At 59.2% G+C, this 57,488-nt stretch carries 49 protein-coding genes, 1 tRNA gene and 2 pseudogenes (1 of these 52 only partly in view); 28 read left to right on the plus strand and 24 right to left on the minus strand.

Annotation, left to right across the window (positions count from 1 at the left end):
- Nucleotides 1–289 precede the first annotated feature (289 nt).
- The 10 genes from gcvT to arcD (F8N85_RS19540) form a co-directional block, all read right to left on the minus strand.
- On the minus strand, nt 290–1,414 hold the full coding sequence (gcvT, locus tag F8N85_RS19495; protein WP_150805167.1) for a glycine cleavage system aminomethyltransferase GcvT: 1,125 nt from the start codon (nt 1,412–1,414) through the stop codon (nt 290–292).
- A 41-nt stretch (nt 1,415–1,455) separates the two neighbouring features.
- Nucleotides 1,456–2,832 carry an L-serine ammonia-lyase gene (locus tag F8N85_RS19500; RefSeq protein WP_150805168.1) on the minus strand — a complete coding sequence of 459 codons (1,377 nt, stop codon included), beginning with the start codon at nt 2,830–2,832 and terminating at the stop codon, nt 1,456–1,458.
- A gap of 152 nt (nt 2,833–2,984) precedes the next feature.
- The gene (gene gcvP / locus F8N85_RS19505; protein WP_150805169.1) at nt 2,985–5,846 is read right to left on the minus strand and encodes an aminomethyl-transferring glycine dehydrogenase; all 2,862 of its coding nucleotides are present in this window, start codon (nt 5,844–5,846) and stop codon (nt 2,985–2,987) included.
- 10 nt (nt 5,847–5,856) lie between these two features.
- Nucleotides 5,857–6,240 carry a glycine cleavage system protein GcvH gene (gene gcvH, locus F8N85_RS19510; RefSeq protein ID WP_150805170.1) on the minus strand — a complete coding sequence of 128 codons (384 nt, stop codon included), beginning with the start codon at nt 6,238–6,240 and terminating at the stop codon, nt 5,857–5,859.
- Nucleotides 6,241–6,871: 631 nt separating this feature from the next.
- The gene (locus F8N85_RS19515; RefSeq protein WP_150805171.1) at nt 6,872–8,380 is read right to left on the minus strand and encodes a sigma-54-dependent transcriptional regulator; all 1,509 of its coding nucleotides are present in this window, start codon (nt 8,378–8,380) and stop codon (nt 6,872–6,874) included.
- A gap of 204 nt (nt 8,381–8,584) precedes the next feature.
- Nucleotides 8,585–8,947, minus strand: coding sequence for a DUF5064 family protein (locus F8N85_RS19520; RefSeq protein WP_150805172.1), 363 nt, complete (start codon nt 8,945–8,947; stop codon nt 8,585–8,587).
- A 65-nt stretch (nt 8,948–9,012) separates the two neighbouring features.
- The gene (gene arcC / locus F8N85_RS19525; protein ID WP_150805173.1) at nt 9,013–9,942 is read right to left on the minus strand and encodes a carbamate kinase; all 930 of its coding nucleotides are present in this window, start codon (nt 9,940–9,942) and stop codon (nt 9,013–9,015) included.
- Nucleotides 9,943–10,122: 180 nt separating this feature from the next.
- Nucleotides 10,123–11,133 carry an ornithine carbamoyltransferase gene (locus tag F8N85_RS19530; protein WP_150805174.1) on the minus strand — a complete coding sequence of 337 codons (1,011 nt, stop codon included), beginning with the start codon at nt 11,131–11,133 and terminating at the stop codon, nt 10,123–10,125.
- Nucleotides 11,134–11,210: 77 nt separating this feature from the next.
- Complete coding sequence (gene arcA / locus F8N85_RS19535; RefSeq protein WP_150805175.1) at nt 11,211–12,467, minus strand: arginine deiminase; 1,257 nt, start codon at nt 12,465–12,467, stop codon at nt 11,211–11,213.
- Between the two features lie 37 nt (nt 12,468–12,504).
- Nucleotides 12,505–13,932, minus strand: coding sequence for an arginine-ornithine antiporter (gene arcD, locus F8N85_RS19540; RefSeq protein WP_150805176.1), 1,428 nt, complete (start codon nt 13,930–13,932; stop codon nt 12,505–12,507).
- A 448-nt stretch (nt 13,933–14,380) separates the two neighbouring features.
- Between arcD (F8N85_RS19540) and arcD (F8N85_RS19545) the strand changes: the two genes are divergently transcribed.
- Complete coding sequence (gene arcD / locus F8N85_RS19545) at nt 14,381–15,808, plus strand: arginine-ornithine antiporter (protein WP_150805177.1); 1,428 nt, start codon at nt 14,381–14,383, stop codon at nt 15,806–15,808.
- A 29-nt stretch (nt 15,809–15,837) separates the two neighbouring features.
- A complete protein-coding gene (locus tag F8N85_RS19550) occupies nt 15,838–16,731 on the plus strand; it encodes a DNA-3-methyladenine glycosylase family protein (RefSeq protein ID WP_150805227.1) in 894 nt (297 codons plus the stop codon).
- A 170-nt stretch (nt 16,732–16,901) separates the two neighbouring features.
- On the opposite strand, the gene F8N85_RS19555 is transcribed toward F8N85_RS19550, so the two are convergent.
- The 5 genes and pseudogenes from F8N85_RS19555 to gap all read right to left on the minus strand — a co-directional run bounded on the left by F8N85_RS19555 (nt 16,902) and on the right by gap (nt 22,436).
- On the minus strand, nt 16,902–18,254 hold the full coding sequence (locus tag F8N85_RS19555; protein WP_150805178.1) for a CoA transferase: 1,353 nt from the start codon (nt 18,252–18,254) through the stop codon (nt 16,902–16,904).
- 78 nt (nt 18,255–18,332) lie between these two features.
- Nucleotides 18,333–19,088, minus strand: coding sequence for a methyl-accepting chemotaxis protein (locus F8N85_RS35825; RefSeq protein WP_412072506.1), 756 nt, complete (start codon nt 19,086–19,088; stop codon nt 18,333–18,335).
- A 150-nt stretch (nt 19,089–19,238) separates the two neighbouring features.
- Nucleotides 19,239–20,471 (minus strand): annotated as a pseudogene (locus F8N85_RS35830) (chemotaxis protein); the annotation flags it as partial.
- Between the two features lie 472 nt (nt 20,472–20,943).
- A complete protein-coding gene (locus tag F8N85_RS19565; protein WP_150805228.1) occupies nt 20,944–21,408 on the minus strand; it encodes a methylglyoxal synthase in 465 nt (154 codons plus the stop codon).
- Between the two features lie 26 nt (nt 21,409–21,434).
- The gene (gene gap / locus F8N85_RS19570; protein ID WP_150805180.1) at nt 21,435–22,436 is read right to left on the minus strand and encodes a type I glyceraldehyde-3-phosphate dehydrogenase; all 1,002 of its coding nucleotides are present in this window, start codon (nt 22,434–22,436) and stop codon (nt 21,435–21,437) included.
- Nucleotides 22,437–22,659: 223 nt separating this feature from the next.
- Here gap and edd point away from each other — a divergent pair, with 223 nt between their 5' ends.
- From edd to F8N85_RS19635, 11 genes are all read left to right on the plus strand, one after another.
- Nucleotides 22,660–24,486: a phosphogluconate dehydratase gene (edd, locus tag F8N85_RS19575; protein WP_150805181.1), complete on the plus strand. Its 1,827-nt coding sequence runs from the start codon at nt 22,660–22,662 to the stop codon at nt 24,484–24,486.
- Nucleotides 24,483–25,439, plus strand: a complete 957-nt coding sequence (locus F8N85_RS19580; RefSeq protein ID WP_150805182.1) for a glucokinase — start codon at nt 24,483–24,485, stop codon at nt 25,437–25,439. Before edd ends, F8N85_RS19580 begins: the two co-directional genes overlap by 4 nt.
- A 225-nt stretch (nt 25,440–25,664) precedes the next feature.
- Nucleotides 25,665–26,396 carry a response regulator gene (locus F8N85_RS19585; RefSeq protein WP_150805183.1) on the plus strand — a complete coding sequence of 244 codons (732 nt, stop codon included), beginning with the start codon at nt 25,665–25,667 and terminating at the stop codon, nt 26,394–26,396.
- The gene (locus F8N85_RS19590; protein ID WP_150805184.1) at nt 26,386–27,855 is read left to right on the plus strand and encodes an ATP-binding protein; all 1,470 of its coding nucleotides are present in this window, start codon (nt 26,386–26,388) and stop codon (nt 27,853–27,855) included. The genes F8N85_RS19585 and F8N85_RS19590 overlap by 11 nt, the downstream gene beginning before the upstream one ends.
- Before the next feature lie 267 nt (nt 27,856–28,122).
- Entirely contained in the window at nt 28,123–29,382 is a 1,260-nt protein-coding gene (locus F8N85_RS19595) for an AGE family epimerase/isomerase (protein WP_150805185.1), read from the plus strand.
- A gap of 116 nt (nt 29,383–29,498) precedes the next feature.
- A complete protein-coding gene (locus F8N85_RS19600) occupies nt 29,499–30,779 on the plus strand; it encodes an ABC transporter substrate-binding protein (protein ID WP_150805186.1) in 1,281 nt (426 codons plus the stop codon).
- A 124-nt stretch (nt 30,780–30,903) separates the two neighbouring features.
- Complete coding sequence (locus F8N85_RS19605; RefSeq protein WP_150805187.1) at nt 30,904–31,812, plus strand: carbohydrate ABC transporter permease; 909 nt, start codon at nt 30,904–30,906, stop codon at nt 31,810–31,812.
- On the plus strand, nt 31,805–32,650 hold the full coding sequence (locus tag F8N85_RS19610; RefSeq protein ID WP_150643903.1) for a carbohydrate ABC transporter permease: 846 nt from the start codon (nt 31,805–31,807) through the stop codon (nt 32,648–32,650). The genes F8N85_RS19605 and F8N85_RS19610 overlap by 8 nt, the downstream gene beginning before the upstream one ends.
- A gap of 3 nt (nt 32,651–32,653) precedes the next feature.
- On the plus strand, nt 32,654–33,814 hold the full coding sequence (locus tag F8N85_RS19615; protein ID WP_150805188.1) for an ABC transporter ATP-binding protein: 1,161 nt from the start codon (nt 32,654–32,656) through the stop codon (nt 33,812–33,814).
- 182 nt (nt 33,815–33,996) lie between these two features.
- Nucleotides 33,997–35,343: a carbohydrate porin gene (locus tag F8N85_RS19625; protein ID WP_150805189.1), complete on the plus strand. Its 1,347-nt coding sequence runs from the start codon at nt 33,997–33,999 to the stop codon at nt 35,341–35,343.
- A 283-nt stretch (nt 35,344–35,626) separates the two neighbouring features.
- Nucleotides 35,627–36,481, plus strand: a complete 855-nt coding sequence (locus F8N85_RS19635) for a D-hexose-6-phosphate mutarotase (protein ID WP_150805191.1) — start codon at nt 35,627–35,629, stop codon at nt 36,479–36,481.
- Nucleotides 36,482–36,637: 156 nt separating this feature from the next.
- Here the strand turns inward: F8N85_RS19635 and F8N85_RS19640 are convergent, their stop codons facing one another.
- Complete coding sequence (locus F8N85_RS19640; RefSeq protein ID WP_191636217.1) at nt 36,638–37,498, minus strand: MurR/RpiR family transcriptional regulator; 861 nt, start codon at nt 37,496–37,498, stop codon at nt 36,638–36,640.
- A gap of 206 nt (nt 37,499–37,704) precedes the next feature.
- On the opposite strand from F8N85_RS19640, the gene zwf reads away from it, so the two are divergent.
- From zwf to F8N85_RS19660, 4 genes are all read left to right on the plus strand, one after another.
- A complete protein-coding gene (gene zwf, locus F8N85_RS19645) occupies nt 37,705–39,174 on the plus strand; it encodes a glucose-6-phosphate dehydrogenase (RefSeq protein WP_150805193.1) in 1,470 nt (489 codons plus the stop codon).
- Nucleotides 39,161–39,874, plus strand: coding sequence for a 6-phosphogluconolactonase (gene pgl / locus F8N85_RS19650; RefSeq protein ID WP_150805194.1), 714 nt, complete (start codon nt 39,161–39,163; stop codon nt 39,872–39,874). Before zwf ends, pgl begins: the two co-directional genes overlap by 14 nt.
- A 17-nt stretch (nt 39,875–39,891) precedes the next feature.
- Entirely contained in the window at nt 39,892–40,557 is a 666-nt protein-coding gene (locus F8N85_RS19655) for a bifunctional 4-hydroxy-2-oxoglutarate aldolase/2-dehydro-3-deoxy-phosphogluconate aldolase (protein WP_150805195.1), read from the plus strand.
- A 209-nt stretch (nt 40,558–40,766) separates the two neighbouring features.
- Entirely contained in the window at nt 40,767–41,507 is a 741-nt protein-coding gene (locus tag F8N85_RS19660) for an intradiol ring-cleavage dioxygenase (RefSeq protein ID WP_412072504.1), read from the plus strand.
- Nucleotides 41,508–41,543: 36 nt separating this feature from the next.
- Here the strand turns inward: F8N85_RS19660 and F8N85_RS19665 are convergent, their stop codons facing one another.
- Nucleotides 41,544–42,740, minus strand: a complete 1,197-nt coding sequence (locus F8N85_RS19665) for an aminotransferase class V-fold PLP-dependent enzyme (protein ID WP_150805196.1) — start codon at nt 42,738–42,740, stop codon at nt 41,544–41,546.
- Nucleotides 42,741–42,751: 11 nt separating this feature from the next.
- On the minus strand, nt 42,752–42,988 hold the full coding sequence (locus F8N85_RS19670) for a DUF3820 family protein (RefSeq protein ID WP_150643894.1): 237 nt from the start codon (nt 42,986–42,988) through the stop codon (nt 42,752–42,754).
- Between the two features lie 201 nt (nt 42,989–43,189).
- Between F8N85_RS19670 and F8N85_RS19675 the strand changes: the two genes are divergently transcribed.
- From F8N85_RS19675 to F8N85_RS19690, 4 genes are all read left to right on the plus strand, one after another.
- Nucleotides 43,190–43,657: a ferritin-like domain-containing protein gene (locus F8N85_RS19675; RefSeq protein ID WP_150805197.1), complete on the plus strand. Its 468-nt coding sequence runs from the start codon at nt 43,190–43,192 to the stop codon at nt 43,655–43,657.
- Between the two features lie 159 nt (nt 43,658–43,816).
- Nucleotides 43,817–45,805 (plus strand): FUSC family protein, encoded by a 1,989-nt coding sequence (locus F8N85_RS19680; protein ID WP_150805198.1) that lies wholly within the window; start codon nt 43,817–43,819, stop codon nt 45,803–45,805.
- Nucleotides 45,792–45,998, plus strand: a complete 207-nt coding sequence (locus F8N85_RS19685; protein WP_150805199.1) for a DUF1656 domain-containing protein — start codon at nt 45,792–45,794, stop codon at nt 45,996–45,998. The genes F8N85_RS19680 and F8N85_RS19685 overlap by 14 nt, the downstream gene beginning before the upstream one ends.
- Before the next feature lie 10 nt (nt 45,999–46,008).
- Nucleotides 46,009–46,869, plus strand: coding sequence for an HlyD family secretion protein (locus tag F8N85_RS19690; RefSeq protein WP_150805200.1), 861 nt, complete (start codon nt 46,009–46,011; stop codon nt 46,867–46,869).
- Between the two features lie 141 nt (nt 46,870–47,010).
- Here F8N85_RS19690 and F8N85_RS19695 read toward each other — a convergent pair whose 3' ends face one another.
- Together F8N85_RS19695 and F8N85_RS19700 are read right to left on the minus strand one after the other, a co-directional pair.
- Complete coding sequence (locus F8N85_RS19695) at nt 47,011–47,481, minus strand: MaoC family dehydratase (protein WP_150805201.1); 471 nt, start codon at nt 47,479–47,481, stop codon at nt 47,011–47,013.
- Between the two features lie 51 nt (nt 47,482–47,532).
- A complete protein-coding gene (locus tag F8N85_RS19700) occupies nt 47,533–48,477 on the minus strand; it encodes an alpha/beta hydrolase (protein WP_150805202.1) in 945 nt (314 codons plus the stop codon).
- 213 nt (nt 48,478–48,690) lie between these two features.
- Between F8N85_RS19700 and fadD2 the strand changes: the two genes are divergently transcribed.
- Both fadD2 and fadD1 read left to right on the plus strand, forming a co-directional pair.
- Nucleotides 48,691–50,379 carry a long-chain-fatty-acid--CoA ligase FadD2 gene (gene fadD2 / locus F8N85_RS19705; protein ID WP_150805203.1) on the plus strand — a complete coding sequence of 563 codons (1,689 nt, stop codon included), beginning with the start codon at nt 48,691–48,693 and terminating at the stop codon, nt 50,377–50,379.
- Between the two features lie 327 nt (nt 50,380–50,706).
- Complete coding sequence (gene fadD1, locus F8N85_RS19710; RefSeq protein ID WP_150805204.1) at nt 50,707–52,398, plus strand: long-chain-fatty-acid--CoA ligase FadD1; 1,692 nt, start codon at nt 50,707–50,709, stop codon at nt 52,396–52,398.
- A 45-nt stretch (nt 52,399–52,443) separates the two neighbouring features.
- Here fadD1 and F8N85_RS19715 read toward each other — a convergent pair whose 3' ends face one another.
- Nucleotides 52,444–52,935, minus strand: coding sequence for a cell envelope protein SmpA (locus F8N85_RS19715; RefSeq protein ID WP_150805205.1), 492 nt, complete (start codon nt 52,933–52,935; stop codon nt 52,444–52,446).
- A gap of 319 nt (nt 52,936–53,254) precedes the next feature.
- Here F8N85_RS19715 and mgtE point away from each other — a divergent pair, with 319 nt between their 5' ends.
- Nucleotides 53,255–54,697, plus strand: coding sequence for a magnesium transporter (gene mgtE, locus F8N85_RS19720; protein WP_150805206.1), 1,443 nt, complete (start codon nt 53,255–53,257; stop codon nt 54,695–54,697).
- 155 nt (nt 54,698–54,852) lie between these two features.
- On the opposite strand, the gene F8N85_RS19725 is transcribed toward mgtE, so the two are convergent.
- Nucleotides 54,853–55,179, minus strand: a complete 327-nt coding sequence (locus F8N85_RS19725) for an Arc family DNA-binding protein (protein ID WP_150805207.1) — start codon at nt 55,177–55,179, stop codon at nt 54,853–54,855.
- A 380-nt stretch (nt 55,180–55,559) separates the two neighbouring features.
- Between F8N85_RS19725 and phnN the strand changes: the two genes are divergently transcribed.
- Complete coding sequence (phnN, locus tag F8N85_RS19730; RefSeq protein WP_150805230.1) at nt 55,560–56,144, plus strand: phosphonate metabolism protein/1,5-bisphosphokinase (PRPP-forming) PhnN; 585 nt, start codon at nt 55,560–55,562, stop codon at nt 56,142–56,144.
- Here phnN and F8N85_RS19735 read toward each other — a convergent pair.
- Nucleotides 56,119–56,298 (minus strand): PA3371 family protein, encoded by a 180-nt coding sequence (locus F8N85_RS19735; protein WP_150805208.1) that lies wholly within the window; start codon nt 56,296–56,298, stop codon nt 56,119–56,121. The genes phnN and F8N85_RS19735 overlap by 26 nt on opposite strands.
- A gap of 22 nt (nt 56,299–56,320) precedes the next feature.
- Nucleotides 56,321–56,554, minus strand: a complete 234-nt coding sequence (locus F8N85_RS19740; protein ID WP_150805209.1) for a hypothetical protein — start codon at nt 56,552–56,554, stop codon at nt 56,321–56,323.
- Between the two features lie 295 nt (nt 56,555–56,849).
- Here F8N85_RS19740 and F8N85_RS19745 point away from each other — a divergent pair.
- The 3 genes and pseudogenes from F8N85_RS19745 to F8N85_RS19760 form a co-directional block, all read left to right on the plus strand.
- Nucleotides 56,850–56,926, plus strand: a tRNA-Arg gene (locus F8N85_RS19745).
- 179 nt (nt 56,927–57,105) lie between these two features.
- Complete coding sequence (locus F8N85_RS19750) at nt 57,106–57,291, plus strand: hypothetical protein (protein WP_150805210.1); 186 nt, start codon at nt 57,106–57,108, stop codon at nt 57,289–57,291.
- Between the two features lie 171 nt (nt 57,292–57,462).
- Nucleotides 57,463–57,488 (plus strand): annotated as a pseudogene (locus tag F8N85_RS19760) (transporter associated domain-containing protein); its annotated part runs 682 nt beyond the window's last position; the annotation flags it as partial.

A 57,488-nucleotide genomic window follows, 5' to 3' on the forward strand; every position in this document is an offset into this window, starting at 1 on the left:
GGCTACTGCCCAGGTCACGGTTCCAAGCGACCCATGCAAACACAGTGAAGAAACTCTACGCCAACTAAGGGAGAAAAAACAAGCCCTTCGAAGCCCCGGTTTTGCTCAGTGCAGGGCTGTTTGTGATACGCGCCTGTCGGCTTATTCGACAGGGCGGTTCAATTGTTTTCGATCGTTATAAGCCAAGTTCATTATCGAAGCTTACAGTCAAGGCATGCACTGTTTCATGGCGGTTGCGTTACAGCGTAGTGCACTGTGCCGCAACCGCGTTACTTATAGAAACAGTCAATCAGCCGCGATAGTAGCGTTGCGCAACAAATGGCATTTTGCTTACGCTCATCGGCACCTTTTTCCCACGAACGATCGCCCATACGGGTGTGTCGAGTGCCATGTATTGGCTATCGAGGTAACCCATGGCTAACGGGCCGCCCAGGGTTGGCCCGAAGCCGCCACTGCAGACGGCGCCGATCACGGTGCCGTCTTCGTTGACGATTTCCGCGCCTTCACGCACCGGCGTGCGTTCCTGGGGCAGGAGGCCGACCCGTTTGCGGCTCACTCCGGCTTGTTGCTGAGCGAACACGGCTTCTGCACCCGGGAAACCCCCGGCACGTGGACCATCGGCACGGCGAGGCTTGGAGATGGCCCAAAGCAGGCCGGCCTCGATAGGGGTGGTCTCGGTGTTCATGTCATGCCCATAAAGGCACAAGCCGGCTTCCAGGCGCAGGGAGTCGCGTGCTCCCAGGCCGATCGCCGCCACCTCTGGTTCGGCCAGCAAGGCACGGGCCAGCGTTTCGGCGCTGGCGGCCGGTACGGAGATTTCGAAGCCGTCTTCACCGGTGTAGCCGGAACGGCTGACGTAGCAGTCCACACCCAGCAATTTCACGTTGGCGAACTGCATGAAGGTCATCTTTGTCACTTCAGGTGCCAGGCGCGCCAGTACCGTTACCGCTGCCGGGCCCTGCAGGGCGAGCAGGGCGCGTTCTTCGAACAGTGGCTGAATCTCGCACTGATCACCGATGTGCTTGCGCAGGTGCGCGAGGTCCTGATCCTTGCAGGCGGCGTTGACCACCAGGATCAGTTCGTCGTTACCGAGGTTGGCGACCATCAGGTCATCGAGAATGCCGCCGGTTTCGTTGGTGAACATCGCATAGCGCTGCATGCCCACTGGCAAGTCGATGATGTCTACCGGCACCAGAGTCTCCAGGGCCTTGGCGGCATTGGCGCCGGTCAGGCGGATCTGGCCCATGTGCGAGACATCGAACAACCCGGCCTGGTCACGGGTGTGCTGGTGTTCCTTCATCACGCCCAGTGGGTATTGCACCGGCATGTCGTAGCCGGCGAATGGCACCATGCGGGCGCCGAGTTCGATGTGCAGTGCGTGCAACGGGGTTTTCAACAGTTGTTCGGTGGACATATTCAGCTCCTGAAAAATGCACTGATGCAGCCAGTCTCGCATCAGCACTCAATAATGTTGACCGCCAAACCGCCACGGGCGGTTTCCTTGTATTTGCTTTTCATATCGGCGCCGGTCTGGCGCATGGTGCGGATGACCTTGTCGAGGGAGACGTAGTGTTGACCGTCGCCGCGCAGGGCCATGCGCACCGCATTGATGGCCTTCACCGAGCCCATGGCGTTGCGCTCGATGCACGGTACCTGGACCAGGCCGCCAATCGGATCGCAGGTCAGCCCGAGGTTGTGCTCCATGCCAATCTCGGCGGCGTTCTCGACCTGTTGCACGCTGCCGCCGAGCACTTCGCAGAGCGCTCCCGCGGCCATCGAGCAGGCGACGCCGACCTCGCCCTGACAGCCGACTTCAGCGCCGGAGATCGAGGCGTTTTCCTTGTACAGAATGCCGATCGCCGCCGCGGTGAGCAGAAAGCGCACCACGCCGTCTTCGCTGGCTCCCGGGATGAAGCGCATGTAGTAATGCAAGACTGCAGGAACAATCCCCGCCGCGCCGTTGGTCGGTGCAGTGACCACGCGCCCGCCGTTGGCGTTTTCTTCGTTGACTGCCAGGGCGTACAGGTTGACCCAGTCGAGCACCGAGAGTGGATCGCGCAGGGCGGCTTCGGGGTTCTTGCACAATTGTCGATGCAGTGCTGCCGCCCGCCGTTTGACCTTCAAACCACCGGGCAGAATCCCTTCGTTGCGGCAACCGGCGGCGACGCAGTCTTGCATCACTTGCCAGATTTTCAGCAGGCCGGCGCGGGTCTCGGCTTCCGGGCGCCAGGCACTCTCATTGGTCAGCATCACCTGGCTGATGGACAGGCCGTAGGTGGTGCAATGGCCGAGTAAGTCCTTGGCGCTCTTGAACGGGAAGGTCAGCGGTGTGGCGTCTTCGACGATGCGATCAGCACCCGCGGCATCTTCGTCGACAACGAAGCCGCCACCGACCGAATAGTACTCGCGGCTGCGCACCTGCAAACCGGCGGCATCGAAGGCACGAAAGATCATGCCATTGGGGTGATAGGCCAGCGGCTTGCGAATCATCGCCAGGTGGAGTTTTTCATTGAATTCGATGGAGTGTTCACCGAGCAGGTTCAGCCGTCCGCTGCCGCGGATTTCTTGCAGGCGGGCGGCGATGGTCTCGGTGTCGACGGTGTCCGGATGTTCACCTTCCAGCCCTAGCAGCACGGCCTTGTCGCTGCCGTGGCCCTTGCCGGTGGCGCCGAGTGAGCCGTACAGCTCGACTTTGACGCAGGTGGTTGCAGCCAGTAGCCCTTCACGGCGCAAGCCTTCGACGAAGCGCGCAGCGGCGCGCATCGGGCCGACGGTGTGGGAGCTGGAGGGGCCGATGCCAATCTTGAACAGGTCGAACACGCTCAGGGACATGTTGGGTTCTCCGGTTTCTTATTATGGTCGACTCAAACCCCGTAGGAGCTGCCGATAGGCTGCGATCTTTTTCTCGAGTTCACTTGAGTCTCAAGTGGAAGATCAAAAGATCGCAGCCTGCGGCAGCTCCTACACAGGGTTAAGCGTAGTTCTTACGCGTCCTGATAGCTTTCGATCGACGGGCAGGCGCAGATCAGGTTGCGATCGCCGAACACGTTGTCGACCCGGCCGACCGGTGGCCAGTACTTGCCTTCGATCAAGGAGGCTACTGGATACACGGCTTGCTCGCGGCTGTACGGATGAGTCCACTCGCCAACCATTTCCTTTGCTGTGTGCGGAGCGTTTTTCAGCGGGTTGTCCTCTTTGTCCAGGGCGCCGCTTTCCACTGCGCGGATTTCTTCGCGGATGCGGATCATCGCTTCACAGAAGCGGTCCAGTTCTTCCTTGGATTCGCTTTCGGTCGGCTCGATCATCAGCGTGCCGGCCACCGGGAAGGACATGGTCGGGGCGTGGAAACCGAAGTCGATCAGGCGCTTGGCCACGTCATCGACGCTGATGCCGCTGCTGTCCTTGAGCGGACGCAGATCGAGGATGCATTCGTGGGCCACCAGACCGTTGCTGCCGGTGTACAGCACTGGATAGTGCTCTTCGAGGCGACGGGAAATGTAGTTGGCATTGAGGATCGCCAGCTGCGATGCACGCTTGAGGCCCGCGCCACCCATCATCCGAATGTACATCCAGGTGATCGGCAGAATGCTCGCGCTGCCGAACGGTGCTGCGCAGACAGCGCCCTCCTTGCGTTCCATGGCGGCATGGCCCGGCAGGAATGGCGTCAGGTGCGATTTCACGCCTATCGGGCCGACGCCCGGGCCGCCACCGCCGTGAGGGATGCAGAAGGTCTTGTGCAGGTTCAGGTGAGACACGTCGCCGCCGAACTTGCCCGGCGCGCAAAGGCCGACCATGGCGTTCATGTTGGCGCCGTCGATGTACACCTGGCCGCCGTTGTCATGAATGATCCCGCAGATTTCACGGATGCCTTCTTCGAACACGCCGTGGGTCGACGGGTAGGTGATCATCAGCGCGGCGAGGTGTTCGCGGTGCTCGATGGCTTTGGCGCGCAGGTCTTCGATGTCGACGTTGCCGCGTGCGTCGCAAGCGGTGACCACCACGCGCATACCGGCCATGTTGGCAGTTGCCGGGTTGGTGCCGTGGGCCGAGGACGGGATCAGGCAGATATCGCGGCGGTCATCGCCACGGCTCTGGTGGTAAGCCCGGATCGCCAGCAGGCCGGCGTATTCGCCCTGGGAGCCGGCGTTCGGCTGCAGGGAGATCGCGTCGTAACCGGTCGCGGCGCAGAGCATCGCTTCCAGTTCGTCAGTCAGTTGCTGGTAGCCGGCGCTCTGCTCGGCCGGAGCGAACGGGTGCAGTGCGCCGAACTCGGCCCAGGTCACCGGGATCATTTCGCTGGCGGCGTTGAGTTTCATGGTGCACGAACCCAGTGGGATCATGGTGCGATCCAGTGCCAGGTCCTTGTCGGCCAGCTTGCGCAGGTAGCGCATCAGCTCGGTTTCCGAGTGATAACGGTTGAATACCGGGTGGCTGAGGATTGGCGATTGGCGAACCAGGGTCGCCGGGATGCGGCTCTCGACAGCAGCGGCCAGTGCTGCGAAGTCCGGCAGCGCTTTGCCGTCGGCCAGCACGCCCCACAGGGTTTCGATGTCGGCCTGGCTGGTGGTTTCGTCCAGGGACAAACCGAGACGCTCGCCATCGATCACACGCAGGTTGATGCGCTGGGCGCGGGCCTTGTCGTGCAGGGCGGCGGTCTGGCTGCCGGTGTTCAGGGTCAGGGTGTCGAAGAAGTGCTCTTGCTCAACCTTCAGACCCAGACCGCTCAAGCCTTTGGCGAGTATCGCGGTCAGGTGATGGATGCGATTGGCGATCTGCTTCAGGCCTTTAGGACCGTGGTAAACGGCGTACATGCTGGCGATGTTGGCCAGCAATACCTGGGCGGTGCAGATGTTGCTGGTGGCTTTCTCGCGGCGGATATGTTGTTCGCGGGTCTGCATGGCCAGACGCAATGCCGGCTGGCCATGACGGTCCACCGAGACGCCGACCAGACGGCCGGGCATGTCACGCTTGAACGCATCGCGGGTGGAGAAGTAGGCGGCGTGCGGACCACCGAAGCCCAGCGGCACGCCGAAGCGCTGGGCGCTGCCGATGGCCACGTCGGCGCCGAACTCGCCTGGCGGGGTCAGTACGGTCAGGGCCAGCAGGTCAGCGGCCACCGCGACCAGGGCGTTGACGGCATGGAAGCGGTCGGTCAGTTCGCGGTAGTCGAACAGGTCACCGTTGCTCGCCGGGTATTGCAGCAGGGCGCCGAAGAATGCGCTGACATCGGTCAGTTCGCGCTCGTCACCGACCACCACGTCGATGCCCAACGGCTCGGCACGGGTGCGCAGCACATCGAGGGTCTGCGGGTGACAGTGAACTGACGCGAAGAACGCGTGGCTGCCTTTGTTCTTGCTCAGGCGTTTGCAGAAGGTCATGGCTTCGGCGGCGGCGGTGGCTTCGTCGAGCAGCGAGGCGTTGGCGATCGGCAAGCCGCTGAGGTCGCTGATCAGCGTCTGGAAGTTCAGCAGCGCTTCGAGGCGACCCTGGGAAATCTCTGGCTGATACGGGGTGTAGGCGGTGTACCAGGCCGGGTTTTCCAGCAGGTTGCGCAGGATCGGCGATGGCGTGTGGCAGTTGTAGTAACCCTGGCCGATGTAGGTCTTGAACAGTTGATTCTTGGCGGCGATGGCTTTGATCGAGGCCAGGGCATCGGCTTCGCTCAGGCCATCGTCCATGCCGAGGACGCTGGTGCCTTTGATACTGTCCGGAATGACGCTGGCGCTCAGGGCTTCCAGGGAGTCGAAACCGAGGGTGGCGAGCATTGCTTGCTCATCACCCTGGCGCGGGCCGATGTGGCGTGCGATGAATTCGTTGGCGGTGCTCAGATTGATGGTGCTGGACATGACAGGTTCCTCAGGCTTCGGCGTTGGCTTTGATCAGGCGGTCGTAGGCGTCTTGATCGAGCAGTTGGCCGACAGCGCAGGCGTCTGCGGGGATGAAACGGAAGAACCAGCCTTCGCCCAAAGGATCTTCGTTGACCAGCTCAGGGCAGCTATCGAGCGCTGGATTGGTCTCGACCACTTCGCCGTCCAGGGGCATGTATACACCGCTGGCAGCTTTTACTGATTCAACGGTCGCGGCTTCGGCACCTTTGTCGTAGGTCTGCAGTTCCGGCAGTTGCACGAAAACCACGTCGCCCAGCGCATTCTGCGCGAAAGCCGTGATGCCTACGGTGACGCTGCCATCGGCTTCGGTGCGCAGCCATTCGTGATCTTCAGTAAAACGCAATTCGCTCATGGAAACTCCTAGGGGCCAGACTCGTCTGGTGGACGCGATTGAATGCTCGGGCAAAAGCCCTGCTTTATAGGTGGTTACTAAGCAATTTTGCGGCCAATGTTTTTTATTCGTTATAAATCAATAACTTATGTATTTTTCTGGGTTGATCTGATTTGATAGTTGTAGCGAAATCGCTACAGCTTGAGGCGAAGAAAAAAGCCTAAGAGGATCAAAGCCTTGCGTAGCGCTGGTTAACGAGGTGTGTAGCGATATCATTCCACTGTAGCGCTTTCAGTACAGATGGAGGTCGCTTTTAGAAACAGGTTCTTTGATTTTGAACTGAAAACCCAATCCGTAGGAGCTGCCGCAGGCTGCGATCTTGTCGCAGGCACCACAAATGCAAAGTCAAAAGATCGCAGCCTTCGGCAGCTCCTACAGGGGGTGAGCGTACGACGGGGGATTGCGATCTTGTCGCAGGCACCACAAATGCAAAGTCAAAAGATCGCAGCCTTCGGCAGCGCCTACAGGGGTGAGCGTACGATGGGGGATTGCGATCTTGTCGCAGGCACTGCAAATGCAAAGTCAAAAGATCGCAGCCTTCGGCAGCTCCTACAGTTGGATTGCATACATCCGTAACGTTGCAGGCGCGGGGTCAGGTTTTGCCCGGAATCCCGTACTTGCGCAATCGATGAGCGATGGCGGTGTGGGAGGTTTGTAGCCGGCTGGCCAGTTGTCGGGTCGAGGGGTAGTTGACGTAGAGTTTTTCCAGCAGGGTTTTTTCGAACGCTTCCACGGCCTGTTCCAGGCTGTCCACTTCGCTGTCGCTCTGACGCGCCACCGAGGTGCCGGCAATGTCGAGGTCGCCAATGTCCACCAGGCTGCTCTCGCAAATCGCCGCGGCGCGGAAGATCACGTTTTGCAACTGCCTTACATTGCCCGGCCAGCGGTTGCCCAGCAGCGCCGGATAGGTCCCCGGGGCCAGGCGACAGACCGGGCGCTGGATCTGTGCGCAGGCCTGCTGCATGAAGTAGCGCGCCAGCAGCAGGATGTCCTGGCCGCGTTCGCGCAACGGCGGGACTTCGACGTTGAGGACGTTCAAGCGGTAGAACAGGTCTTCGCGGAAGCTGCCTTCGCTGACCATTTTCTCCAGGTCACGGTGGGTCGCGCTGAGGATTCGTACATTGACCTTGACCTCGCGGTCTCCGCCCACGCGCCGGAAGCTGCCGTCGTTGAGAAAACGCAGGAGCTTGGCTTGCAGGTACGGCGACATCTCGCCGATTTCATCGAGGAATACCGTGCCCTGGTTGGCCAGTTCCATCAATCCCGGCTTGCCACCGCGCTGGGCGCCGGTGAAAGCGCCGGGGGCGTAGCCGAACAGTTCGCTTTCGGCCAGGTTTTCCGGCAGCGCGGCGCAGTTCAGTGCGAGGAACGGTGAGCTGTGGCGAGCACTGGCGGCGTGACAGGCACGGGCCACCAACTCCTTGCCGGTGCCGGTTTCACCCTGGATCAACAGCGGCGCGTCAAGAGTCGCCACCCGTTGTGCGCGAGCCTTGAGGGTGCGGATTGCCGGGGACTCGCCGAGCAGCGCATCGAAGCCTTCGGCGTGGTCGTGGTGCAACGCCGACAGGCGTTCACCAATGCGGTTGGGCTGGTACAGCGTCAGCAAGGCGCCGGCGTCGGTGATCGGCGTGGCATCGAGCAGCAGGGTCTGGCCGTTGACGGTGATCTCGCGCAATGGCAAGCGGAAACCGTGTTCGAGCAAGGTATCCAGCAACGCCGGATCGGCAAACAGTTCGGCGACGCTCTCGCCAGCCGGTTCTCGGCCGTACAAGGCTATCAGCGCCGGGTTGGCCAGCAGGACTTTACCGGCGCTGTCCAGGGCCAGCACCGGGTCGGTCATCGCCGCGAGCAATGCGTCGAGTTGCAGATGACGGCGCTGACCGGGAAGGATGTCGACCACCCTCACTGCCTGCACACCGTGCACACTGAACAGCGCATCGCGCAGTTCGTCCAGCACCTGCGGGCTCAAGGTCGGGGCGTCGATGTAGACGTTGGGCGGAACCATTTCCACCGCATCCAGATTGAGATTGCGCCCACCCAGCAGCGCCAGGACTTCCTGGGTAATGCCAACGCGGTCGATGAAACTGACGTGGATACGCATGGGGCGGTTTTTGATTCTGGAGTGCGGAGGGTGGCAAGTATGCCTTGGGGCGGGTCAATGGTGAAATCCTGCGCGGATTTCAGGGCAATGATGATCCCCTGTGGGAGCGAGCCTGCTCGCGATAGCGGCGTGCCAGTCGACACCCATGGTGAATGTCAGGTCGCTATCGCGAGCAGGCCTCGCTCCCACAGTGGTGAAATGGTGTTACTCCAGATGTTCAGGCTTCACCGGATCCCCGGATTTGACGTTCAGTTGCTTGCGCACGTCTTCGAACATCTCGTCGTAGTGCTTGTGTACCGAACCGATGCTGCTCAGCGCCCTGGGAATGCCGTACTTCTCTGCGATTTTCGTGACGTTGCTGGCGAAGTTGTAGGCCTGATCCTTGGGCAGGAAGAATGATTCTTTCAGATCCTTGCCCTGGATGCTGCCATGCATCGTGAACAGCATCCCTTTGCCCTCCTTGGGATCCTCGGTGACTTCATAGTCGATGCACACGTTGTAGCTGACATCGTCCTGGTTCAGTGCGTGGCGTTCCATGTGCAGATGACCGGGCTCGAACGTTGCCATTGGCGTCTCTCCTTCGAAGGCATTGGAGTAGGGCAGACCCTATATCTGCCCACGGAGTTTCTTTCTTATACGTAGGTTATGCCAGGTTTCGCCGTGCTGATGCGGGTGCCGGCCTTGCCCTGGACGATCGCTTCGATGTCGGAGAGTGAACCGATCACCGCGACTTTTCCAGTGTTGCGGGCGAACTCGCAAGCGGCCTGGACCTTCGGTCCCATGGAGCCGGCGGCGAAGCCCAGCCGTTCTAGCTCGTCCGGATGGGCCTGAACAATAGCCTTCTGGGTCGGTTGGCCCCAGTCGACGAACGCCGCCTTGACATCGGTGGCGATCACCAGCAAATCACTGTCCAGCTGTTCGGCCAGCAGCGCCGAGCAGAGGTCTTTGTCGATCACCGCTTCGATGCCCTGGAGTTTGCCGTTGGCCCCGTACATGGTCGGGATACCGCCACCGCCGGCGCAGATCACGATGCTGCCTTTTTCCAGCAGCCATTTGATCGGACGGATTTCGAAGATGCGTTTGGGTTTCGGGCTGGCCACCACGCGGCGGAACTTGTCGCCATCCGGGGCGATGCTCCAGCCTTTTTCGGCAGCAAGTTTTTCCGCTTCGGCCTTGGCGTAGACCGGGCCGATGGGTTTGCTCGGGTTCTGGAAGGCCGGATCGTTGGCATCGACTTCGACCTGGGTCAGCAGGGTGGCGAAGGGCACTTCGAAATCCAGCAGGTTGCCCAGTTCCTGTTCGATCATGTAGCCGATCATGCCTTCGGTTTCGGCGCCGAGGACATCCAGCGGGTAGGGCGTTACCGAGGTATAGGCGGCCGCCTGCAACGACAGCAGGCCGACCTGCGGGCCATTGCCGTGGGCGATGACCAGTTCGTTGCCGGGATGAATCCTGGCGATCTGTTCGGTAGCGGTGCGGATGTTGATGCGTTGATTGTCCGCGGTCATGGGTTCACCACGACGCAGGAGGGCGTTACCACCCAGAGCAACGACGATACGCATGATGCAGTCCTTCTAAACAGAGGAGTAGCGGGCGACTCGGTCTCCTGTGGGAGTGAGCTTGCTCCGGGCGGCGTTCCGACGATGCAGACACCTCGGCGTATCTGACAGACCGAGGCGATCCTATCGCGAGCAAGCTCGCTCCCACATGGACCGGGTTCCCACAGGGAGCCGAGTGAGCCTTTAGATATCCGCCAGCGCCGACACCAGGATCGCCTTGATCGTGTGCATGCGGTTTTCCGCCTGCTCGAAGGCGATGTTGGCCGGCGATTCGAACACCTCTTCGGTGACTTCAACACCGTTGGCCAGGTGCGGATAACGCGCGGCGATGTCCTTGCCAACCTTGGTTTCGCTGTTGTGGAAAGCCGGCAGGCAGTGCATGAATTTCACCCGCGGGTTACCCGAGGCCTTCATCATCTTGGCGTTGACCTGGTACGGCAGCAGTTGCTCGATCCGCTCGTCCCAGGCTTCCACCGGTTCACCCATGGACACCCAGATATCGGTGTGGATGAAGTCGACACCCTTGACCGCTGCCAGCGGGTCTTCGGTGATGGTGATGCGCGCGCCGCTTTCTTCGGCGAAGGCTTTGCACTGGGCGATGAAATCGGCATGGGGCCACAGGGCTTTGGGGGCGGCGATGCGCACGTCCATGCCCAGTTTGGCGCCGATCATCAGCAGCGAATTGCCCATGTTGTAGCGCGCGTCACCGAGATAAGCGTAGCTGATGTCATGCAGCGGCTTGTCGCTGTGTTCGCGCATGGTCAGGGTGTCGGCGATCATTTGCGTTGGGTGGAATTCAGCAGTCAGGCCGTTGAACACCGGCACGCCGGCGAACTTGGCCAGCTCCTCGACGATTTCCTGTTCGAAGCCACGGTACTCGATGGCATCGAACATCCGGCCCAGCACGCGGGCGGTGTCTTTCATGCTTTCCTTGTGACCGATTTGCGACGACACCGGGTCGATATAGGTGACGTGGGCGCCTTGGTCATGGGCCGCGACTTCGAAGGCGCAACGGGTGCGGGTCGAGGTTTTTTCGAAGATCAGCGCGATGTTTTTGCCTTTCAGGTGTGGACGTTCGGTGCCCGTGTACTTGGCGCGTTTGAGGTCCCGGGAAAGGTCCAGCAAATAGTTCAGCTCGCGAGTCGTGTGGTGCATCAAGCTCAGCAGGCTGCGGTTGCGCATGTTGAAAGCCATTTTGGATCTCCTTGGATGTCGGTCGTCCACTTGCCGAGGCCCTTCGTGGGGGCAGCGGCAAGCACGTTATTAATGGGTTAGTAGTCGATCGGGTCGCGGATGATCGGGCAGGTCATGCAATGGCCACCGCCACGGCCTCGGCCCAGTTCGCCAGCGCTGATGGTGATGACCTCGATACCGGCCTTGCGCAACAGGGTGTTGGTGTAGGTGTTGCGGTCGTAACCGATCACCACGCCGGGCTCCACGGCCACTACGTTGTTGCCGTCGTCCCACTGTTCGCGTTCGGCGGCGAAGCTGTTGCCGCCGGTTTCGACCACGCGCAGGGTTTTGAGATTGAGTGCTGCGGCTACGGTGTCGAGGAAGCTGGTGTCTTCGCGACGGATGTCGATGCCGCCCGGTCTGCTTTCGTCAGGACGCAGGGTGAAGGCCACAATCTGGTTCACCACTTCCGGGAAGATGGTCACCAGGTCGCGGTCGCAGAAGCTGAATACAGTGTCCAGGTGCATCGCCGCGCGGGACTTCGGCAGGCCGGCAACGATCACCCGCTCAACCGCTTTGTGCTTGAACAGATTCAGTGCCAGCTGGCCGATGGCCTGGCGCGAAGAGCGCTCGCCCATCCCGATCAACACGACGCCATTGCCGATCGGCATCACGTCGCCGCCTTCGAGGGTGGCGTTGCCGTGTTCCTGGTCCGGGTCGCCGTACCAGACCTGGAAGTCGGCGTTGGTAAACTCGGGGTGGAATTTATAGATGGCGCTGGCCAACAGGGTTTCCTGACGGCGGGCGGGCCAGTACATCGGGTTCAGCGTGACGCCACCGTAGATCCAGCAGGTGGTGTCGCGGGTGAACTGGGTGTTGGGCAGCGGTGGCAAGATGAAACTGGAGTGACCGAGAAACTCGCGGAACATCTGAATGGTCTTGCCGCCGAAGCTGTCCGGCAGGTCATCGGCGGACACGCCACCAATCAGGAACTCGGCGATCTTGCGCGGCTCCAGGCTGCGCAGCCAGGAACCGGTTTCGTTGATCAGGCCCAGACCAACCGAATTGGCGGTGATCTTGCGCTGCAGAATCCAGTCCAGGGCTTCGGGAATCGCAACGATGTCGGTCAGCAGGTTGTGCATTTCCAGCACATCGATGTTGCGTTCACGCATTTTGGTGACGAAGTCGAAGTGGTCGCGCTTGGCCTGGGCGACCCACAACACGTCATCGAACAGCAGTTCGTCGCAGTTGTTCGGGGTCAGCCGCTGGTGGGCCAGGCCGGGGGAGCAAACCATGACTTTGCGTAGTTTGCCGGCTTCGGAATGGACGCCGTACTTAACTTTTTCCTTGGTCATTACAGTGATCCTCCAGATAACAAAAAAAAGACAGGTGTTACAGGGTCAGGAAGCCGTCGTAGAGCCCATAGGCCGCCACCAGGGCGCCAATGACCACTGCGGCGAAAATCAGCTTCTCGACGTTGGTGAAAACCGGTTTGCCCAGTTCACGCTTGGCCTTGGCGAACAGGATCGCGCCAGGGGCGTAGAGCAGGGCGGACAGCAGCAGGTATTTGATCCCGCCGGCATACAGCAGCCAGACTGCGTAAATCACCGCAATGGCGCCGATAAACAGGTCTTTCTTGCGTTCGGCGAGGGCGTTTTCATAGCTTTCACCACGTACCGCCAACAGCAGGGCATAGGCCGCTGACCACAGGTAAGGCACCAGGATCATTGAGGTGGCGAGGTAGATCAGCGACAGGTAAGTACTGGCCGAGAAGAGCGTGATGATCAGGAAAATCTGGACCATGGCGTTGGTCAGCCACAGGGCGTTGACCGGTACGTGGTTGGCGTTTTCCTTGCGCAGGAATTCCGGCATGGTGTGGTCTTTGGCGGCGGCGAACATGATCTCGGCGCACAACAGCACCCACGACAGCAGCGCCCCGAGCAGCGAGATGATCAAGCCGACGCTGATCAATGCCGCACCCCAGGGGCCGACCACATGCTCGAGCACGGCGGCCATCGACGGGTTCTGCAACTTGGCCAGTTCCGGCTGGGTCATGATGCCCAGCGACAACACGTTCACCAGCACCAGGAACAGCAGCACGGTAATGAAGCCGATCACGGTCGCCTTGCCGACATCCGAACGCTTCTCGGCACGGGCCGAAAAAATGCTCGCGCCTTCGATGCCGATGAATACCCAGACGGTGACCAGCATCATGTTGCGCACCTGGTCCATCACGCTGCCCAGGTCGGGATTTTTCAGGCCCCAGATGTCGGCGGTGAAGATGTCCAGCTTGAACGCGAAGATTGCGATCAGCACAAACAACAGCAGCGGTACGACCTTGGCGACGGTAGTCACCAGGTTGATGAACGCCGCTTCCTTGATCCCGCGCAGCACCAGGAAATGCACGGCCCAGAGCAGTACCGATGCGCCGATCACCGCGGCCACGGTGTTGCCTTCGCCGAAGATCGGGAAGAAATAACCGAGGGTGCTGAACAGCAGCACGAAGTAGCCGACGTTACCGAGCCAGGCACTGATCCAGTAGCCCCAGGCCGACGAGAAGCCCATGTAGTCACCGAATCCGGCCTTGGCGTAGGCGTAGACACCACCGTCAAGATCAGGTTTGCGATTGGCCAGGGTCTGGAACACAAACGCCAGGGTCAACATGCCCACGGCAGTGATGGCCCAGCCAATCAGGACGGCACCCACATCGGCACTGGCCGCCATGTTTTGCGGCAGTGAAAAGATCCCGCCACCAATCATCGAACCGACTACTAGAGCGACTAATGCGCCCAGTCGTAGTTTTCCAGGTGATTCAGACATTGCATAACTCCAGTGCAGGAGAAGAGAGACAACAGGGTAAATCTACGTGCTATTCAAACAACTGACTTAGATCAGTGAATTAGCACATTCCATTATTAATGAAAGGCTTAGGAGTGTTTCAGGAAGATGACAAGGCCTTCCTGAAGAAGCCCTTTCCAGAGGGCTTGCTTAGGCTCGGCAGGAATGGATCCTATTCCTGTGAACATTGAAATTAGTCCGTTTTGGCCAATGTGCAAATTTTTGGCGGCGGATTTCAGTGAGCGATTGATTTATTAGGAGTCGCACACAAAACTGCAGTGCGAGGGGGCGCCACTCTATAGAATCACACGTTATAAAATGCCCGTGGATGTTGGCGTTATCTAATAAACGTTATTAACCTGTCGATAGGCAGTTGGGTGATCGTTTTCAAGTGTTGCTAATTAGAACGAACGTGAACGAAGAGGTAAGGATGTCCCAACAGACGCAAAAGCTTCGACTCAGCGCGTTGATCGCGCTGGTAGTGGGCTCGATGATCGGTGGCGGAATTTTTTCATTGCCGCAGAACATGGCCGCGCGGGCGGATGCCGGTGCGGTGCTGATTGGCTGGGCTATTACTGCAGTGGGGATGTTGACCCTGGCCTTCGTCTTCCAGACCCTGGCCAACCGCAAACCCGAACTGGATTCCGGGGTGTATGCCTACGCCAAGGCCGGGTTCGGCGACTACATGGGCTTCTCGTCGGCCTGGGGCTACTGGATCAGTGCCTGGCTCGGCAACGTCGGCTACTTCGTGCTGCTGTTCAGTACGCTGGGTTATTTTTTTCCGATTTTCGGCCAGGGCAATACGCCGATTGCCATCGGTTGCGCATCGGTGCTGCTCTGGGCCGTGCATTTCCTGGTGCTGCGCGGGATCAAGGAAGCGGCGTTCATCAATCAGTTGACCACTATCGCCAAGGTGGTGCCGCTGGTGATGTTTATCGTGATTGCCGGCGTGGCGTTCAAGGCTGACATTTTCACCCGGGATGTATGGGGAGAAAGCAACCCGAATTTCGGCAGCGTGATGGACCAGGTGCGCAACATGATGCTGGTCACGGTGTTTGTGTTCATCGGCATTGAAGGCGCCAGTGTCTACTCGGCAAGGGCCGAGAAACGTGCGGATGTCGGCCGGGCCACGGTCATTGGTTTTCTCGGGGTGCTGGCCTTGCTGGTGCTGGTCAATGTGTTGTCGCTGGGGATCATGAACCAGCCGGAACTGGCCAGCTTGCACAACCCGTCGCTGGCCGCCGTGCTGGAACATATCGTCGGCCCTTGGGGCGCAGTGTTGATCAGTATCGGCCTGGCGATTTCCTTGCTCGGTGCCTTGTTGTCCTGGGCGTTGCTGTGCGCCGAGATTCTGTTCGCCACGGCTCGGGACAAGACCATGCCGGCGTTCCTGAAAAAGGAAAACGCCAACCACGTGCCAGTAAACGCGTTGTGGCTGACCAACGGGATGATCCAGATTTTCCTGCTCATCACGCTGTTCTCTGCCGGCACTTACACCAGCCTGATCTACCTCGCTTCTTCGATGATCCTGGTGCCGTATCTGTGGTCCGCGGCCTATGCGGTGCTGTTGAGCGGACGCGGCGAGACTTACGAAGAAGCCACCGCTGAGCGGATGAAAGACCTGTTCATCGGCGCCATTGCCCTGTGTTATGCGATCTGGTTGTTGTATGCCGGCGGGGTGAAATACCTGTTGCTGTCGGCGCTGCTCTATGCACCCGGAGTGATTCTGTTCGCCAAGGCCAAACGTGAACAGGGTGAGCCATTGTTCACCCCTATCGAGAAAGGGATTTTTGTCTGTGTTATCGCCGGGGCATTGCTGGCGGCTTATGGGTTGTACAGCGGCGTGCTTTCGCTGTGATCGAGCGTGATCGTGGCGGTGCAGAAGAGGTGATGCTATTGCTGCCTTACCGGCCACCGTATGACTGGCCGGCGATGCTGGGGTTCTTGTCGGCGCGGGCGATTGTCGGGTTGGAAGCGGTGGCGGATGGCGTGTATTCACGCGGCTTCAGCCTCAAGGGGGCTCATGGCACGCTGAGTGTGCAGCCCGGGACGGGTGAATCGCTGGCGGTAACGGTGCGCTTTGCCGATCCGGCTTCAATAGCGCAGATCCTGCTGCGCTTGCAGCGAATGTTCGATCTGGCGGCGGATCCACACATTATCAATCGGCAACTGGCGCTGGACCCATTGATGGCCCGGTTGACGGCTACTCGCCCAGGCCTGCGGGTGCCCGGCACCTGGGATGGTTTCGAGCTGGCGACCCGTGCGGTGTTGGGGCAGCAGATCACAGTGGGCGCGGCCATAAGACTGGCGGGCAAGTTGGTTGCACAGTATGGCGAGCCGTTGCGTGCAGCGGATCCTCAACTGCCGGGATTGACCCATGTCTTTCCTGAAGCGGCGGTATTGGCCAAGGTTGATCTGGCCACGCTGGGCATGCCCAAAAGCCGTGGCAGGACGTTGTCCGGGGTTGCGCAAGCGCTGCTGGATGACCCCTTGTTGTTCGAGCCGAAAGCGAATCTGAATGAAGGCGTGACGCGGTTGCTGGAACTGCACGGCATTGGTGACTGGACGGCGCAGTACATTGCCATCCGCCAGATGCGTGAGGTGGATGCGTTTCCTTCAGGGGATGTGGGGTTGATCAATGCCCTGGCTGCACTGGAAGGCGGGCCGATCACTGCCCGCCAGTTGCTGCACAGAGCCGAAGCCTGGCGGCCTTGGCGGGCATATGCGGCGCAGCAGCTTTGGACGTCGTTGAATGGCTCCAGGATAGGTGCGGACCGTTGAGCCGTCTTCGCGGGCAAGCGCCAATGCCCGTCAGTCAAGAAAATTTGTGGCTTCGCACATTCTCCCGTAGCAGGGCAAGCCCGCTCACACAGGTTCTGTGAACGATCACACATGTATGTGCTGCCACCTACCTTGTGGGAGCGAGCTTGCTCGCGATAGCTATTTGCAACTCACCACCACTGCGCCCGATGCGAACCCAATTCTCCGGCTGGAATCGTCCATTGCAGTGGCGTGCCGGTGATTTTCAGTGGAACCTGCAAGCGATGGGCCGGCCCCCAGGATGTCTGCTCGACCAGCATGCCCTGATCCTCCGAATCTTCAGCCCGCAAAGGCTCCTGCACACCGGCCTGACCATGCTCGACCAACAGCTTCGCGGTCCGAGCCAACGACAGACGCGCCGAACTCCCATGGCCTTGGCTCAAGCGCTCCGTCAGCGCCCGAATCGCACTGGCGGCCATCAAGTAGCCGGTGCCATGGTCCAGGGCCTGGACCGGCAGTGGCGTGGGTGTGTCGGTTTTTTTCCAGTGCATGCCGGCATCGGCGATGCCGCTGCTCATCTGCACCAGGCTATCGAAGCCCCGGCGATTCTGCCACGGGCCGCTCCAGCCGTAGGCGTTGAGACAGACATCGATCAATCCCGGAGCGATGTTCTGTCGTTCATTCTGTCCGTAACCGAGACGCTCCAGCGCGTCGGCCCGATAGCCATGAAGCAGCATATCGGCGTCTTTAAGCAGTGCTTCAAACACGGCGCGATCAGCAGGGTCATGCAGGTTCAGCCGGGTGCAGCGTTTGCCCAACGTGACTTCGGGGATCACACCCGGCTCGCTCCAGTCTGGCGGATCGATGCGCAGCACTTCGGCGCCGAGCCCGGCGAGGAAGCGACTGGCAATCGGGCCGGCGAGCACTCGGGTCAAATCCAGTACCTTGATTCCAGCCAGCGGTTGCGCCACCGAGCCCTGCCATGGCTTCTTACTCTCGCTGGCGTTGGCGGCGAAATGCATCAGCGGTTCGGCGTTGACCGCCATCCCCTGGGGATGGGTTTGCCATTGTTCCCACGAACGCATTTCAGCCGCGCAACCGCCGGCGTCGATGATCGCCTGTTCCAGATCACTCTTGGCCCATTGCTCCACCTTGGTTGCCATCGCCCCGCGGTCGGCACACTGGCCGAGTACCGTTTCTGCAGCGGCGCGGTGATGAGGCGCGTTGGTGTGCAGGCGGATCCAGCCGTCTTTCGTCGCGTAGTCGCCGGCTACCGCATCCCACATCGGCGGCACGCTCCAGCCTTGGGGGCGGATCGAAGTGGCGAACCAGAGGGATGCCAGTCGCCGGTCGACTTCAAGGCTGGGCAAACGGCCGGTCTGCTGGTGCAAGAGCTCGCTGACGGCCTGGCCGGCGGCGGCGATGCTGGCGCTGGCCAGATCGGTGACGGCAAAGGCCGAGGGCAGGGCGCCGCTGGAGGTGAATTGAATCGGGGTGTGGGGCAAGCCGAGTGCGGCTTGAATGGACGTCAGAAAATCGGTCATCGAAGGCCCTCCGGGAGAGAGGGGATCATAGATCAAAACCGTGGGAGCGGGCTCCCACGGGTATCAATCCCCGCTGGGTCAAACCCGAAACTGATCCATTAATTTCATTTGTTGAGTCGCCAGGGCATTCAACTGGCTGCTGATCTGCGCTGATTCGGTGGCCTGTTCGGTCAGGGTTTCGGTCACGCTGCGGATCGCCGAGACGTTGCGGTTGACCTCTTCGGCCACGGCGCTTTGCTGCTCGGCGGCGCTGGCGATTTGCAGGTTCATGTCGCTGATCACCGTTACCGCATCGCTGATCTTGCCCAGCGCCTGCACCGCTTGCTGGATTTGCCCAGCGTTACTGTGAGCCTGGGTCTGGCTCGAATGCATGGTCGCGACCACGCCGCGGGTGCCGGTTTGAATACGTTCGATCACCAGGCGGATTTCTTCCACCGAGTCCTGGGTACGTTTGGCCAGGTTGCGCACTTCGTCGGCGACCACGGCGAAACCACGACCGCTTTCCCCGGCGCGCGCCGCTTCGATCGCCGCGTTGAGCGCCAGCAGGTTGGTTTGTTCGGCGATGCTGCGGATCACTTCCAGCACCGAGCCTATCTGCTCGCTGTTGACCGCCAGTGCTTCGACTTCCTTCACCGCTTTACTGACTTCCTCAGCCAGTAGATTGATGTCGCGAGTACTGCGCTCGATGATCGACATCCCGTCCCTGGCCGATTGATCGGCACCTTTGGCCGCGTTGGCGGCATTCGAGGCACTGTTGGCGACATCGTGGGCAGTGGCGCTCATTTCGTTGGAGGCGGTGGCGACCTGATCGATTTCGCGGAACTGCAGTTGCATGCCTTCGCTGGTCCGGCGAGCGATTTCCGAGGAGTGATCGGCGGTGCCGCGGGCTTCGGTGATGCTGTGCTTGATCTGCGTGATGGTCGGTTGCAGCTTGTCGAGGAAGCGGTTGAACCAGCTGACCAGTTCGCCCAGTTCATCCTTTTTGCTGTACTGCAGGCGTTGGGTCAGGTCGCCGTCGCCGCTGGCAATGGCCTTGAGCATTTGCGCGACGCTGTTGATCGGCCGGGTGACACCCGATGCGGTAAGCCAGATCAGCAGCAGGCCGAGCAGACCGGCACCGGTGGCCACCAACAGTGTATTGAACGTACCGCTGGCCTGCGCTTCGTCGAGCACGGCTTGCAGTTTTACCGAGTCGGCGAGCAACACCTGCTGTGGCAAATCGATCACGACGCCCCAGGCCCTGGAGTCGGGGATAGGGCTGACCGGATAGACGGCGCGGATCAAGTCGCTTTGCTTGAGGACTTTCGGCGTGTTGCCACTCAACAGTTGCAGGACGTCCTTGCCATCTGCGCCGAGGGCTTCGTCGATGCTTTTGCCGACCTTGCTGGCGTCAGTGCTGTAACCGGCGAGCACGCCGCTGCCGGAGACAATCAGCATGTGCCCGGCGCCGTCGAACAGCTCGCGCTGGGAATCGTTGGCGGCGGCTTGCAGCGAGTCGAGGGCGATATCCACGCCGACCACGCCGATGACCTTGCCATTGACCAACAAGGGCACGGAAATGGTGGTCATCAGCATTTCTTTGCCGCCGACAGTGTCGGCGTACGGATCCAGCAGGCAGGTGCGCTTGCTGTCCCGTGGGCAGGTGTACCAGCTGTTGTACGGGGTGCCGCTGAGGCTGAGGGTGGTTTTAGTCATGTCGTTTTCGACCATGATCGTGTTTATCCCGGTGCCCCCGGCGCGGCTCCAGTAACTGGCAAAACGCCCGACTTCGTTGGATACGCGGGCCGCATCGTTGGCGAATTCGCTGTCCTTGCCGTCGAGGCCGTTGGGTTCAAAGGCCAGCCAGATGCCTAGCACCTTGGTGTTGCGCTCGAAGGCGGTTTTCAGACTCTGGTTGAGTTCTTCGCGCAATGCCGAAGATTCCAGCGAACGCTTGCCGGCCATGATTCGCAGGTCGTTGATCTGGTCGGCGAGCGCGGTCACCACCAGCAGGCTTTCACCAAATGTCTTCTGCACCCGTACCGCTTGCTCGGCCGCTTTGGCCTGGAGCAGGTTTTCGACGCTGCCGGTGAGCATTTTGCTGCTGGAGGAACTGACGATTTGGTCGTTCTGATTGGCCTGGTAGATGTTCATACCGACGATCAGGCCGACCACGCCGAGCAGGCACAGACCGGACAGTAGTACGGTTTTCAGGCGGATGGAGAGAGAGTCGAGCATGGGGCGATCTCGCTAATGGACAAGGAATGAGCAATGAGTCGGATGACTCGAGTGGCCAAATCCATTTAGCGCCATCTCCGGTGCATCGGCTCGCAGGGTGCTGGTATGAGCGCCGGCCGACGAACGGCGGGCAGCCTGTCATAAATAATTGACAATAATCGAGAGGGAGATATCGCGTTTTTCTGTATTTTACGAGTTTTTGCTCTGCGCTGAGACTGGGTCAGGCTCTGGGGCGGGCGCTTTCGTGAAAGTGGGGTGTGCATTATTTTTAACGAGTTGGCAGCGATCAGCAGTGCGGACGCCTGGGAATCAGTGACGGTCAGTGATCGAAGGTCGCGGGGGCAGAGAAACTCGCTGAGCGAGGAAGACGTGGATGAAGCGCAATTGGCTCACAGTAGGACCTGATCCATTTTTCAGCGAGTGACAATGCTTATCATCTGCATAAATGGTCAAGTACTACTTCGTGAGAAAATTATTTACGGCTCATCAGATAAGCCTCGTAATCAGGAATCCGGTACGAGTGCGCCTGATCCATCAGCGGGCTGCTGAGCAGGTAATCGGCGCTGCATTCATTGCAGGCCACCGGGATGTTCCAGACCGCCGCGACCCGTAGTAATGCCTTGATGTCCGGGTCGTGGGGCTGTGGCTCGAAGGGGTCCCAGAAAAACACCAGCAGATCCACCCGCTGCTCGGCGATCCGCGCGCCGAGTTGCTGATCGCCGCCCAACGGGCCGCTGATCATGCTCTCGACGGGCAGCCCCAGACGTTTGCTCAGCAGCAGGCCGGTGGTGCCGGTGGCGACCAGTTCGTGCCGGGCGAGTTTGTCCTTTTGCCGCTCGGCCCAGTCGAGCAGGAACACCTTGCAGTGGTCGTGGGCGACCAGGGCGATGCGCTTGCGCGCCGTCATGGTTTTCTGGGTGAAGCTGATACCGATCATCGGTTGCTGTTCCACAGGGGTCCGCCTTATTCCGCGTTGCAGAGCGCCAGGCAATTGTCGAGCATGCGGTTGGAGAAGCCCCATTCGTTGTCGTACCAGGCCAGTACCTTGAGCAGCTTGCCGCTGGACTTGGTGTGGTTGGCATCGAAGATCGACGACAGCGGGTTATGGTTGAAGTCGCTGGAGACCAGCGGCAGGGTGTTGTAGCCGAGGATCTTCGAGTGCTGGCTGGCTTCCTTGAGCAGCGCATTGACCTCATCGGCGGTGGCTTCACGCTTGAGTTGCACGGTCAGGTCCACCAGCGACACGTTGATCACTGGTACGCGCACCGACATACCGGTCAGTTTGCCCGCCAGTTCCGGTAGCACCAGGCCCACCGCTTCGGCAGCGCCGGTCTTGCTCGGGATCATGTTCTGGGTGGCCGAACGCGCACGATACGGGTCGACATGATAGACGTCGGTCAGGTGCTGGTCGTTGGTGTAGGCGTGAATAGTGGTCATCAAGCCACTTTCGATGCCCAGTTCGCGGTGCAGCACCTGGGCGATGGGAGCCAGGCAGTTGGTGGTGCACGACGCGTTGGAGATGATCTGGTGCGACTGGCGCAGAATGTCGTGGTTGACCCCGTAAACCACGGTGGCGTCGGCGCCTTTGGCCGGTGCCGAGATAATCACTTTGCGAGCCCCGGCAGTAATATGCGCGGCGGCTTTGGCACGGTCGGTGAACAGGCCGGTGCATTCGAAGACGACGTCGATCTTCTCGGCAGCCCATGGCAGTTCGGCCGGGTTGCGGATGGCGCTGACGGCAATCCGGTCACCATTGACGGTCAGGCTTTCCTGATCGTGCTGCACATCGGCATCGAAGGTGCCGTGGACGGTGTCGTACTTGAGCAGGTGGGCATTCATCGCGCTGTCCCCCAGATCGTTGATGGCGACGATCTGCAGATCCTGGCGGTAACCTTGGGTATAGAGTGCTCGAAGGACATTACGGCCAATACGGCCAAAACCATTGATTGCGATTCTTAGAGTCATTTGAAAAGGCGCCTGTCGTCGTTTTGTTGTTGGAATAACAAGATTATTCGTAAAAAAATAGAAAACAAGCCTTTTTAGTGGCAATATTTTGTCTTATCTACAACGAGTGACCTGAATCAACTGGTCCGGATGATTGAAAACCACGTCTGCAATGCCAAGCGCAGACCCCTTCAGTCAGCATAGACAATCAGGTCGCCACATCCGTTAGCCTGGAGTTCTACACATGCATCCCCGCGTCCTTGAGGTCACCGAACGGCTTATTTCCCGCAGTCGCGCTACTCGTGAGGCTTATCTGGCCTTGATTCGCAGTGCCGCCAGCGATGGCCCGCAACGCGCCAGACTGCAATGTGCCAACTTCGCCCACGGCGTAGCCGCTTGTGGCACTGAAGACAAAAACAATCTGCGAATGATGAACGCCGCCAACGTGGCAATAGTTTCGTCATATAACGACATGCTCTCGGCGCATCAGCCGTACGAGCACTACCCGGAACAACTCAAACATGCACTGCGCGAGATCGGCTCGGTCGGTCAGTTCGCCGGGGGGGTGCCGGCCATGTGTGACGGCGTGACCCAGGGCGAGCCGGGCATGGAGCTGGGTATCGCCAGCCGCGAAGTAATCGCGATGTCGACCGCCGTGGCGCTGTCCCACAACATGTTCGACGCGGCGATAATGCTCGGTATCTGCGACAAGATCGTTCCCGGTCTGATGATGGGCGCATTGCGCTTCGGTCACCTGCCGACGATCTTTGTCCCCGGCGGGCCGATGGTCTCGGGGATTTCCAACAAGGAAAAAGCCGACGTCCGCCAGCGTTATGCCGAAGGCAAGGCGACCCGTGAGGAGTTGCTGGAAACGGAGATGAAGTCCTACCACAGCCCTGGCACCTGCACCTTCTACGGCACCGCCAACACCAATCAGTTGCTGATGGAAGTCATGGGCCTGCACCTGCCAGGCGCCTCTTTCGTCAATCCGAACACCCCATTGCGCGATGCCTTGACCCGCGAAGCCGCGCATCAGATCACCCGCCTGACCAAGCAAAGCGGCAGCTTCATGCCGTTGGGTGAAATCGTCGATGAGCGTTCGCTGGTCAACTCGATCGTTGCCCTGCACGCCACCGGCGGCTCGACCAACCACACCCTGCACATGCCGGCGATCGCCATGGCCGCGGGCATTCAACTGACCTGGCAGGACATGGCCGACCTCTCCGAAGTGGTGCCGACCCTGTCCCACGTCTACCCGAACGGCAAGGCCGACATCAACCACTTCCAGGCCGCGGGCGGTATGTCATTCCTGATTCGCGAACTGTTGGCTGCGGGACTGCTCCACGAAAACGTCAATACCGTGGCCGGTCACGGCCTGAGCCGCTACACCAAGGAACCGTTCCTCGATAACGGTGAACTGGTCTGGCGTGAAGGCCCGAGCGACAGCCTCGACGAAAATATCCTGCGTCCGGTGGCCCGGGCGTTCTCGCCGGAAGGCGGTCTGCGGGTAATGGAAGGCAACCTCGGACGTGGTGTGATGAAGGTCTCGGCGGTTGCGCCTGAGCATCAGATCGTCGAAGCGCCGGCGATGGTGTTCCAGGATCAGCAGGACCTGGCCGATGCCTTCAAGGCCGGTCTTCTGGAGAAGGACTTTGTCGCGGTGATGCGCTTCCAGGGGCCGCGTTCCAACGGCATGCCGGAACTGCACAAGATGACGCCGTTCCTCGGCGTGTTGCAGGACCGTGGTTTCAAGGTCGCGCTGGTCACCGACGGGCGCATGTCCGGCGCTTCCGGGAAAATCCCGGCAGCGATCCACGTCTGTCCCGAGGCCTTTGTCGGCGGCGCGCTGGCGCGGGTGCACGATGGCGATATCATCCGGGTCGATGGCGTCGAAGGCACCTTGCAGCTTATGGTCGACGCCGATGAATTCGCCGCGCGTGAACCGGCCAAGGGCTTGCTGGATAACGGCATTGGCTGCGGTCGGGAATTGTTCGGTTTCATGCGCATGGCCTTCAGCTCGGCAGAGCAGGGCGCCAGCGCCTTTACCTCTGCCCTGGAGACCCTTAAGTGAAATTAGCGCTGGTCGGTGACATTGGTGGAACCAATGCACGTTTTGCGTTGTGGAAAGACCAGCGACTGGAGTCGATCCAGGTGTTGGCGACAGCAGATTACGCCAACCCGGAAGCGGCCATTGGCGTCTATCTGAACGGACTGGGCCTGGCGCCCGGTTCGATCGGCGCGGTATGCCTGTCGGTGGCAGGTCCCGTGGGCGGTGATGAGTTTCGCTTTACCAACAATCACTGGCGGCTGAGTCGCAAAGCTTTCTGCCAGACCTTGCAGGTCGATCAGCTGTTGCTGGTCAACGATTTCTCGGCCATGGCCCTGGGCATGACCCGACTGCAGCCAGACGAATTCCGGGTGGTCTGCGAAGGGACTCCCGAGCCGTTACGCCCGGCGGTGGTGATGGGTCCCGGGACGGGTTTGGGTGTCGGCACTTTGCTGGATCTGGGCGCAGGTCGCTGGATGGCGCTACCGGGTGAAGGCGGACATGTCGACTTGCCATTGAGTAGTCTGCGGGAAACCCAGTTGTGGCAACACATCTTCAACGAGATTGGGCATGTCAGCGCGGAAACGGCGCTGAGCGGCAGTGGTTTGCCGCGGATCTATCGGGCGATTTGCGCGGTAGACGGGCATGAGCCGGTCCTCGATACGCCGCAAGAGATCACCGCTGCCGGACTGGCGGGTGACCCGATTGCCCTGGAAGTGCTGGAGCAGTTCTGCTGCTGGCTCGGCCGCGTCGCCGGCAACAATGTATTGACCAGCGGCGGGCGGGGCGGGGTGTATATCGTCGGTGGAGTGGTTCCGCGGTTTGCCGAGTTCTTCTTGACGAGCGGGTTTGCCCGCTGCTTCGCCGACAAGGGCTGCATGAGCGATTACTTCAAGGGCATTCCGGTGTGGTTGGTGACAGCGCCGTATTCCGGATTGACCGGCGCGGGTGTGGCGCTGGAGCAGGCAATTACCTAGCTGAAAATGATCACCTGTGGCGAGGGAGCTTGCTCCCGCTGGAGCGCGTAGCGGTCCCAAAACCTGCCACCGAGTTCTATCTGACAAACTCGGTTGCAGAATTTACGACTGCTTCGCAGCCGAGCGGGAGCAAGCTCCCTCGCCACAAAAGCCCATTCGCCGTACATTTGCGCTCAGGCATAATCCGTTTTCCCGGTTCCATCCATAACAACAAGGACGACCCCCGTGAGCTCAGTCAACAAGTCGATTTTGTTGGTCGATGACGATCAAGAGATACGCGAGTTGCTGGACACCTATCTCAGTCGCGCCGGTTTTCAGGTGCGGACCACGCCCGACGGTGCCGGGTTTCGCCAGGCCTTGAACGAGGCGCCGAGCGACCTGGTGATCCTCGATGTGATGCTGCCGGACGAAGACGGCTTCAGCCTGTGCCGATGGATTCGCCAGCACCCGCGTCAGTCCCAGGTACCGATCATCATGCTTACCGCCAGTTCCGACGAAGCCGATCGGGTCATCGGTCTGGAGTTGGGGGCCGACGACTACCTCGGCAAGCCCTTCAGCCCCCGTGAACTGCAGGCGCGAATCAAAGCGCTGCTGCGTCGAGCCCAGTTCGGCCAGGAGCGCTCCGGCGGCGAGGTGTTGTGCTTCGATGAGTGGCGCCTGGATATGGTCAGTCATCGGCTGTTTCATACCGACGGCGAAGAAGTGATTTTATCCGGCGCCGATTTCGCCTTGCTGAAACTGTTTCTCGATCACCCCCAGGAAATCCTCGACCGCGACACCATTGGTAACGCCACCCGGGGTCGCGATCTGATGCCTCTGGACCGGATCGTCGACATGGCGGTCAGCCGCCTGCGCCAGCGCTTGCGCGATACCGACAAACCACCACGCTTGATCCGCACGGTGCGTGGCAGCGGTTATCAATTGGCTGCCAATGTGGTTGCCAGTAATGGTCACTGAGTTCTTCAGCCGGATTGCCCGGCGCGTGCCGGTGCCGCGCTCGTTGCTTGGGCGGATGCTGCTGCTGACCTTGCTCGCGGTGCTGTTCGCACAGGCCTTGTCGAGTGTGATCTGGGTCTCGCAACTGCGCGCCACTCAGCTCGAAGGCCTGGTTACCAGTGCCCGCAGCCTGGCGCATTCGATGACCGCCAGCGTCAGTTATTTCCGCTCCTTGCCGGTGGCTTACCGGCCGTTGGTCCTCGACCAGTTGCGCAGCATGGGCGGGACGCGTTTCGTCGTGACCCTCAACGACAAGCCGCTGGGCATGGAGGTGCTGCCGCCGACGCCACGCAAGCAAGCGGTGCTCAAGGCAGTGGAGGAAGTGCTGCGCCAGTCCCTGGGCAATGATGCCGTTATTTCGGTGCAATTCGTCAGTGCCGATGACCTGCGAATTTTCAACGGGGGTTTGAAACTCGATGAGTTGCCGCGCTCCTGGGCCCATTACGCGTTGACCCTGGAACCGGTGAATCCGCCGGTGCTGGTGACGCAAATCCAGTTGGCCGCGGGCGAATGGCTGTACATCGCCTCACTGTTGCCCGAGCCCTACACCAGTCTCGAAGAACAAGGGCTGCCGTCGCAGCAAGTGTGGTTCATTGTGCTGACCAGCAGTTTTCTGCTGCTGTTCATCGGCCTGTTGGTGCACTGGCAGAGCCGGCCGCTCAAGCGCCTGGCGCGGGCTGCAAGGGATATGTCACTGGGCGCCGAGGTCGAACCGGTGGCGCAGGGCGGTGGCAGCGAAGTGGTCGAAGTCGGCCGCGCGTTCAATGCCATGCGCGAACGCATCAGCCGCTACCTGACCGAGCGCAGCCAGTTGTTCAGCGCCATTTCCCATGACTTGCGCACGCCGATCACCCGTCTGCGGCTGCGGGTCGAGCTGCTGGAAGATGAACAGTTGCAAGCCAAGTTCGGTCGCGACCTCGATGAGCTGGAGTTGTTGGTCAAGGGCGCGCTGCAATGCGTCAAGGACACTGATATTCACGAAAACATCGAGCCGGTGGACCTTAACCATGTGCTCGATTGCCTGGTCGAACCCTATCTGGCGCCCAACGGCAATGGCCGCGTGACTCAGCAGGGACGGGCGCTGGCCACCTATCCCGGCAAGCCGCTGGCGCTCAAGCGCTGCATCGGCAATCTGATCGACAACGCCCTGAAGTACGGGCAAAAGGCTCATCTGCACATCGACGACGATGACAGCGCGTTCATCCTGCATGTCGATGACGAAGGCCCCGGCGTCCCCGAGCAGCGTCTGGAACAGTGCTTTGAACCGCACTTTCGTCTGGCCGGTCAGCAGCAGGGTTATGGCCTGGGACTGGGCATCGCCCGCAACATCGCCCACAGCCATGGGGGTGAGGTGAGTTTGCAGAATCTGCGCGAAGGCGGGTTGCGGGTGACCTTGCATTTGCCGCGTTCGGTGGATTGATCTAGGGGTTCGCTAAAGCCACCGCGTCATCGTTCATCGCGAGCAAGCTCGCTCCCACATTGGATCTGTGCCGATCACGCCATTGTGGCCTGGCGCAGATTAACTGTGGGAGCGAGCTTGCTCGCGATAGCGGTGGAACATTCAACACAACTTATGAAGTCTGGCCTTATGTCACTGAACGGTGACATTTCCCCGGTCCTTCGTTACCTGCATCTTCACAGGCCTTGTTTAGACTCCAATCAGTCATAACAACAAAAAAGGCACTCCATGGACACCACTCCTGCAACGTTCAGCAGTTGGCTGAACGCACCTGCCCACCACGCCTGGCTCGCCGCCGAAGGCCAGCGCCTGCTGGAATTTGCCAAGGCCTCGAAGGTCGCCGAAGGCTTCGGCAATCTCGACTATCTGGGCTGCCTGCCAGTCAACGCCCAAGCCGAAACCATGAACACCGCGCGCATGACCCACAGCTTTGCCATGGCGCACATCCAGGGCATTCCCGGGTTTGCCGAGCTGGTGGACCATGGCATCGCGGCCCTGAACGGACCGCTGCGTGACACCGAACACGGCGGCTGGTATGCCGCGCCGTTCCACCGCGACGGCAACACGGACAAAGCCGCCTACCTGCATGCCTTTATTGCGCTGGCTGCCAGTTCTGCGAGGGTCGCCGGGCGCCCGGGTGCACAGGCCTTGCTGGCGGAGGCGATCAAGATGATCGACGAGCATTTCTGGAGCGAGGAGGAGGGCGCCATGGGCGAATCCTTCAATCGCGACTGGCGCTTGGAGGAGGCTTATCGCGGCGCCAACAGCAATATGCACGCAACCGAGGCCTTTCTGGCCCTGGCGGATGTCACTCAGGACAACCGCTGGCTGGACCGCGCCTTGCGCGTCGTCGAGCGAGTGATTCATACCCATGCCGCGGCCAACGAGTTTCTGGTCATTGAGCATTTCGATCGTCACTGGCAGCCGCTACGCGAATACAACCAGGACAATCCCGCCGACGGCTTTCGCCCCTACGGCACCACTCCCGGTCACGGTTTCGAATGGGCGCGACTGGTGCTGCACCTCGAAGCGGCGCGCAATGCGGCGGGGCTGGTGACTCCTGAGTGGTTGCTGGGCGATGCGCAAAAGTTGTTCGAGAATAACTGTCTGCATGGCTGGGAGGTCGATGGCGCACCGGGCATCGTCTACACCCTGGACTGGGACAATCACCCGGTGGTTCGCCAGCGCTTGCACTGGACCCATGCCGAAGCCAGCGCCGCCGCCAGCGCCTTGCTCAAGCGCACCGGGAAGCAGCGTTACGAAACCTGGTATCGGTGCTTCTGGGAGTTCAGCGAAAGCCGCTTGATCGACCGGGTCAACGGCAGCTGGCATCACGAACTGGACCCGCAGAACCGACCCAGTGCCGATATCTGGGCGGGCAAACCCGATCTCTATCACGCCTGGCAAGCCGTCCTGCTGCCCCGCTTGCCGCTGGCGCCGAGCATGGCGACGGCCTTGGCGCAGTTAGCCGCGAGCGCGGCTGTGTAACCATCTGGTGACATTTACGCATCCCTTCGTTACCTGCGAAGGCCAAGACCCTGGTTAAAATCCTATGCAGCGCAAGCACCAGACTTGCATGCATAACAACAAGAAAGGTACTTCAGATGAATGCGATCACTCGCCTCGCCACTGTCATTTCTCTCGCTTCGTTGTTTCCTCTCAGCGCCCTTGCTGCCGATGCCAAAGGCACGGTGGAAGTTGTGCACTGGTGGACCTCGGGTGGCGAAGCCAAAGCTGTCAAAGTCCTGGAAAATCTCGTTGAAAAAGACGGCTATGAATGGAAGGACAGTGCTGTCGCCGGGGGTGGCGGTGCCGCGGCCATGACCGTGCTGAAAACCCGCGCTGTCTCTGGCAACCCGCCTTCTGCCGCACAGATCAAAGGTCCGGACCTGCAAGAGTGGGGCGCACTGGGTCTGCTGACCAACCTCGATGAAGTCTCCAGCCAGAACAACTGGGACAAGCTGCTCTCCAAAACCGTTTCCGACACCATGAAATACGACGGACACTACGTCGCCGTGCCGGTGAACATCCACCGGGTCAACTGGCTGTGGATCAATCCGGAAGTCTTCAAGAAAGCCGGCATCGACAAAGCCCCGACCACCCTCGAAGAATTCTATGCCGCTGGCGACAAGCTCAGGGCCGCCGGTTTCATCCCGCTGGCCCATGGCGGTCAACCTTGGCAGGACAGCACGGTGTTCGAGGGCCTGGTGCTGAGCATCATGGGCGCCGATGGCTACAAGAAAGCCTTCATCGACCTCGACGAGAAAACCCTGAACAGCGAGAAAATGGTCGAAGTCTTTACCGCCCTGAAGAAACTTGGTGGCTACATGGACGAAAACCGCGCCGGGCGTGACTGGAATATCGCCGCTGCCGAAGTCATCAACGGCAAGGCCGGCATGCAGATCATGGGCGACTGGGCCAAGAGCGAATGGACCGCAGCCGACAAGGTCGCCGGCAAGGATTATCAATGCGTGCCGTTCCCCGGCACCCAAGGCAGCTACACCTACAACATCGACTCCCTGGCGATGTTCAAGCTGTCCGCGAAGAACAACACCCCGGGCAATATCGCCGCGCAAAACGATGTGGCCAAGATCGCTCTGGAGCCTGAATTCCAGTACGTGTTCAACCAGAACAAAGGTTCGATCCCGGTGCGCAATGACCTGGACATGAGCAAGTTCGACGCCTGTGGCCAGGCTTCGGCGAAGGACTTCGCCGAAGCGGACAAGAACGGCAAGCTGGAGCCGAGCATGGCCCACAACATGGCCACGAGCCTGGCAGTACAAGGCGCGATCTTCGATGTGGTGACCAACTTCATGAGCGACAAGAATGCCGACCCGGCCAAGGCCGGCAAGCAGATGTCCTCGGCGATCAAAGCCGCCCTGTAACACCGGCACCCGCCGCAGGCACGCCTGCGGCCAACCCCTCACCGTTGCCTGTACGGCATGAGCCCCGGCCCATGTTGCTGGAGGCGCTCGGTCTGGATTTCACTTCTTCAACAGGAGTTTTCCGATGAGCTCTGTGGCGGTATTTAGCAAAGCCTCACCGTTCGATGCGCTGCAGCGCTGGCTACCCAAGTTGGTGCTGGCGCCAAGCATGCTGATCGTGCTGGTCGGTTTCTACGGTTACATAATCTGGACGTTCATTCTGTCCTTCACCAACTCCAGCTTCATGCCGAGCTACAAGTGGGTCGGCCTGCAACAATACATTCGCTTGCTGGACAACGACCGCTGGTGGGTTGCGAGCAAAAACCTCGCGATCTTCGGTGGGATGTTCATCGGTATCAGCCTGGTGCTCGGGGTGTTTCTCGCGGTACTGCTGGACCAGCGAATTCGCAAGGAAGGCTTCATCCGCACCATCTACCTGTACCCGATGGCGCTGTCGATGATCGTCACCGGTACCGCCTGGAAGTGGCTGCTCAACCCGGGCCTGGGGCTGGACAAAATGATGCGCGACTGGGGCTGGGAAGGCTTTCGCCTGGACTGGCTGGTGGATCAGGACCGGGTCGTCTATTGCCTGGTGATCGCCGCGGTCTGGCAGGCCTCGGGTTTTGTCATGGCGATGTTCCTGGCCGGACTGCGCGGGGTCGATCAGTCGATCATTCGCGCCGCCCAGGTCGATGGTGCGAGCCTGCCGACCATCTATCTGCGCATCGTTCTGCCAAGCCTGCGTCCGGTGTTTTTCAGCGCCTTCATGATCCTCGCGCACATCGCGATCAAGAGTTTCGACCTGGTGGCGGCGATGACCGCTGGCGGTCCGGGTTACTCCTCTGATTTGCCGGCGATGTTCATGTATTCCTTCACCTTCAGCCGCGGCCAGATGGGCATCGGTTCAGCCAGTGCAATGATGATGCTCGGCGCGATCCTGGCGATTCTGGTGCCGTACCTGTACTCCGAATTGCGAGGTAAGCGCCATGAGTAATCAGCTTGGCAAACCGGCCCTGAGCCTGAGCCGCGTGGCCATTTACGCGACCTTGTTGCTGGCTGCCGCGGTGTACCTGATCCCGCTGGTGGTCATGCTGCTGACCAGCTTCAAGAGCCCCGAAGACATCCGCACCGGCAACCTCCTGAGCTGGCCGCAAGTGATCGACGGCATTGGCTGGATCAAGGCCTGGGACACGGTCGGCGGCTACTTCTGGAACTCGGTGAAAATCACCGTTCCGGCGGTGTTGATCTCGACCTTCATCGGCGCCATGAACGGCTACGTACTGTCGATGTGGCGCTTCCGTGGCTCGCAGTTGTTCTTCGGGCTGTTGCTGTTCGGCTGCTTTCTGCCGTTTCAGACCGTGCTGCTGCCGGCCTCGTTCACCGTCGGCAAGCTCGGTCTGGCGAACACCACTACGGGTCTGGTGCTGGTGCACGTGGTCTACGGCCTGGCGTTCACCACGCTGTTCTTCCGCAACTACTACGTGAGCATCCCTGATGCGCTGGTCAAGGCTGCACGGTTGGACGGCGCGGGGTTCTTCACCATCTTCGGGCGGATTCTGCTGCCGATGTCGGTGCCGATCATCATGGTCTGCCTGATCTGGCAGTTCACCCAGATCTGGAACGACTTTCTGTTCGGGGTGGTGTTCGCCAGCGGCGATGCGCAACCGATCACCGTGGCCCTGAACAACCTGGTCAACACCAGCACCGGGGCCAAGGAATACAACGTTGATATGGCAGCGGCGATGATCGCCGGGCTGCCGACACTGCTGGTCTACATATTCGCTGGCAAGTATTTCCTGCGCGGGCTGACGTCCGGCGCGGTCAAGGGGTAGAACATGGCAACTCTCGAATTACGCAACGTCAACAAAACCTACGGCAGCGGCTTGCCGGACACCCTGAAAAACATCGAACTGAAGATTGATGACGGTGAGTTCCTGATCCTCGTCGGCCCGTCCGGCTGCGGCAAGTCAACCTTGATGAACTGCATCGCCGGCCTTGAAAACATCAGCGGCGGCTCGATCCTGGTGGACGACTCCGACATCAGTGGCATGAGCCCCAAAGATCGCGACATCGCCATGGTCTTTCAGTCCTATGCGCTGTACCCGACCATGAGCGTGCGCGACAACATCGCCTTCGGTTTGAAGATCCGCAAAATGCCGGCGGCGGAGATCGAAGAAGAAGTCGCCCGGGTCGCCAAGTTGCTGCAAATCGAACACCTGCTCGGGCGCAAGCCTGGCCAACTCTCCGGTGGTCAGCAACAGCGCGTGGCCATGGGCCGTGCCCTGGCCCGGCGGCCGAAGATTTATCTGTTCGACGAACCGCTGTCCAACCTCGACGCCAAGCTGCGGGTCGAGATGCGCACCGAAATGAAACTGATGCACCAGCGCCTGAAAACCACCACGGTCTACGTTACCCACGACCAGATCGAAGCCATGACCCTGGGCGACAAGGTGGCGGTGATGAAGGATGGAATCATTCAGCAGTTCGGTACGCCGAAAGACATCTACAACAACCCGGCCAATCTGTTCGTGGCGAGCTTCATCGGTTCGCCGCCGATGAACTTCATCCCGTTGCGCTTGCAGCGCAAGGAAGGCCGCCTGCTGGCGTTGCTCGACAGCGGTCAGGCGCGCTGCGAGCTGCCGCTGGGCATGCAGGATGCCGGCCTTGAAGACCGCGAAGTGATCCTCGGCATGCGTCCGGAGCAGATCGTGCTGGCGCCGAGCGAGCCGAACGGTTTGCCGATCATTCGCGCCGAAGTCCAGGTCACCGAGCCGACCGGGCCGGACACCCTGGTGTTCGTCAACCTCAACCAAACCAAGGTCTGCTGCCGCCTGGCGCCGGACGTCGCGCCCGCTGTCGGCGAGACTCTGACCCTGCAATTCGATCCTTCCAAAGTGCTGCTGTTTGACGCCAAGACCGGAGAACGCCTGGGGGCTGCCGGTCAACCACACACCGAAGCCCGAGCTGCCAACGTCGCGCAATTCAAAGGCCGCTGAAGATCAAAAAAAGTGGGAGCGAGCTTGCTCGCGATAGCGGTCTGACATTCAACATAGATGTCGACTGATACACCGTCATCGCGAGCAAGCTCGCTCCCACAGGAGATATGCGGCGCCCGTCACAACCGATGTAAACCGCGTTAGATAAAAACAGCTAATAACAATAAAACGAGGATGTAGGGATGATGAAGAAGAACAACGCTCAGCTCTTCTGCCAGTTGTCAGCGATTGCGCTGATGAGTCTGGCTGGCAGCGTGCATGCTGCTGAAGCGTTCAGCTCCGAGTCGCAATGGATGACAGGTGACTGGGGGGGCGAGCGGACCAAGCTGATCGAAGCGGGCTACGACTTCACGCTGGAATACGTGGGCGAAGTCGGTTCGAACCTCAAGGGCGGTTACAACGACGACACCACTGCACGATACAGCGACCAGTTTGCCATTGGTGCGAAACTGGATCTGGAAAAAATCTTCGGCTGGAACGACGCCGAATTCAAACTGGCGATTACCGAGCGTAGCGGTCGCAACATTTCCAACGACCGTATCGGCGATCCGCGTGCAGGCACTCTCAGTTCCTCGCAGGAAGTCTGGGGTCGTGGGCAGACCTGGCGTCTGACTCAGTTGTGGGTCAAGCAGAAGTACTTCGACGGCAAACTCGACGTCAAGGCCGGCTATTTCGGTGAAGGCGAAGACTTCAACACCTTCCCGTGCGACTTCCAGAACCTGGCGTTCTGTGGCTCGCAAGTGGGTAACTGGGTCGGTGACATCTGGTACAACTGGCCCGTCAGCCAGGCGGCGATCCGTGTGAAGTACAACATCACGCCTGAGTTCTACGCGCAGATCGGTGCGTACAACCAGAACCCGTCGCAACTGGAAACCGGCAACGGCTTCAAACTCAGCGGCAGTGGTACCGCAGGCACCATCATTCCGGTCGAACTGGTCTGGTCACCTGACGTCAACAGCCTGCCAGGCGAGTACCGCGTCGGTTACTACAAAAGCACCGCCAAGGCCAATGATGTCTTGAAGGACTCCAATGGTCAGGACGCGGCAACGAGCGGCAATGCCTATCGCAGCCACAGCAGCAAGCACGGCTACTGGTTCGTGGCGCAGCAGCAACTCACCGACCACAACGGTGACAAGAGCCGCGGCCTGAACATTGCCGCCAACGCCACCTTCCACGACAAGGACACCAACCTCGTCGACAACTACCAGCAGCTGATGCTGGTCTACAAAGGGCCGTTCAACGCACGTCCGAAAGACGACATGGGCATCGGTATCGCGCGCATCCATGTCAACGACGATGTGCAGAAAAACACCAGGCTGATCAACGCCGTCAACGGTATCGACGACTACGACAACCCGATCTTCATGCCTGTCCGGGACACCGAGTACAACGCCGAGATCAACTACGGCTTCCACGTCACCAACTGGCTGACCGTGCGTCCGAACCTGCAATACATCAAACACCCGGGCGGTGTGGACCAAGTCGACGACGCGATCGTCGCCGGCCTGAAAATTCAGTCGGTGTTCTAACTCAGCTGCGATAAGCTCCCTCTTTACGTGCGCATTTTGCGGATGGCCCAGGCTGTCCGTTTTTTTTGGGGGAATTGCACACATCCTTGTGGTCTGGCGGGCTTTTTGTGGCGAGGGGGCTTGCCCCCGTTCGGCTGCGCAGCAGTCGTAAACCGGTACATTCTTTTTACCTGAAACACCGCGGTGATTGGTTTTTGGGCTGCTTCGCAGCCCAGCGGGGGCAAGCCCCCTCGCCACAAATGATCTCAACTGGTAGGGCAAATGATTTTCAGGACCGCAGCACATGCATGAGCACCCGCTACAACGCTTTTTCACCTCCCTGCGCGAGCGCCCGGTTTTTGCCTGGGAGCGTTATCAGGCGCGTGATGTGCTGGTGATCGATCACCCGCTGTGTCAGGCGGTGTTCAGCCGTCAGGGCGCGCAACTGTTGCACTTCCAGCCTCGGGGACAGAAACCCTGGCTTTGGTGTGCTGCGAAGTGGCCGCAGGTCGGGGCGATTCGTGGTGGCGTGCCGGTGTGCTGGCCCTGGTATGGCCGTCATCCCAGCGAAAATGCCTGGCCCTCCCATGGCTGGGCACGCTTGATCGACTGGAAGCTGCTCGACAGCAGCAGTGACGAAGACGGCGTGCACCTGCACTGGCAATTGCAGTTGTGCGACTGGCAAGTGGACCTGCACGCGCACCTGGGCGAAAGCCTCGACTTGCGCCTGAGCACCGAGCATCAGGACAGCCTGCCGTGCCAGTTGAGTCATGCGTTGCACGCTTATTGGCGTATTGGTGACGTTGCCGAGGTAGCGCTGTCTGGGCTCGATGGCGTGCAAGGTTATGACCAATTGAGCCGGCAGGCTTGCCAGCAACAGGGCGAGTTGCGGGTTGAGGGCGGCTGCCAGCGAGTGTTCCAGCATGAAGGCGAATTGCAGCTGATCGATCACGCCTGGCAGCGCGAGTTGTGCATCGATACCGGGGGCAGCGCCGACACCGTAGTCTGGCATCCCGGGCCACGGCCGTTGCTGGGGGTGAGCTGGAGCGAGGTCTGTGGATTCGTCTGCATCGAAGCGGCCCGAGGCGGGATCGACAGCCTCAGCCTGGCGCCGGGGGAGAGGGCGCATTTGAGTTTGCAGGCGCGGGTCGGGGTTTAGCTCAAGAGCGGTGGTGTTGCGGCTGGCCCCATCGCGAGCAAGCTCGCTCCCACATTAGTAGAGCTTCAGTGGACACAGCATTTGTGTTCAAAGCAGATCCACTGTGGGAGCGAGCCTGCTCGCGATGAGGCCATAACAGCCAATGAAGCTTTCGGCTTAACTAAACTCATCCCCAATCGGATACCGGCTGGCGTTGAGGCTTTCCTTGATCTTGCGCAGATGCGGCTGGAAGTCCACGCCACGGCGCAGGGTCATGCCGGTGGCGAGGACGTCGAGCACTGTGAGCTGGATGATCCGCGAGGTCATCGGCATATAGATGTCGGTGTCTTCCGGCAGCGGGATGTTCAGGCTCAGGGTACTGGCCTTGGCCAGGGGCGAGCCGGCGGCGGTCAGGCCGAGTACCGAAGCGCCGTTTTCCCGGGCGATTCGCGCCACTTCCACCAGTTCGCGGGTGCGGCCGGTGTAGGAAATGATCACGAACAGCTCGCCGGTATGCGCCACCGAGGCAATCATCCGCTGCATCAACACGTCGGCATGGGCGGTGACGGCCAGGTTGAAGCGGAAGAACTTGTGCTGCGCATCCAGGGCTACCGGGGCCGAAGCCCCGAGGCCGAAGAAGTGGATCTGCCGGGCCTGGATCAACAGGTCTACGGCGCGGCTGATCAGGTTCGGGTCCAGCGCCTGGCAGGCGCTGTCCAGGGACGCGATCGCGCTGCCGAAGATCTTCTGGGTATAGGCTTCAGGATTGTCGTCGGCCTCTACCGCACGGCTGACATACGCCGCGCCGCTGGCCAGGCTCTGGGCCAGCTGCAGCTTGAGTTCCGGGTAGCCGCTGACACCGAACGAGCGGCAGAAACGGTTGACCGTCGGTTCGCTGACCGAAGCGGCCTGGGCGAGGGCGGCGATACTCAAGCGGGTCGCCTGCTGCGGATTGAGCAGGATGACTTCGGCGACTTTACGTTCAGCCTTGTTCAATTCTTCGAGGCGTTTCTGGATCGTTTCCAGAAGATTTCGCACGCGGTCCATTCGGATTTCCTTGGTCGGCTATGCAAATTGGGCCTTTGATGCGGCCCTTGGCGGTGGCCTATCCTACTGATGGCCTCGACCTACCACCACTCGGAATCTATATTTTGAGTAAATGTTGTGGTTATTACTACATTTTCCCTTGAGTGATGCCTTAAAAAAAGGTATTTGTAGCTTAACTTGATAAAAGAACAAACATCATGCCTTCGATAACGGTTGAACCTTGCACCTTTGCCCTGTTCGGCGCCCTCGGCGATCTGGCGCTTCGCAAGTTGTTTCCTGCTTTGTATCAGCTCGATGGCGCTGGCCTGCTGCACGAGGACACGCGGATTATCGCGCTGGCCCGTGAGCCTGGCAGCGAGCAGCAGCATCTGGCCTTTATCGCGGCCGAACTGCGCCGTTATGTGGGCGCCAAGGAGTTCGACGAAGCCCTGGCCGAACGCTTCCTGGCGCGCCTGAGTTACTTGCATGTCGACTTCCTCAAGGCTGACGATTATGTCGCCCTGGCCGAGCAGGCCGGCACCGCGCAGCGGGTGATTGCCTACTTCGCCACGCCGGCGGCGGTCTACGGGGCAATCTGCGAGAACCTGTCGAAGGTCGGCCTGACTGAGAACACCCGCGTGGTGCTGGAAAAACCCATCGGCTCCGACCTCGAGTCGTCGCGCAAGGTCAATGACGCGGTGGCGCAGTTCTTCCCGGAAAACCGCACCTACCGGATCGACCACTACCTGGGCAAAGAGACGGTGCAGAACCTGATTGCCCTGCGTTTTGCCAACAGCCTGTTCGAAACCCAGTGGAACCAGAATTATATCTCCCACGTGGAAATCACCGTGGCCGAGAAGGTCGGTATCGAAGGCCGTTGGGGTTACTTCGACAAGGCTGGCCAACTGCGGGACATGATCCAGAATCACTTGCTGCAACTGCTCTGCCTGATCGCCATGGACCCGCCGGCCGACCTGTCCGCCGACAGCATCCGTGACGAAAAAGTAAAGGTGCTCAAGGCGCTGGCGCCGATCAGCCCGGAAGGCCTGACCACCCAAGTAGTGCGCGGCCAATACATCGCCGGCTACAGCGAAGGAAAATCGGTACCGGGTTATCTGGAGGAAGAGAACTCCAACACCCAGAGCGACACTGAAACCTTCGTCGCGCTGCGTGCCGACATTCGCAACTGGCGCTGGGCCGGGGTGCCGTTTTACCTGCGCACCGGCAAGCGCATGCCGCAGAAGCTGTCGCAGATCGTCATCCACTTCAAGGAACCGTCGCACTACATCTTCGCCCCTGAGCAGCGTCTGCAGATCAGCAACAAACTGATCATCCGCCTGCAACCGGACGAAGGTATTTCCCTGCGGGTGATGACCAAGGAACAAGGCCTGGACAAGGGCATGCAGCTGCGCAGCGGTCCGTTGCAGCTGAATTTTTCCGACACCTACCGCAGCGCACGGATTCCCGATGCCTACGAGCGGTTGTTGCTGGAAGTCATGCGTGGCAATCAGAACCTGTTTGTCCGTAAAGATGAAATCGAAGCCGCGTGGAAATGGTGTGACCAGTTGATCGCCGGGTGGAAGAAGTCCGGTGATGCGCCCAAGCCGTACGCGGCGGGGTCCTGGGGGCCGATGAGCTCGATTGCACTGATTACGCGAGATGGGAGGTCGTGGTATGGCGATATCTGAATTGAAACTGCCTCAGGGCGTCAGCGCCCATGAGTTCCACAGCCCGGTGCTGCTGGCCGAAGGCTTGGCACTGAAGGTGGCCAAGCAATTAAGCGACGCTATCAGCGAGCGCGGCACAGCAGTATTGGTGGTGTCTGGCGGGCGCAGCCCGGTGGCGTTTTTCCAGCACCTGGCCAAACAGACCCTGGATTGGTCGAATGTGCTGGTCAGCCTGGCTGACGAGCGCTGGGTCCCGGTGGAGCATCCCGACAGCAATGCCGGCCTGCTCAAGCGCTATCTGTTCCAGGGTCCGGCGGCCAAGGCGCGATTCCTCAGCCTTTACAGCGCCGCCGCCAATCTTGAACAAGCGGCCGAGCATGCCGATCGCCTGCTGGCTGAGTTGCCCTCGATCGACGCCCTGGTACTGGGCATGGGCGACGATGGGCATACCGCTTCGCTGTTCCCCAACAGTCCGAACCTGGAAGAAGCGCTCAAGCCCGATGGCTCGCGCCGCTGCTGGCCAATGCTGGCACCGACCGTGCCCCATCAGCGCCTGAGCATGAGCCAGGCGCTGCTGGCGTCGGCGAAGTTCAAGGTTCTATCGATTTCCGGTCAGTCGAAACTGATCACCCTGAGTGCCGCACTGGCCGGCGACGCTGTCGCCGAAATGCCGATTCGCGCGTTTTTGCAACCTACGTTAGAGATTTACTGGTGTCCATGAACCAAGGATCAGCCGCTATGAAAAACCCACTCCCGACCGTTTCCATGGCGGACAAAGTTGCCCTGATCGACAGCCTCTGCGTCAAGGCGCGGATTCTGCCGGTGATCACCATCGCCCGCGAACAAGACATTCTGCCGCTGGCCGATGCGTTGGCCGCCGGTGGTTTGACTGCCCTGGAAGTGACCCTGCGTTCGCAGTTCGGCCTGCAGGCGATTCGTGTGCTGCGTGAACAACGCCCGGAGCTGGTCACCGGTGCCGGCACTGTGCTTGATCGCAGGATGCTTGCCGCTGCTGAAGCGGCCGGATCGCAATTTATCGTCACCCCCGGCATTACCCGCGATTTGCTTGAAGCCAGCGTCGACAGCCCGATTCCACTATTGCCCGGGATCAGCAACGCTTCCGGGATCATGGAAGGCTACGCATTGGGGTATCGTCGTTTCAAGCTGTTCCCGGCGGAAGTCAGCGGCGGCGTCGCGGCGATCAAGGCCCTTGGCGGTCCTTTCGGCGAAGTGCGCTTCTGCCCGACTGGCGGCGTTACCCCGGCCAATATCAAAAGCTACATGGCGTTGAAGAACGTGATGTGCGTTGGCGGTAGCTGGATGCTGGATCCCGAGTGGATCAAAAACGGCGACTGGGCGCGAATCCAGGAATGTACCGCCGAGGCGTTGGCCCTGCTGGACTGATTGGTTTTACTTAAAATCGTGGTTGTTCTACGGCTTTACGGCGCACTTGGTCAGTGCGCCGTTTTTTTTGCCCGCTTTATGAGTTCTACCTTTTATGAAGAAATAAATGCAAACAAAATCCACTCATCTGTTGTTGCTCGGTTATCTATTCTGAGTAAGTAGCCTGTCTTGAGCAGGTATAACGGCAAATAATGAATGTGGAATTTTTCATGGAAGAACAATCAACATCTGGACTCGATCAAGAGTCTGTTTCGCGTACAAGGGCCAAAATGTGTGTGTTTTCGCCCGAACAAATCGCCGGTCCCTATTTTAGAAATGACAAACTTCAGCGATCGGATGTTACCGAGGGCGTCGCGGGTATCCCTTTGCAGCTGAATCTGCGTATCGTCAATTCGACAACTTGCCAGTCCGTCGAAGGAGTTCTGGTTGATATATGGCATTGTGACTCCAAAGGGCGTTACTCGGGATGGAGCGAGGTCGATCCGGACAAGGAGGCTCCATCCGGAGAGATTGGCTCTATACCGCGAACCGATGAAGACAGTTATCTGAGAGGCTGTGGCTTTACTGACAAAAATGGAAACCGCAGCTTCCGTACTATATTTCCAGGCTTTTACGCGGGTAGGGCAACCCATGTTCACGTCGCGGTGAGAAAACCTGGAGATAATGAAGATCGGCATGTTGCTTATGTCGGTCAGTTATATTTCCCCGAACTTATTTCATCTCGAGTCAATGAGACACACGCGTACGTTGGCCGAAAAATCGCTCGTTTAACCAACGCTCAAGACGAGATTTACAGCGAAATGCAGGGTCTCGGAACCCTGCTGGATGTCGGCTGGATTCACCGAGGGACCACAGAAGAACGTTTATTGGGCAGTGTCGTGATCGGTATTGATCCAGATGCTTTTTCTGAGTATATAAAGCCAGAAGACTTCGATAAAGACACTGTTTGATTCGGTGGTTAAAGTGCCGGAATTAACCGGCACTTCTCATTTGAAAAAACGGCTCCTCAGCTCATTCAACGCTTTACTCAACAACCGCATATCCGCTGCCGACGTGGTAAACCCCGGAGTAATCCGAATGCATGGGCCGCACGCCGAGCCGCTGCGCACCACGGTAAACAGGTTGTAGTCGTTGAGTAGCCGATCGACCATCGCCTGCTGATCGGCGTGCCGGGTGAAGCGCATTGAGGTGATGCCGCAATACAGTCGCGGGTCGTCCGGTGTCATCACTTCGATACCCGGCAACTTGCGAGCTTCATTCACCCACAGGTTGCGCAAATAATTCAGCCGCGCGCCTTTGGCGGCCGAACCACCCATGACCCGGTGTTCTTCAAACACCAGCGGTAAGGTCAGCAGCGCGGGAATGTTGGGCGTGCTGTGGGCCGTGCGCGAGCGAATGTCAGTGATCGGGAAATGGCTTTCTCCCATGTCCGGATCAATGTCGGCCAGACGCTGCGGGGCGATATAGAGAAACCCCAGGGTCAGCGGCGCGCCGATCCATTTCTGCAGATTGAAACCGGCAAAGGAAATACCCAGCTCATCGAGGTCGAACTCGATCTGGCCGAGGGCGTGGGCACCGTCGAGAATCACATCGACCCCATGTTCCCGTGCCGCCGCGGCAATGGCCTGGACTGGCATGACCAGCCCGGTGCGGTGGGTCACGTGGGTCAGCGCCATCAGCTTCAAGCGCGGGTAACGCATGAAAGCCTCGCGGTAGCTCGCCAGCAAGCCGTCGAAGCTGGCGGGGTGGCAATGTTCGATCTCGATCACTTCTACCCCGCGATGGCACGCCAGCCAGCGCATCGCGCCTTTGACCGTGCCGTACTCCAGGTCGCTGAGCAGCACTTGATCGCCCGGTTGCAGGCCGTTGTAGTTGCGGATCAGCGATTGCAGGGCATCCGAGGCGCAGCGGGTGAAGGCGACCGCATTGGGGACTACCCCCAGCAACTCGGCCAGCTGCTCGCGAATCTGCACACTTTCTATTTGATCGAATCGCTGGCGCACATGTACCGAGTTGCTGCGGTTGATGAAGGCGATATTGCGCTGGTATTCATCGACCACGGTGCGGCTCATGCGCCCGAAGTAACCATTTTCCAGGTTGATGGGGCCTGGCTCTACTTCGAACCGATCGGCGAACGTCTTCCAAAAAGCTTCATCGCGGGCGTGGTAGGTGTTCTCGGGCATGGTTGACTCGCTCAGTGACGCGGTTTGGGTTTGCCGTGCTTGGCGCGCAATGGGTCGAGCAGGTCGGACAAGCCGTTGTGATCGATTTCCTGCATCAAGGCCAACAATCCGCCCAATTCACCATGAGGGAAACCCTGGCGAGCGAACCAATTGAGGTATTGTCCAGGCAGATCGGCAATGATCCGGCCCTTGTATTTGCCAAAGGGCATTTCACGAGTGACCAACAGTTCAAGCTTTTCGGGATTCATGGCACAGCCGTCTTGATTCAACGTTCTGGAAAATACAGGCATTCTGCATGCAGGCCAAATGACAGATCATGCAAATAACGCGGATACAGATTTGCCTTTAAAAGTTAACTATTTGAAAAACGACAATAAATACTCCAATCCAAGGATGGCATGCGAGGTGCAACAGCTATTGCACCCTCTCAACCTGGAAGGAGTTGAAAAATGACTGACATGAATAAAGAAGCTATTTCGGTCCTGAACGATTTGATCGAGACCTGCAAAGACGGACAGGAAGGTTTCAAAACCTGTGCTGAAGACATCAAGCATCCTGAGCTTAAGGCAGTGTTCATCAAACGTTCGACCGATTGCGCCACCGCCGCTGCAGAACTGCAGACCGCCGTGCGGTCGATGGGCGGCGACCCGGAAATGTCTACCAGTGTGAGCGGTGATCTGCACCGTCGCTGGGTCGACCTCAAGTCGCTGGTCACCGGCAAGGACGAAGAGGCCGTGCTCAATGAAGCCGAACGTGGTGAAGACCACGCGTTGAAGGCTTATAAAAGCGCACTGGAAACCATCAACAAACATAACCTGGTGGGCATTCGTGACCTCGTGGAACGCCAATACCACGGTGTGCAACGCAACCACGACCAGGTAAAAGCCCTGCGCAATCAGGCACGTGCCCGTTCGTAAGCGCTTTTAGCCGAGCAAAAACGCCAGCCAGTCTGGCGTTTTTTTATGAATCGGATTTAGCGCTGGACTAACATTAGTTAGCTAGCTAATAATTGCACTCCTCCTATCCCCGCGCTTTATCCCGACTATCGTTACGTTGTCGTTTCAAGGGTTCCTTCCGTGCGTATGACCTTGCAGGCTTTGCTTGCACCCGACCTTCCCGCGCTGCAATTCGCGATCAAGACTGTGCTCGGTGCTGGCCTGGCGCTGTGGCTGGCATTGCGCTGGGGGCTGGAGCAACCGGCCTGGGCCTTGATGACAGCGATTATCGTCGCGCAGCCGCTGTCTGGCATGGTGGTACACAAGGGCTTGGCCCGGCTGGTGGGAACCCTGGTGGGAACCTTCATGTCAGTGGTGTTCATGGGTTTGTTTGCCCAGACTCCCTGGTTGTTTTTGCTGGCTCTGGCGTTGTGGCTGGGGCTGTGCACGGCCAGTTCGACCTTGCTGCGCAGCGCCTGGTCCTATTCTTTTGTGCTGGCCGGTTACACCGTGGCGATCATTGCCTTGCCGGCCCTGACCCATCCGCTGACAGTGTTCGATCAGGCCGTGGCGCGCTGCACGGAAATCAGCCTCGGGATCGTCTGTGCCACTGCCAGCAGCGCTTTGCTCTGGCCAATGCGAGTCGAACAGCAATTGGCCGACCAAGCGCGCACGGCATGGCAGAGTGGTTTGCAAGCCGCCCGTGCAACCCTGGCCGGGGATGCTCAGGCGCGTAAAGGATTGCTGGAAATTCTCGGGCGGATCGTCGCGGTGGATGCTCAGCGCGAGCATGCCTGGTTCGAGGGCGGTTTGGGTCGCCAGCGCGCGCGGGCCATCAGTGGCTTGAGTCAGAAGCTGTTGATGCTGTTGCGGATTGCCCGTTCGGCGCGCCGCCAGTGGCGGCAACTGGACGAGCTCGAAGCCGCGCAACTGGCGCCCTGGTTGAATGAGGTGCAGCAGGCGCTGGATGCCTCGGATACTTCGGCTTTGCAAGCCTTGCGCCCGCGGGTGCAGGACGCCGCCCATGACCCGCAGATCAGCCCGGCCCAAAGTTATTGCCTGGCGCGTCTGGCCTTGCTGCTGGATACCGCGTTGGGGGCGGGACTGGCGCTGCGTTCGGTGGAGGAGGGCAGCAAACCGAGCGAGCAACCCAACAGCCTGGCTCCCCATCGCGATCTCGCACTGGCGCTGGTGTTCGGTGCTCGCAGTGCCTTGGCTTTCTTGACCGTATCCTGTTTCTGGCTGGCGACCGCCTGGCCTGCGGCGTCGGGGGCGATGCTGTTGACCTGTGTGGTCTGCAGCCTGTTTGCCAGCCGCGAAAATGGCGCGCAGATCGGCATGAGTTTTTTGCGCGGGATCCTGCTGGCGATTCCCGTGGCGTTTGTCGTCGGAGAAATCCTGCTGCCGCAATGGAGCGGCTTTGCAATGCTTTGTATGGCCATGGGCGCGCCATTGTTCTTCGGCGCGCTGGGCATGGCCAAGCCGCAGATCGGCGCGACGGCCACCTCCTTTTGCCTGCATTTCGTGGTGCTGGTGTCGCCGTTGAATGCGATGAAATATGACGTCGCGACCTTCTTGAATAGTGCCCAGGCGATATTGCTCGGAGTCGGCGCAGCCGTGCTGGCTTTCCATCTGCTGATCCTGCGTGACCCGGCATGGCACGGTCGCCGTTTGCTTGCCGCGACCCTCGACGATCTGGTTCGGCTGACCCGACGTAACCTGCGCGGCGCCGAAAGCTGGTTTGGCGGGCGCATGGCCGATCGGCTGCTGCAACTGGCGCGGCATTATCCCGAACTGCCGCAGCGGGCCCGCAGCCACTGGGATGACGGTGTGCTCGGGTTGGACATCGGCGATGAGCTGCTGCATTTGCGCTTGAGCCTGGCTGTCGCGCAAGTGCCAGTCAGCAGGCAGCAGCGCACCTATCTTCAGCAGTTGGAACAGGTGTTGGAGCAAGGCCCTGCCGTCAGCCGCGCCGATGCTCTGGCGCAACCTGGCGCGGCATTGCTGGAAGCCCTGCAAGCCTTGCCGCCCAGCGATGCACTGAAACTGGCCGAAGGCGCGGTGCTGCAACTGCACAACAGTTGGCGCAGCTGGTGTCGCCAGCAGGAGGAAAACCATGGGGCTGCGTGAATGGTCGCTGGGCGGAATACTGCTCAGCCCGTTTCTGATTTATGTGGTGCTGGCCTTGCTGCTGACCGGGGCGTTGCGCATGTTGCTGCGCGTCACGCCATTGGGGCGCTGGATCTGGCACGAAGCACTGTTCGATTGTGCCTTGTACGTCTGTGTATTGACCCTGGTCACCGTCGTCCTCGGACCCTTATAAGGAGTTGCTCATGCGTACATCGGTACGTGTCGCTATTACCCTGTGCCTGGTGGCTGTGGCGCTGTTCGCCGGCTTTCATCTGTGGCAGTACTACATGCTCACGCCCTGGACCCGCGATGCGCGGATCCGTGCCGACGTCGTGATAGTCGCGCCGGACGTTTCCGGTTGGGTGCGCCAGCTCAAGGTCTACGATAACCAGCAGGTAAACGCTGGCGACTTGTTGTTGAGCATCGATCGCGACCGTTTCGAAGCCGCCCTGGAGAAAGCCCGGGCGGTGGTGCAGACCCGTCAACAGCAACTCAGTTTGCGCGAGCATGAAGCGAGTCGCCGCGCCAGTCTCGGACCGCAGGCAATCAGTGCCGAACTGCGCGAGAACGCCCAGATCAACGCCGGAATTGCCCGGGGAGAACTGCGTCAGGCACAGGCTGAAGCCAAGGTCGCCGAACTCAATCTGGCCCGCAGCGAGGTGCACGCCCCTCGCAGCGGGCACATCACCAACCTGCGGCTGGCTGAAGGCAACTATGTGAATGCCGGGCAGCCGGTGATGGCCTTGATCGATGATTCGACCTTCTACGTGCAAGCCTATTTTGAAGAGACAAAATTGCCGCGGATTCAAGTCGGTGACCCAGTCAAGGTCTGGTTGATGAGCGCCGGCGAAGCGCTGCAAGGGCATGTCGAAAGCGTCAGCCGCGGCATCACCGATCGCAACGCTACACCGGATGCGCAACTGCTGGCAGAGGTGGAACCGACCTTTAATTGGGTACGCCTGGCGCAGCGGATTCCCGTGCGGATCAAGTTCGACAAACTGCCTGAGGGGATCAACCTGAGTGCGGGGATGACTGCGAGTGTGCAGGTGCAGGAGCAGAAGTAGCCGACATCCCGGGAAAGATCGCAGCCTACGGCAGCTCCTACAGGTTTTGTGTCCACCTGCTATGCGCGGGTGCACTCGGTCGGCGTAGGAGCTGCCGCAGGCTGCGATCTTTTGCGGGCTTGCCCGCAGGTCTGAAGGACCTCAGCCGATGCTGATCGCCGGCAAGGTCGGCAACGTCACGGTCTGCTGCTTGCGCGGAGCCAGGATCTCGGCTTCGCCATCCACCACCAACTCATCACGCTGGTTGAACACCCGAGTGGCGATGCGTACGCGGAATTTCGGCAGCTTCTCGAGGATTTCCAGGCGTACGGTCAGGGTATCTCCGATTTTCACCGGCTTCTGGAAGCTCATTTGCTGACCAAGATAAATAGTGCCCGGCCCAGGCAATTCGCAGGCGACGGCCGCGCTGATCAGGGCGCCGCTGAACATGCCATGAGCGATGCGCTCCTTGAACATGGTCGCTGCGGCGAACTCGGCATCCAGGTGCACCGGGTTGTGGTCGCCGGACATCTCGGCGAACAACTGAATATCGCGCTCTTCGACGGTTTTGCTGTAGCTGGCGGTCTGGCCGACTTCGAGGGCTGCGTAAGGGGTGTTGGTAACCTGGGTCATCTGTCTCGAGTCCTGTGACGAATTAAATTAACGTGCTTCGATTTTTGAAAATTATTCGGTTTTGGCTGGCCGGCGAGTGTTCAGCGCCTGCGCCAGCCAGGCCAGTAAATCGGCGATCACTTCATCGCGATTGCTTTCATTGAACAGTTCATGCCGCGCTTGCGGGTAGATATTCAGTTGCAGGCACTGACTTCCGGCCGCGCGAAACGCGTCGGCCAGGTCCTTGAGACGTGTGCCATTGCTTACCGGATCACATTCGCCGCCCATCACCAACAGCGGCAGGCCCGGATCGATCTGAGCGAGATTGGACGCTTTGCTGATTTGCTGCAAGCCACCCAGCAGGTCGATCCATAGCTGGTTGGTGCAGCGGAAGCCGCAGAGCGGGTCTTTGGCGTACTTGTCGACTTCGTCGGGATCGCGACTGAGCCAGTCATAAGGTGTTCGATTGGGTTTGAAGGCTTTGTTGAACGATCCGAATGACAACCATTCGATCAGCGCACTGCGGCCGGTGCCACCCTGGCGCAAGCGTTCGAAACGGGCGATCAGGCGAGCTGCTCGGTAGAGCGCAATGGGCTGAAAGTTCGAGCCACTGAGAACCGCCCCGTGCAAGCTGGCACTGTGGTGCAGCAAGTAGGCCTGGGCGATGTAGCTGCCCATGCTGTGGCCGAGCATCACAATGGGTGTTCCAGGGTGTTGCTGGCCGATGTGTTGGTTGAGACAGGCCAGATCGCCGACCACTTTGCTCCAGCCATCCTTGTCCGCGTAATGCCCCAGCACACCCTGCTCGGCGGTTTTGCCGTGGCCGCGCAGGTCCGGGGCGTACACCCCATAGCCATTGGCGCAGAGCACTTGGGCCAGACGGGCATAACGGCCGCTGTGTTCGGCCATGCCGTGGGCCAGCAGGATCAGCGCTTTGGGTGGGCCCTCAGGCAACCACTGATTGACGAAAAGGCGGCTGCGGTCACTCGCGGTCAGCCAGAAAGTATCGTGGATCATGGCGATTCCTTTGCACGGGGTCGCTGCATTGTATAGCGCATCCTTTGCTTGCCGTCTGATCAGGCCACGCCACGGGAGGAAGATTCACACGATCTATGACGCTGGCCGGCATATTTGCCTGAATCGCCATAGCTGCTAACGTCCGAAGAGCCCCGCCTTTCAAAGTGACAGAGATGCGGCTTGGACACGCTCAGGTAAAGAGGAACAAAAACAATGCAACCTGATTTCTGGAATGACAAACGCCCGGCCGGCGTCCCCCTGGATATCGATCTGGGTGCCTACAAGTCGGTGATCGAGGTTTTCGAGCGTTCCTGCAAGAAATTCGCTGACCGCCCGGCGTTCAGCAACATGGGCGTGACCCTGACGTACGCTGAGCTGGAGCGCTACAGCGCGGCGTTCGCCGGCTACCTGCAAGCGCACACCGATCTGGTGGCTGGCGATCGTATCGCGGTGCAGATGCCCAATGTCCTGCATTACCCGATTGCCGTGTTCGGCGCCTTGCGCGCCGGGTTGATCGTGGTCAACACCAATCCGCTGTACACCCCGCGGGAGATGCGTCATCAGTTCAAGGATTCCGGTGCGCGGGCACTGGTTTACCTGAATATGTTCGGGCAGAAAGTCCAGGAAGTGCTGGCCGATACCGATATCCAGTACTTGATCGAAGCGAAGATGGGTGACCTGATGCCTGCCGCCAAGGGCTGGCTGGTCAACACCCTGGTCGACAAAGTGAAGAAGATGGTGCCGGCCTACAATTTGCCTCAGGCCATTTCCTTCAAGAGTGCACTGCGTCTGGGTCGGGGGCAGGGCATCAGGCCGCTGAAGGTCAGTCTCGACGATATCGCGGTGCTGCAATACACCGGCGGCACCACCGGCCTGGCCAAGGGCGCGATGCTGACCCATGGCAACCTGGTGGCGAACATGCAGCAAGCGCGGGCTTGCCTGTCCCAGCTAAGTGCCGATGGCCAGCCGCTGCTCAAGGAAGGCCGTGAGGTGATGATCGCGCCGCTGCCGCTGTACCACATCTATGCCTTCACCGCGAATTGCATGTGCATGATGGTCACCGGTAACCACAACGTGCTGATCACCAATCCGCGGGACATCGCCGGCTTTATCAAGGAGCTGAAAAACTGGCGCTTCTCGGCGTTGCTGGGGCTCAACACTCTGTTTGTCGCGCTGATGGATCACCCGGACTTCAAGACCCTGGACTTCTCCAGCCTGAAGCTCACCAACTCCGGCGGTACGGCGCTGGTCAAGGCCACTGCCGAGCGCTGGCTGGCCATGACCGGTTGCCGCATTACCGAAGGTTACGGGCTGACCGAAACTTCGCCGGTGGCCTGCACCAACCCTTATGGCGACAAATCGCGGCTGGGTACGGTTGGGCTGCCCGTTCCGGGGACGACCCTGAAGGTCATTGATGACGAGGGCGTCGAGCAGCCGATGGGTGAGCGCGGCGAGCTCTGCATCAAGGGTCCGCAGATCATGAAAGGCTATTGGCAACAAGCTGAAGCCACGGCGCAGGTCCTCGATGCCGAAGGCTGGTTCAAATCAGGCGACATCGCGGTGATCGATCCGGACGGCTTTGTGCGCATCGTCGATCGCAAGAAAGACATGATCATCGTTTCGGGTTTCAACGTGTACCCGAACGAAATCGAAGATGTGGTCATGGCTCACCCGAAAGTTGCCAACTGCGCAGTGATCGGTGTGCCGGACGATCGTTCGGGAGAGGCGGTGAAGTTGTTTGTGGTCGCGCGCGAGGCGGGCGTCAGCCTTGAAGAGCTGAAGGCTTACTGCAAGGAAAACTTTACCGGTTACAAAGTACCGAAACATATCGTGCTGCGTGATTCGCTGCCGATGACCCCGGTGGGCAAGATCCTGCGGCGGGAGTTGCGCGATATCGCCTGATCAGGTGTTGTTGAGATCGGATTTTCACGGCCGCTTTAAAAGATCGTCCGAACGCGGACGATCTTTTGCTTTTAAAACGCCCATTTTAGAGGCTTTAGAGGCTTTATAGAATTTTTACTCTAAAAATGACTACTTATATGTCTTGAGTCATTATTGTGACTGTATAGACCTTGTTTGGCTCTAGTCGACCCCTGGCAAAGCTGCTACTCTCGGCCCGCTTTGTGACTTCTCGGCTTGAATAAAAGCCAGATTCACCAATAAAACACACACCAATAATAATCGCATCAAATGCGGTGATGAACTCGCGTTGCTGAGGAGTGGGCTTCCATGAACGAAAACTTTTGGAAGGATAAATACCCGGCTGGAATTGCTGCTGATATCAATCCAGATGAGTATCCGAATATTCAGGCGGTGTTGAAGCAATCGTGCCAACGCTTTGCCAACAAACCGGCCTTTAGCAACCTCGGCAAGACGCTCACCTATGGTGAACTGTACGAACTCTCAGGCGCTTTTGCCGCTTATCTGCAACAGCATACCGACTTGCAACCCGGTGATCGAATCGCCGTGCAGTTGCCAAACCTGTTGCAATACCCGATCGCCGTGTTTGGTGCCATTCGCGCCGGTTTGATCGTGGTTAACACCAACCCGCTATACACCGCGCGGGAAATGGAACACCAATTCAACGACTCCGGCGCCAAGGCACTGGTGTGCCTGGCCAACATGGCGTATCTGGCGCAAACGGTGGTTCCCAAGACCTCGGTCAAGCATGTGATCGTTACCGAAGTGGGCGATTTGCTGCCGCCCCTCAAACGCCTGCTGGTCAATAGCGTCATCAAGTATGTGAAGAAGATGGTCCCGGCCTACCACTTGCCCAAGGCCATCAAGTTCAACGAGGTGTTGAGCAAAGGCCGTGGCCGTCCGGTCAAAGAAGCCAACCCTGCCAGCGGCGACGTCGCGGTGCTGCAATACACCGGTGGCACCACCGGCGTGGCCAAGGGCGCGATGCTCACCCACCGCAACCTGGTGGCGAACATGCTGCAATGCAAGGCGCTGATGGGCTCCAACCTCAATGAAGGCTGCGAGATCCTGATCACCCCATTGCCGCTGTACCACATCTATGCCTTCACCTTTCATTGCATGGCAATGATGCTGATCGGCAACCACAACATCCTGATCAGCAACCCGCGCGACCTGACAGCAATGGTCAAGGAACTGTCCAACTGGAAGTTCAGCGGCTTTGTCGGCTTGAATACGCTGTTTGTCGCGCTGTGCAACAACGAGGCATTCCGCAAGCTGGACTTCTCGGCGCTGAAAATCACCTTGTCTGGCGGCATGGCCTTGCAACTGGCCGCTGCCGAGCGCTGGAAAGCGGTCACCGGTTGCTCGATTTGCGAAGGTTACGGCATGACCGAAACCAGCCCGGTGGCCACGGTTAATCCGATCCAGAACATCCAGATCGGTACCATTGGTATTCCGGTGCCGTCGACCCTGTGCAAAGTCATAACCGATGATGGCGTCGAACTGGCGTTGGGCGAAGTGGGCGAGCTGTGTGTCAAGGGGCCGCAAGTCATGAAGGGCTACTGGCAGCGCCAGGACGCCACCGATGAAATCCTCGACAGCGAAGGCTGGTTGAAGACTGGCGATATCGCGATCATCCAGCCAGATGGCTACATGCGCATCGTCGATCGCAAGAAAGACATGATTCTGGTCTCCGGTTTCAACGTCTATCCGAACGAGATGGAAGACGTGCTGGCAACCCTGCCGGGCGTGTTGCAGTGCGCAGCGATTGGCGTGCCGGACCCGAAGTCGGGCGAAGCGATCAAGATTTTCATCGTCGCCAAGCCGGGCGTGACCTTGACCAAGGAGCAGGTGATGGAGCACATGCGCGCCAACGTCACCGGCTACAAAGTGCCGAGAGCCGTTGAATTCCGCGACGCGCTGCCGACCACCAACGTCGGCAAGATCCTGCGCCGTGAATTGCGCGATGAAGAGCTGAAGAAGCTTGTCGCGGTGAAGTAGTTCAGCTGCAAACATGAAGCCCGCCAAGTGCGGGCTTTTTGCTGTTTAGCGTTTGCCTTTTACGCAGCCTCTCTCATTGAATACGATCAGAGCGCTACGACCTTTCCTGGCGTCGTAGCGATAGCTCGTGGTCGCATTTCGAATGCTGATTTTGTCGGGCTTGCCCAGTGCGCTTTCGACGTCCTTCTGGCTCATGCCCGGGACGATTCGCTGATTGATGATCGCCTGGCGGCGCTCTTTGGCGATGAGCAGGTTTCCACAACCGTCATCGGATTGTCCGACGATGACCAGCGGTTCATTGGCAGATTTCGTACGGAATGTTTCCTGTGGGCGACTCTTCAGGGCAGTTGACTTGCTGCCGCCCGGTACCGGATTGCCTGCTTTTTGAATCAGCAAGGTCTCGTGCGACGCACACCCCAGGGTGGTGAAGGTGACGTGGCCGACGGCATTTTCACAGCGCTGCACATCCGTGGCGTTTGCTTGCAACACCAGCCAGGGCAGGGTGAAACACAAGAGCGAGGTCTTTTTCAATGACATGCGGCGTCCTCCATGACGGTCCCGAATAAGGGTAGACAGTACTTTTTACCTCTCCCTTGTGTTTTCTTTTCTGGATGAGTCGTCGCAGCTCTATAGATTCGGACAGCGCTCAGGTTTGCATCGCAAGCGCTTGTTCTTGCCAAGATTTTTTAACGTTAAAAGACCGCAAGCGGTGTATCATTGCGCCCGTCAGCCCCGCCGGGGCTTGTGGAATACCTCCATGGACTTACCCAGTAGTTACTCAGTACCTCGTTTTTACAATCATGAATTGACTGATTGATCTTCCGGCGTGCCCCGCTGCTGGGAGTGGAGTTCGCCTATGTCTGAAGTTGAAGTAAAGAAAACGCAAGAAAGCCTGCAAGACCGCCTCGCTCAAGTCGTCGAGCTGCTGCATCGCCAGCGAGTGGTCGAAGACCTGACTCATCGCCAGGAAGGTCATCATCAAGATCGGGTCGAGAACCTGGTCCACCGGCAAAACCTGGTCGAATTGCAGCGCAAGCTCGACGACCTGCACTCCGCCGACGTTGCCTACATCCTTGAAGCCTTGCCGCTCGAAGAGCGTCTGACGGTCTGGCAACTGGTCAAGGCCGAGCGCGACGGCGACATCCTCCTTGAAGTCTCCGACTCCGTTCGGGAAACGCTGATCGCCGATATGGAGGATCACGAGATCCTGGCGGCCGCCAAGGAAATGGATGCCGACGAACTCGCTGACCTGGCGTCCGAGCTGCCGCGAGACGTCGTCCACGAACTGATGGAAACCCTCGATAGTCAGCAGCGTGAGCGTGTGCGCTCGGCGTTGTCCTATGACGAGGATCAGGTCGGCGCATTGATGGACTTCGAGATGGTGACTATCCGTGAGGATGTCAGCCTTGAAGTGGTGTTGCGTTACCTGCGTCGACTAAAAGAGCTGCCGAGCCATACCGACAAACTGTTCGTGGTTGATTACGACGGCGTGCTCAAGGGCGTGCTGCCGATCAAACGCCTGCTGGTCAATGATCCGGACAAGCAAGTGTCGGAAGTGATGGCCAGCGATACGGTGAGCTTCCATCCGGACGAAGATGTATACGACGCCGCCCAGGCGTTCGAGCGTTATGACTTGATTTCGGCGCCAGTGGTCGACAAGAACGGCAAGCTGATCGGCCGTCTGACCATCGATGAAATGGTCGACCTGATTCGTGAAGAGAGTGAAAACGAAGTCCTCAACATGGCGGGTCTGCGTGAAGAGGAAGATATTTTTGCTTCAGTCTGGAAGTCCCTGCGCAACCGCTGGGCCTGGCTGGCGATCAACCTGATTACCGCCTTTGTTGCCTCCCGGGTGATCGGGCTGTTCGAAGGCTCCATCGAGAAACTGGTGGCCCTGGCCGCATTGATGCCGATTGTTGCCGGTATCGGTGGCAACTCGGGTAACCAGACGATCACCATGATCGTGCGCGCCATGGCGCTGGATCAGGTCAGCACCGGCAATACTTCGCGGCTGATGCGTAAAGAATTGGCGGTCGGCTTGATCAATGGCCTGGTCTGGGGCGGGGTGATCGGCGTGGTGGCTTATCTGCTCTACGGCAGCTGGTCGCTGGGTGTGGTAATGACCGCGGCGATGACCCTCAATCTGTTGCTGGCGGCACTGATGGGGGTCTTGATCCCCATGACCCTGGCGCGGGTAGGTCGCGATCCGGCAATGGGCGCGAGCGTGATGATCACCGCCGTGACCGACAGTGGCGGGTTCTTTATCTTTCTGGGGCTGGCAACGATTTTCCTGCTCTGAGTCCTCTTTGCGCAGCCTTGCCGGATGGCGGGCTGCGCGAATTTCCTGCTATCCACCTTCGATTAGTCTGTACTGATGTTCTCTGCAGTGGCTGGCCGCGTCGGATTTCAGGCAAAAAAAAGCCAGCGCGAGGCTGGCTGGGCTTGCAGGATGAATCAGGAGGCGTCAGTTGCCATCTCAGTGTCATGAGCGATCAGTGATACCAGTGCGTTTTGCTGACGGTGGGAAAGCTGGCGGAAACGTTGAAGCAGTTCACGTTCATGCAGTGACAGCTCAGGGCTGTCCAGGCGCATGCTCAACTCTTCGCCCAACGCGCCTTCTTGAATAAGACTTTGCTCCATGCGCGCGATGATTTCAGAGTTCATGCTGCGATGATGATTGCGAGCCACCTCGGCGATGCGTTCACGCATTCCATCGGGCAGACGCACGACGAACTTGTCAGCCGTACGGCTGGAATAAATTGCCTGTTTCAATGGGCGCATATATTTAACCGGTTAGTTCAGGGGAGCGGTTTTCGGAATTGGCCGCAAGATGTCTGTTAGGACAAGCTTTCCTGCCAAATGTTCAACCTGAATAGTTCAGAGGCCCGCATCATGCCTCCAAATGCCAGATCGTTGGCGTCAATTCTGTGACAAATATTGAGCTGGGTAAAGGCGTTATGCCAGCACCCAATATCAGAAATGCGAACTGGTTTGAAAAGCTGGCCCCATCCCGCATTTCTAACCGCTTCCTCTTGCTCGTCAGGAGACGTTTTAAGCCTCCGCGCGCACATTATGCGGATACGATCGTTTATCCTTCTTATATAGGATAGTGGCAAATGGCCGATTTACTAGGCAGTCAAGCGACAAGAAACGTCATCGAGATGCCGGGCAGGCTAATCTATCTGATGGGCCCGTCAGGAGCCGGCAAGGACAGCCTGATAGACGCATCCCGCGAGCCTTTGCGCAGGCTTGGCTGTGAGGTGGTGCGACGGGTGATCACCCGCTCGGCCGAGTCGATGGGGGAAGATGCCCTGGGGGTTTCTCAAGCGGAATTCGAGCGACTTTGCGAGCAAGGTGGTTTCGCCTTGCACTGGCACGCCAACGCTCTGGATTACGGAATACCGGTACAGATCAATCAATGGCTGGACAGCGGGCGCCATGTGTTGGTCAACGGCTCTCGAGAACATTTGCCCGAAGCGCGCAAGCGTTACCCGAGCTTGCTAGCTGTTTTGCTGACGGTGCAGAGCGAAGTCTTGCGCCAGCGCCTGACTCAGCGCGGGCGTGAAAGCACCGATGAGATCGAAGCGAGGCTACGGCGCAATGAACTGTTTCTCGCCAATGGATCTTCAGGTAACGCAACCGCAGTCCGGCGCCTGGATAATTCGGGCGAGTTGTCCGCCACCGTCGACCATTTCCTCGGGCTGCTGGAGCAGGAGGGGATCAACGTAAAACCGGATCGAACTTGATTCTGCGGCCGGCAATCAGCGCCAGAATGAAACAACCGGCAAAGACTCCGAAAGCAATCATCGGCAGAGAGCTGGCGTCTTTTCCGGTCAGGAATAGATTCAAAACAGCGCTGAGTAATGCCAGAATCAAAAATGCCGCGGCTGGTTTTGACATGCTCTGCTCCTGATGAGGTGATTCAAAATACCCAGCTTTGCGAAGGTTGACTGTTGCTTCGCTCGACCTGGATATCCCGCGCAATCCGGGTTGAATCAAGCGCGTGGTCGCTCACCACTGCCGGCGTTGGTGCTTGATGATGTGGGTAATGGGCGGTGGTTGATGCCAGCTGACCAGCACTGCCATCCGCTTGAAACTGAAAAACCACCACAACAGCCAATGCGAGTGCATTGAGGAGCAAGAGGGCGCTGTTCATAGCGATGTCTCCGTTGTTTCTTGTAACGGTAATCAAGCAGTGCTCATGCCAAAGCTTTAACGTCTATTAAATCCTTTAAAAACAGTGGCTTAGGTTGTTTTTCCAAAGAGTGTTCATTGCATTTTGCAATGATGGCTTTTTGGGATGATGCAATTTGCACGATCGCCGATGTCGGCAGTCCCACGCCAGCGTTGGCCTACACTTAAAAAGCCTAAGGACGACATGACAAAAGCAGCCTTGGCCGTTAACATGCTCGCCGTCCCTCGCGCCGCACGGTTCACTGCGGTCGCCATTTGTCTCAGTAGCTCAATTGGATAGAGCATCCCCCTCCTAAGGGGAAGGTTGGCAGTTCGAACCTGCCCTGGGACACCATATAAATAGCGCAGCTCGGGTTGTCTGCGTTACTAAGCTCGTTTCTGAAGGGGGCAATAAGGGGGCAAAATGCATTCCTTGGTGCTTGCCGGGCTGCCAGTCGGATGGCTGGCGTTTGATAGCTGGACTAGAGTCCAGTGTATTTCCCCTACAGATAGAATCACTGCCAGAGGTTTTTTATGCAGGCCAAGACATTGCGACTTGATGAGTTCCGCGAGAACCAGCGTCTTTCGTATGCTGAGGCTGCTACGCGTATTCACCAGGCAGCCCAAGCTGTATCCCAAGACAAAAGGTCAGCTAAAACCTTCCTCCAACGGATTGGTATAGTCGATCAAAAAGGCGAGCTCAACGAAGCCTATCGTTGATGTATCAGCTTCTTCCCTCGTTCGTCCTAGGATTTCATGGGTGTGACCGAGAGACAGGCGAGATGGTGCTTTCCGGCAACACTCAGCTGAATCCCAGCAAAAACTCATACGACTGGCTCGGCAAAGGCGTTTATTTCTGGGAGAACAATCCAGAGCGAGCGCTGAGCTACCGACGAAGTTTTCCATCGAAGAGAACG

Origin of the sequence: Pseudomonas fluorescens, from assembly GCF_902497875.1 — a bacterium.
In the GTDB taxonomy this organism is placed as follows: domain Bacteria; phylum Pseudomonadota; class Gammaproteobacteria; order Pseudomonadales; family Pseudomonadaceae; genus Aquipseudomonas; species Aquipseudomonas fluorescens_BR.

Excerpts from the sequence above, each read along its gene's own strand:
- gcvT (WP_150805167.1), bottom strand. The coding sequence starts at position 1,414 with ATGTCCACCGAACAACTGTTGAAAACCCCGTTGCACGCACTGCACATC.
- F8N85_RS19500 (WP_150805168.1), bottom strand. The coding sequence starts at position 2,832 with ATGTCCCTGAGCGTGTTCGACCTGTTCAAGATTGGCATCGGCCCCTCC.
- gcvP (WP_150805169.1), bottom strand. The coding sequence starts at position 5,846 with ATGTCCAGCACCATCAATCTGAGCACCGCCAACGAATTCATCGCACGC.
- gcvH (WP_150805170.1), bottom strand. The coding sequence starts at position 6,240 with ATGAGCGAATTGCGTTTTACTGAAGATCACGAATGGCTGCGCACCGAA.
- F8N85_RS19515 (WP_150805171.1), bottom strand. The coding sequence starts at position 8,380 with ATGCGTATCCACGTCAGTTTCATCGACCGCGTTGGCATTACCCAGGAA.
- F8N85_RS19520 (WP_150805172.1), bottom strand. The coding sequence starts at position 8,947 with ATGGCAACGTTCGAGCCCGGTCATCTGCACATGGAACGCCACGCACTG.
- arcC (WP_150805173.1), bottom strand. The coding sequence starts at position 9,942 with ATGCGTATCGTCGTTGCTCTGGGTGGTAACGCCCTCCTGCGTCGTGGT.
- F8N85_RS19530 (WP_150805174.1), bottom strand. The coding sequence starts at position 11,133 with ATGGCTTTCAACATGCGCAACCGCAGCCTGCTGAGCTTGATGCACCAC.
- arcA (WP_150805175.1), bottom strand. The coding sequence starts at position 12,467 with ATGACCAAGGAAAAAGTTAAGTACGGCGTCCATTCCGAAGCCGGCAAA.
- arcD (WP_150805176.1), bottom strand. The coding sequence starts at position 13,932 with ATGTCTGAATCACCTGGAAAACTACGACTGGGCGCATTAGTCGCTCTA.
- arcD (WP_150805177.1), top strand. The coding sequence starts at position 14,381 with ATGTCCCAACAGACGCAAAAGCTTCGACTCAGCGCGTTGATCGCGCTG.
- F8N85_RS19555 (WP_150805178.1), bottom strand. The coding sequence starts at position 18,254 with ATGACCGATTTTCTGACGTCCATTCAAGCCGCACTCGGCTTGCCCCAC.
- F8N85_RS35825 (WP_412072506.1), bottom strand. The coding sequence starts at position 19,088 with ATGCAACTGCAGTTCCGCGAAATCGATCAGGTCGCCACCGCCTCCAAC.
- F8N85_RS19565 (WP_150805228.1), bottom strand. The coding sequence starts at position 21,408 with ATGATCGGTATCAGCTTCACCCAGAAAACCATGACGGCGCGCAAGCGC.
- gap (WP_150805180.1), bottom strand. The coding sequence starts at position 22,436 with ATGACTCTAAGAATCGCAATCAATGGTTTTGGCCGTATTGGCCGTAAT.
- edd (WP_150805181.1), top strand. The coding sequence starts at position 22,660 with ATGCATCCCCGCGTCCTTGAGGTCACCGAACGGCTTATTTCCCGCAGT.
- F8N85_RS19590 (WP_150805184.1), top strand. The coding sequence starts at position 26,386 with ATGGTCACTGAGTTCTTCAGCCGGATTGCCCGGCGCGTGCCGGTGCCG.
- F8N85_RS19595 (WP_150805185.1), top strand. The coding sequence starts at position 28,123 with ATGGACACCACTCCTGCAACGTTCAGCAGTTGGCTGAACGCACCTGCC.
- F8N85_RS19600 (WP_150805186.1), top strand. The coding sequence starts at position 29,499 with ATGAATGCGATCACTCGCCTCGCCACTGTCATTTCTCTCGCTTCGTTG.
- F8N85_RS19605 (WP_150805187.1), top strand. The coding sequence starts at position 30,904 with ATGAGCTCTGTGGCGGTATTTAGCAAAGCCTCACCGTTCGATGCGCTG.
- F8N85_RS19610 (WP_150643903.1), top strand. The coding sequence starts at position 31,805 with ATGAGTAATCAGCTTGGCAAACCGGCCCTGAGCCTGAGCCGCGTGGCC.
- F8N85_RS19615 (WP_150805188.1), top strand. The coding sequence starts at position 32,654 with ATGGCAACTCTCGAATTACGCAACGTCAACAAAACCTACGGCAGCGGC.
- F8N85_RS19625 (WP_150805189.1), top strand. The coding sequence starts at position 33,997 with ATGATGAAGAAGAACAACGCTCAGCTCTTCTGCCAGTTGTCAGCGATT.
- F8N85_RS19635 (WP_150805191.1), top strand. The coding sequence starts at position 35,627 with ATGCATGAGCACCCGCTACAACGCTTTTTCACCTCCCTGCGCGAGCGC.
- zwf (WP_150805193.1), top strand. The coding sequence starts at position 37,705 with ATGCCTTCGATAACGGTTGAACCTTGCACCTTTGCCCTGTTCGGCGCC.
- pgl (WP_150805194.1), top strand. The coding sequence starts at position 39,161 with ATGGCGATATCTGAATTGAAACTGCCTCAGGGCGTCAGCGCCCATGAG.
- F8N85_RS19655 (WP_150805195.1), top strand. The coding sequence starts at position 39,892 with ATGAAAAACCCACTCCCGACCGTTTCCATGGCGGACAAAGTTGCCCTG.
- F8N85_RS19660 (WP_412072504.1), top strand. The coding sequence starts at position 40,767 with ATGGAAGAACAATCAACATCTGGACTCGATCAAGAGTCTGTTTCGCGT.
- F8N85_RS19665 (WP_150805196.1), bottom strand. The coding sequence starts at position 42,740 with ATGCCCGAGAACACCTACCACGCCCGCGATGAAGCTTTTTGGAAGACG.
- F8N85_RS19670 (WP_150643894.1), bottom strand. The coding sequence starts at position 42,988 with ATGAATCCCGAAAAGCTTGAACTGTTGGTCACTCGTGAAATGCCCTTT.
- F8N85_RS19675 (WP_150805197.1), top strand. The coding sequence starts at position 43,190 with ATGACTGACATGAATAAAGAAGCTATTTCGGTCCTGAACGATTTGATC.
- F8N85_RS19685 (WP_150805199.1), top strand. The coding sequence starts at position 45,792 with ATGGGGCTGCGTGAATGGTCGCTGGGCGGAATACTGCTCAGCCCGTTT.
- F8N85_RS19690 (WP_150805200.1), top strand. The coding sequence starts at position 46,009 with ATGCGTACATCGGTACGTGTCGCTATTACCCTGTGCCTGGTGGCTGTG.
- F8N85_RS19695 (WP_150805201.1), bottom strand. The coding sequence starts at position 47,481 with ATGACCCAGGTTACCAACACCCCTTACGCAGCCCTCGAAGTCGGCCAG.
- F8N85_RS19700 (WP_150805202.1), bottom strand. The coding sequence starts at position 48,477 with ATGATCCACGATACTTTCTGGCTGACCGCGAGTGACCGCAGCCGCCTT.
- fadD2 (WP_150805203.1), top strand. The coding sequence starts at position 48,691 with ATGCAACCTGATTTCTGGAATGACAAACGCCCGGCCGGCGTCCCCCTG.
- fadD1 (WP_150805204.1), top strand. The coding sequence starts at position 50,707 with ATGAACGAAAACTTTTGGAAGGATAAATACCCGGCTGGAATTGCTGCT.
- F8N85_RS19715 (WP_150805205.1), bottom strand. The coding sequence starts at position 52,935 with ATGTCATTGAAAAAGACCTCGCTCTTGTGTTTCACCCTGCCCTGGCTG.
- mgtE (WP_150805206.1), top strand. The coding sequence starts at position 53,255 with ATGTCTGAAGTTGAAGTAAAGAAAACGCAAGAAAGCCTGCAAGACCGC.
- F8N85_RS19725 (WP_150805207.1), bottom strand. The coding sequence starts at position 55,179 with ATGCGCCCATTGAAACAGGCAATTTATTCCAGCCGTACGGCTGACAAG.
- phnN (WP_150805230.1), top strand. The coding sequence starts at position 55,560 with ATGCCGGGCAGGCTAATCTATCTGATGGGCCCGTCAGGAGCCGGCAAG.
- F8N85_RS19735 (WP_150805208.1), bottom strand. The coding sequence starts at position 56,298 with ATGTCAAAACCAGCCGCGGCATTTTTGATTCTGGCATTACTCAGCGCT.
- F8N85_RS19740 (WP_150805209.1), bottom strand. The coding sequence starts at position 56,554 with ATGAACAGCGCCCTCTTGCTCCTCAATGCACTCGCATTGGCTGTTGTG.
- F8N85_RS19750 (WP_150805210.1), top strand. The coding sequence starts at position 57,106 with ATGCAGGCCAAGACATTGCGACTTGATGAGTTCCGCGAGAACCAGCGT.